Annotated in this window: 41 protein-coding genes and 1 pseudogene (2 of these 42 running past the window's edge); 22 read left to right on the forward strand and 20 right to left on the reverse strand. The window is 52.3% G+C overall.

The genetic code is table 11. The annotated features are described in order from the left end of the window. On the reverse strand, positions 1-2,292 hold the 5' portion of the coding sequence (locus tag JJD41_RS12915; protein ID WP_200666494.1) for a PAS domain S-box protein. It extends 222 nt beyond the left edge of the window; 2,292 of the gene's 2,514 nt are visible here — the first part of the coding sequence; it begins with the start codon at positions 2,290-2,292; its stop codon lies off the left edge, out of view. Between the two features lie 1,043 nt (positions 2,293-3,335). Between JJD41_RS12915 and JJD41_RS12920 the strand changes: the two genes are divergently transcribed. Further along, the gene (locus tag JJD41_RS12920) at positions 3,336-3,899 is read left to right on the forward strand and encodes a phycobiliprotein lyase (RefSeq protein ID WP_200666496.1); all 564 of its coding nucleotides are present in this window, start codon (positions 3,336-3,338) and stop codon (positions 3,897-3,899) included. Between the two features lie 18 nt (positions 3,900-3,917). Here JJD41_RS12920 and JJD41_RS12925 read toward each other — a convergent pair whose 3' ends face one another. The 5 genes from JJD41_RS12925 to JJD41_RS12945 form a co-directional block, all read right to left on the reverse strand. Next, entirely contained in the window at positions 3,918-4,709 is a 792-nt protein-coding gene (locus JJD41_RS12925) for a hypothetical protein (protein ID WP_200666497.1), read from the reverse strand. 157 nt (positions 4,710-4,866) lie between these two features. Continuing rightward, on the reverse strand, positions 4,867-9,870 hold the full coding sequence (locus JJD41_RS12930) for a PAS domain S-box protein (protein ID WP_200666499.1): 5,004 nt from the start codon (positions 9,868-9,870) through the stop codon (positions 4,867-4,869). A 689-nt stretch (positions 9,871-10,559) separates the two neighbouring features. After that, positions 10,560-12,956 (reverse strand): DUF3769 domain-containing protein, encoded by a 2,397-nt coding sequence (locus JJD41_RS12935; RefSeq protein ID WP_200666501.1) that lies wholly within the window; start codon positions 12,954-12,956, stop codon positions 10,560-10,562. Between the two features lie 117 nt (positions 12,957-13,073). Continuing rightward, positions 13,074-13,190, reverse strand: coding sequence for a photosystem II reaction center protein I (locus tag JJD41_RS12940; protein ID WP_168567726.1), 117 nt, complete (start codon positions 13,188-13,190; stop codon positions 13,074-13,076). 398 nt (positions 13,191-13,588) lie between these two features. After that, positions 13,589-15,112 (reverse strand): hypothetical protein, encoded by a 1,524-nt coding sequence (locus JJD41_RS12945; RefSeq protein ID WP_234488617.1) that lies wholly within the window; start codon positions 15,110-15,112, stop codon positions 13,589-13,591. 233 nt (positions 15,113-15,345) lie between these two features. Here JJD41_RS12945 and JJD41_RS12950 point away from each other — a divergent pair, with 233 nt between their 5' ends. Both JJD41_RS12950 and JJD41_RS12955 read left to right on the forward strand, forming a co-directional pair. Further along, complete coding sequence (locus JJD41_RS12950) at positions 15,346-18,522, forward strand: alpha-mannosidase (RefSeq protein WP_200666506.1); 3,177 nt, start codon at positions 15,346-15,348, stop codon at positions 18,520-18,522. 282 nt (positions 18,523-18,804) lie between these two features. Beyond that, complete coding sequence (locus JJD41_RS12955; protein ID WP_200666508.1) at positions 18,805-19,590, forward strand: pentapeptide repeat-containing protein; 786 nt, start codon at positions 18,805-18,807, stop codon at positions 19,588-19,590. Positions 19,591-19,659: 69 nt separating this feature from the next. Here the strand turns inward: JJD41_RS12955 and JJD41_RS12960 are convergent, their stop codons facing one another. Further along, positions 19,660-21,783 carry a WD40 repeat domain-containing protein gene (locus JJD41_RS12960; protein WP_200666510.1) on the reverse strand — a complete coding sequence of 708 codons (2,124 nt, stop codon included), beginning with the start codon at positions 21,781-21,783 and terminating at the stop codon, positions 19,660-19,662. 462 nt (positions 21,784-22,245) lie between these two features. Here JJD41_RS12960 and JJD41_RS24795 point away from each other — a divergent pair. Next, positions 22,246-22,488: pseudogene (locus tag JJD41_RS24795) on the forward strand (peroxiredoxin); the annotation flags it as partial. A gap of 11 nt (positions 22,489-22,499) precedes the next feature. Here JJD41_RS24795 and tnpB read toward each other — a convergent pair. After that, complete coding sequence (gene tnpB / locus JJD41_RS24800; protein ID WP_200667420.1) at positions 22,500-23,705, reverse strand: IS200/IS605 family element RNA-guided endonuclease TnpB; 1,206 nt, start codon at positions 23,703-23,705, stop codon at positions 22,500-22,502. 217 nt (positions 23,706-23,922) lie between these two features. Here tnpB and JJD41_RS25725 point away from each other — a divergent pair, with 217 nt between their 5' ends. The 3 genes from JJD41_RS25725 to JJD41_RS12980 all read left to right on the forward strand — a co-directional run bounded on the left by JJD41_RS25725 (position 23,923) and on the right by JJD41_RS12980 (position 25,667). After that, positions 23,923-24,009: a hypothetical protein gene (locus tag JJD41_RS25725; protein ID WP_370583834.1), complete on the forward strand. Its 87-nt coding sequence runs from the start codon at positions 23,923-23,925 to the stop codon at positions 24,007-24,009. A 330-nt stretch (positions 24,010-24,339) separates the two neighbouring features. Continuing rightward, the gene (locus JJD41_RS12975; RefSeq protein ID WP_200667309.1) at positions 24,340-24,795 is read left to right on the forward strand and encodes an NUDIX domain-containing protein; all 456 of its coding nucleotides are present in this window, start codon (positions 24,340-24,342) and stop codon (positions 24,793-24,795) included. A gap of 47 nt (positions 24,796-24,842) precedes the next feature. Beyond that, the gene (locus JJD41_RS12980; protein ID WP_200666515.1) at positions 24,843-25,667 is read left to right on the forward strand and encodes an alpha/beta fold hydrolase; all 825 of its coding nucleotides are present in this window, start codon (positions 24,843-24,845) and stop codon (positions 25,665-25,667) included. A gap of 4 nt (positions 25,668-25,671) precedes the next feature. Here JJD41_RS12980 and JJD41_RS12985 read toward each other — a convergent pair whose 3' ends face one another. Then, the gene (locus JJD41_RS12985; RefSeq protein WP_200666517.1) at positions 25,672-26,451 is read right to left on the reverse strand and encodes a pantothenate kinase; all 780 of its coding nucleotides are present in this window, start codon (positions 26,449-26,451) and stop codon (positions 25,672-25,674) included. A gap of 312 nt (positions 26,452-26,763) precedes the next feature. Between JJD41_RS12985 and JJD41_RS12990 the strand changes: the two genes are divergently transcribed. From JJD41_RS12990 to JJD41_RS13005, 4 genes are all read left to right on the forward strand, one after another. Then, the gene (locus JJD41_RS12990; protein WP_200666519.1) at positions 26,764-28,821 is read left to right on the forward strand and encodes a GAF domain-containing sensor histidine kinase; all 2,058 of its coding nucleotides are present in this window, start codon (positions 26,764-26,766) and stop codon (positions 28,819-28,821) included. Positions 28,822-30,136: 1,315 nt separating this feature from the next. Beyond that, positions 30,137-33,037 carry a GGDEF domain-containing response regulator gene (locus JJD41_RS12995; RefSeq protein ID WP_200666521.1) on the forward strand — a complete coding sequence of 967 codons (2,901 nt, stop codon included), beginning with the start codon at positions 30,137-30,139 and terminating at the stop codon, positions 33,035-33,037. A gap of 254 nt (positions 33,038-33,291) precedes the next feature. Continuing rightward, the gene (locus JJD41_RS13000) at positions 33,292-35,019 is read left to right on the forward strand and encodes a diflavin flavoprotein (protein ID WP_200666523.1); all 1,728 of its coding nucleotides are present in this window, start codon (positions 33,292-33,294) and stop codon (positions 35,017-35,019) included. Positions 35,020-35,191: 172 nt separating this feature from the next. Next, positions 35,192-36,925, forward strand: a complete 1,734-nt coding sequence (locus tag JJD41_RS13005; RefSeq protein ID WP_200666525.1) for a diflavin flavoprotein — start codon at positions 35,192-35,194, stop codon at positions 36,923-36,925. 108 nt (positions 36,926-37,033) lie between these two features. Here JJD41_RS13005 and JJD41_RS13010 read toward each other — a convergent pair whose 3' ends face one another. Continuing rightward, a complete protein-coding gene (locus JJD41_RS13010) occupies positions 37,034-38,389 on the reverse strand; it encodes an IS200/IS605 family accessory protein TnpB-related protein (RefSeq protein ID WP_200666527.1) in 1,356 nt (451 codons plus the stop codon). Between the two features lie 56 nt (positions 38,390-38,445). On the opposite strand from JJD41_RS13010, the gene tnpA reads away from it, so the two are divergent. Then, a complete protein-coding gene (tnpA, locus tag JJD41_RS13015; RefSeq protein ID WP_200666529.1) occupies positions 38,446-38,862 on the forward strand; it encodes an IS200/IS605 family transposase in 417 nt (138 codons plus the stop codon). Between the two features lie 246 nt (positions 38,863-39,108). On the opposite strand, the gene JJD41_RS13020 is transcribed toward tnpA, so the two are convergent. Then, on the reverse strand, positions 39,109-40,341 hold the full coding sequence (locus JJD41_RS13020; RefSeq protein WP_200666531.1) for a DUF4336 domain-containing protein: 1,233 nt from the start codon (positions 40,339-40,341) through the stop codon (positions 39,109-39,111). Positions 40,342-40,443: 102 nt separating this feature from the next. Next, positions 40,444-40,758, reverse strand: a complete 315-nt coding sequence (locus JJD41_RS13025) for a hypothetical protein (RefSeq protein WP_200666533.1) — start codon at positions 40,756-40,758, stop codon at positions 40,444-40,446. 135 nt (positions 40,759-40,893) lie between these two features. Here JJD41_RS13025 and JJD41_RS13030 point away from each other — a divergent pair, with 135 nt between their 5' ends. Then, positions 40,894-41,142, forward strand: coding sequence for a DUF6737 family protein (locus JJD41_RS13030; protein ID WP_200666535.1), 249 nt, complete (start codon positions 40,894-40,896; stop codon positions 41,140-41,142). Between the two features lie 59 nt (positions 41,143-41,201). Here the strand turns inward: JJD41_RS13030 and egtD are convergent, their stop codons facing one another. From egtD to egtC, 3 genes are all read right to left on the reverse strand, one after another. Further along, positions 41,202-42,266, reverse strand: coding sequence for an L-histidine N(alpha)-methyltransferase (egtD, locus tag JJD41_RS13035; protein WP_200666537.1), 1,065 nt, complete (start codon positions 42,264-42,266; stop codon positions 41,202-41,204). A 126-nt stretch (positions 42,267-42,392) separates the two neighbouring features. Beyond that, positions 42,393-43,613 carry an SUMF1/EgtB/PvdO family nonheme iron enzyme gene (locus JJD41_RS13040; RefSeq protein ID WP_200667319.1) on the reverse strand — a complete coding sequence of 407 codons (1,221 nt, stop codon included), beginning with the start codon at positions 43,611-43,613 and terminating at the stop codon, positions 42,393-42,395. Positions 43,614-43,620: 7 nt separating this feature from the next. Next, complete coding sequence (gene egtC / locus JJD41_RS13045; protein ID WP_200666540.1) at positions 43,621-44,412, reverse strand: ergothioneine biosynthesis protein EgtC; 792 nt, start codon at positions 44,410-44,412, stop codon at positions 43,621-43,623. A 172-nt stretch (positions 44,413-44,584) separates the two neighbouring features. Here egtC and JJD41_RS13050 point away from each other — a divergent pair, with 172 nt between their 5' ends. Beyond that, positions 44,585-45,262: a dual specificity protein phosphatase family protein gene (locus JJD41_RS13050; RefSeq protein WP_200666542.1), complete on the forward strand. Its 678-nt coding sequence runs from the start codon at positions 44,585-44,587 to the stop codon at positions 45,260-45,262. A 449-nt stretch (positions 45,263-45,711) separates the two neighbouring features. Here the strand turns inward: JJD41_RS13050 and JJD41_RS25370 are convergent, their stop codons facing one another. Next, positions 45,712-45,843 (reverse strand): hypothetical protein, encoded by a 132-nt coding sequence (locus JJD41_RS25370; protein WP_255547286.1) that lies wholly within the window; start codon positions 45,841-45,843, stop codon positions 45,712-45,714. Between the two features lie 41 nt (positions 45,844-45,884). Here JJD41_RS25370 and JJD41_RS13055 point away from each other — a divergent pair, with 41 nt between their 5' ends. After that, positions 45,885-46,109, forward strand: a complete 225-nt coding sequence (locus tag JJD41_RS13055) for a hypothetical protein (protein WP_200666544.1) — start codon at positions 45,885-45,887, stop codon at positions 46,107-46,109. A 123-nt stretch (positions 46,110-46,232) separates the two neighbouring features. Here JJD41_RS13055 and JJD41_RS13060 read toward each other — a convergent pair whose 3' ends face one another. Beyond that, entirely contained in the window at positions 46,233-47,276 is a 1,044-nt protein-coding gene (locus tag JJD41_RS13060; RefSeq protein WP_200666546.1) for a S66 peptidase family protein, read from the reverse strand. 187 nt (positions 47,277-47,463) lie between these two features. On the opposite strand from JJD41_RS13060, the gene JJD41_RS13065 reads away from it, so the two are divergent. Together JJD41_RS13065 and JJD41_RS13070 are read left to right on the forward strand one after the other, a co-directional pair. Continuing rightward, positions 47,464-47,730: a helix-turn-helix domain-containing protein gene (locus JJD41_RS13065; protein ID WP_168567747.1), complete on the forward strand. Its 267-nt coding sequence runs from the start codon at positions 47,464-47,466 to the stop codon at positions 47,728-47,730. A gap of 128 nt (positions 47,731-47,858) precedes the next feature. Beyond that, positions 47,859-48,785 (forward strand): hypothetical protein, encoded by a 927-nt coding sequence (locus JJD41_RS13070; RefSeq protein ID WP_200666548.1) that lies wholly within the window; start codon positions 47,859-47,861, stop codon positions 48,783-48,785. 61 nt (positions 48,786-48,846) lie between these two features. Here the strand turns inward: JJD41_RS13070 and JJD41_RS13075 are convergent, their stop codons facing one another. Together JJD41_RS13075 and JJD41_RS13080 are read right to left on the reverse strand one after the other, a co-directional pair. Further along, on the reverse strand, positions 48,847-49,272 hold the full coding sequence (locus JJD41_RS13075; RefSeq protein ID WP_200666550.1) for a hypothetical protein: 426 nt from the start codon (positions 49,270-49,272) through the stop codon (positions 48,847-48,849). A 50-nt stretch (positions 49,273-49,322) separates the two neighbouring features. Next, complete coding sequence (locus JJD41_RS13080; RefSeq protein WP_200666553.1) at positions 49,323-50,984, reverse strand: CTP synthase; 1,662 nt, start codon at positions 50,982-50,984, stop codon at positions 49,323-49,325. Positions 50,985-51,155: 171 nt separating this feature from the next. Between JJD41_RS13080 and JJD41_RS13085 the strand changes: the two genes are divergently transcribed. From JJD41_RS13085 to JJD41_RS13100, 4 genes are all read left to right on the forward strand, one after another. Next, positions 51,156-52,223: a mechanosensitive ion channel family protein gene (locus JJD41_RS13085; protein ID WP_200666555.1), complete on the forward strand. Its 1,068-nt coding sequence runs from the start codon at positions 51,156-51,158 to the stop codon at positions 52,221-52,223. 209 nt (positions 52,224-52,432) lie between these two features. Further along, entirely contained in the window at positions 52,433-53,386 is a 954-nt protein-coding gene (locus tag JJD41_RS13090; protein ID WP_234488618.1) for an N-acetylmuramoyl-L-alanine amidase-like domain-containing protein, read from the forward strand. 263 nt (positions 53,387-53,649) lie between these two features. After that, entirely contained in the window at positions 53,650-54,147 is a 498-nt protein-coding gene (locus JJD41_RS13095; RefSeq protein ID WP_200666559.1) for a hypothetical protein, read from the forward strand. 223 nt (positions 54,148-54,370) lie between these two features. After that, positions 54,371-56,128, forward strand: a complete 1,758-nt coding sequence (locus JJD41_RS13100; RefSeq protein WP_200666561.1) for an N-acetylmuramoyl-L-alanine amidase — start codon at positions 54,371-54,373, stop codon at positions 56,126-56,128. Here the strand turns inward: JJD41_RS13100 and JJD41_RS13105 are convergent. Further along, a complete protein-coding gene (locus JJD41_RS13105; RefSeq protein WP_200666563.1) occupies positions 56,075-56,266 on the reverse strand; it encodes a hypothetical protein in 192 nt (63 codons plus the stop codon). The genes JJD41_RS13100 and JJD41_RS13105 overlap by 54 nt on opposite strands. Before the next feature lie 625 nt (positions 56,267-56,891). Between JJD41_RS13105 and JJD41_RS13110 the strand changes: the two genes are divergently transcribed. Next, a protein-coding gene (locus JJD41_RS13110) for a GNAT family N-acetyltransferase (RefSeq protein ID WP_200666565.1) crosses the window boundary here: on the forward strand, positions 56,892-57,671 show its 5' portion. The gene runs 171 nt beyond the window's last position; the window shows 780 of its 951 coding nt (coding positions 1-780); the start codon lies at positions 56,892-56,894; its stop codon lies beyond the right edge, outside the window.

Here is a 57,671-nt window from a genome sequence, read left to right on the forward strand (position 1 = left end):
AATGCGGATTCGAGCGTAAGCGCAGCGATCGCCCCCATTGCCGATCGTCTCGGTCGCCATCGTAATTTGAGGGATCCACGATTCGCTCTCCCCGCTTGCTTCCGACGACGGGCGATCGCGCGATCGCCGCTCCCACGCCTCCTCTAACGCATCGATCGCGTTCGACAAAATATTAACAAAGACCTGATTGATCTCACTGCCGTAACATTCCACCCGAGGCAATTCGCCGTATGCTTTCACCACCTCGATCGCTCGGCGGCGATCGCCCCCTTGCAAGCGATGTTGCAACACTAGCAAAGCACCGTCGAGTCCTTCGTGCAGGTCCACCTTCTTATATTCCGCCTCGTCCAGTCGCGAGAATTGCCGCAACGATTTAACGATCTTGCCAATGCGATCGGCGCCACTTCGCATCGATTGCAACAAGCGGGGGAAATCCTCGCGCACGAACGCCAAATCCATATCCGCGATCCAATCGCGAATCAACGCCGGGGGTTCCGGATAAGTCGATTCGTAAAGGGCGAGCAATTCGAGTAATTCTTGAGCGTACTCGTTCGCCGCCATCGCATTGCTGTAAATAAACCCGACCGGATTGTTAATTTCGTGGGCGACTCCCGCCACCAGTTGACCCAACCCCGCCATTTTTTCGTGATGGACGAGCTGAGTTTGGGCGAGTTTGAGTTCTTGCATCGCCAATTCCAGTTGTTGGGCCTTTTCCCGGGCGATCGCCTCGGAATAGCGCAGGGCCGCTTCCGCTTCCTTGCGTTTGGTGATATCGAAAATCGCCCCATCCAACCACTGGAGTTCTCCAGAAGGGGTAAAAATCCCCTGACCTTTCTCTGAAACCCAGCGAATCATCCCGTCGCTAGTGATAATGCGATATTCGAGCAGGTAGGGAACGCGATTGGAAACGGCATTGTGAACGTCGCGTTCGACCCGATCGCGATCGTCCGGATGGATGACACTGGCAAAAGAATGCTCCTGGTTGCCGATCAAATCGGCGGGGGAATAACCGCAAATCTGCTCGATCTCGCCACTGATAAACTCCATCGTCCATTGGCGATCGCAAGCGCAGCGATAGACCGCCCCGGGGATATTTGCCACCAGGGTTCTAAACTGTTCTTCACTGGCGCGCACGGCTTCTTGGGCGTGCTGGCGATCGCTCACGTCGCGAAAACTCCACACCCGACCGATAATTTCATCCCCGACCCGACAGGGATGGGAATAGCGCTCGATCGTGCGGCCATCTTTCAAGGTGAGGATGTCAAAGGTTTCTGCCTCCGGGGTTTTCAGATGCGCCGTATTTTGCAAAAAGCCATCGCGATCGCCCAATTGGGCCAATACCAGCGCCAACACTGCCGATTCGTCCTCGCGATCGATCTTCATGTCCGGCGGGCAGCACATTTCGACTAACTTGCGATTCCAATTCGTGAGATTCCCCCGACTGTCTACCGCTAAAATCCCGTCGGCGGTAGATTCAAAGGTAGCCCGCAGCAATCCCATCGAGTTTTCGAGGGAGGATTGGGCCAAGTAACGGGCGGTAATGTCGTTGAGAATCCCCGCCGTTCCTAAAATCGAGCCGTCCGGCGCCGAGTACAATTGGGCGTGTACTTCGCACCAGCGCACCTGACCTTGGTTCGTGAGCCATCGAACTTGATAGCGACTGGAGACTTCGGTTCGTGCGAATAATTCTTTTAATTTGCGTTCGTGGCGATCGCGATCGTCGGGATGGACGAACTGCCCCGAGGGTTTCCCCAGGCTCTCTTCCAGGCTAAATCCGGTCAATTGCTCCCACGCCGGATTGAGGAAGGTCCAATTTAATTCGCAATCGGTTTGAAAGATCCCTTCTCGGACATGTTGGACGAGCGATCGATATTGCGCTTCGCTTTGTTTGAGATCTTCGAGAATCTGCTTGCGTTCGATCGCGTAGCGCAACGATTGCGCTAGGATCGGTCCGTTCACCTGATTTTTTTCTAATAAATCTTGTGCGCCCAAGCGTACCGCCTCTAGGGCCAACTCGCGATCGTCGAGACCCGTCAATACGACGATCGGCAGGTGAGACGCCGAGGACAGCGCTTTGTGAATGGTCTCTAACCCTTGGGTATCCGGAAGGTGAAGGTCGAGTAAAATCGCGTCGAATCGGTTTCGATTTAACGAGGCGATCGCCTGTTTCCAAGTAGGAACCCAACCCAACTCCAGATCTGCCCCTCTCGAATTCTCCACGCTCTCTCGAACTAACTCGGCGTAGAGTGGGTCATCTTCTACTAATAAAACATTGATCCTTGAATTATTCATCGCGATCGCCGATTGACTTTATCCCCATACCGATCGATTCAAGTACCGTTCTCGGTCGTCGATACTCCAACTTAACCTCAATATTATAAGCGTTGCTCCCCGGTCACCCCCAGGATTTCACCTTCAGCACCTCTCCTATTCAAGAGGCGATCGATCCCCTGGATTTCCTTCGCTCATTTCTTGACAAGCTCCTCGATCGCCAAGGTCGAAAATGCCTCGGCGTCCTGCGGTTCTCTCCGATTCAACCTTTCTTTTCGCCCCTCGCCTTTTCCCAAGTCTCTCCGAGAGGCAATCTTCTATTTTTCAATGAATAACGATTTATTATTATTGACATATTTGAGATCGATGAGTTCTGCTCGACGGTAAGGCACGACGAGCGGAATATCGATTTTTGTGGCCAAAAAGTAATCCTTACGATCCGCACGCTCTCGTTTTATAGCCCGCTCGGGTCTGTTGAGCCTCCGGCGAGTTTGCTAAAAGAGCGGATAAAATTTTAAGACGATCTCGGTATGGTTTTTTAAACCTTTACCCTGCTTCAATTTTTTAAAATATATATTTTTGTTTATTTTTGAGCAATAAAAGTATTGTTTTGATTTCCTGAAAATTTAATTTGTTTTTGATTTGATATCATTCATGAATCGAGAATTTATAGATTTGATTTCTTGATTTTCGACCCCAGGCATGGAATTTAAGAGTCTTCTTTTTTGACTTTAAGCCTGGGGACATAGTTTTAATTAAACAAGATTGTCTGTCAAAGAAAAACACAATTTCACCCTCGTAAATTTACATCAATTTCTATTACGACCCTGACGATGGCGAAAAGTTTCCCGAAGAAATGAGGATTTTGCCCAGGCGATCGCCGCCCTCCACAAAAGGGGTAAAATATCCGTAAAAACGAATGGCAATATTCTAGGGAGGACGGATGAAGCAGCAAACTCTCAAGAGCCAATCTTGGGAAACCAGCACCATGTCCGTTAGGGTCGGTGTCTGGAAGATGTCACGATAATCTGTGGTAAGGCATTTAGAGGATCGTTAATAGATTGATGGATATCATGCAGTTTTTCCAGCACAGTGCTGGTAAATGGTTTTCCCAACGAACGAGTCAAAATTTAACCGGGGAGCAGTCGGTTGCGGGGAGCAGCGATTTGTGGATCGATGCCCTCGATCGCGACGACCCCCAAGTGACGGCCTTGTGCGAGCAGTATCGCGTCGATCCGACCTTGGCGGTTTGCGGTTTGCAGGTACGCTGGGAAGGAATGCCCGTACTGCACGAGAAAAAACAATCCGGTTCGACCGTATTAGTGGCATTGGGAGAAGGAGACGCGCCCAAAAGCGGCCAATTGCTGCACGGGATCGGAGCGACGCAAAGCCCCCCGCTTCCCGGACGTTACGCGATCGGCTCCGACGACGCCCTCACCTTAATTGTAGAAACGGATCGCCTCTATGCAGAGGAACGCTTGTGGTTTGCCAGTGAAAATCTGCGCTTGCGAACCAGTATCGTTCGCGAAGCCGACGGGAATCATTCGGCCTGTTTTTGCAGCGAAATCCGCATGGGAGGGGCCAAACCCCCGACGGAATCTGGAGAAGCGGCGAAATCGCGGGCCTGAAGGCGATCGCCTCCGGTGCTATTCCCGTCCTACGAAGTCGCGATCGCTCGGGGAGGGAGGGGGCGAATTGTCTTGGAGAGGGGAGTCCGGGCGCGATCGCTCCGGAGTGGTCGCATATCCGGCGACCGCCTTCAGTTTGCTGTGAAAGTCGCTAATTTGAACGGTAGGGGTGAACTGGTGGATCGGACTCGTCGTTCCTTCGCCAGGAGAGAGGTTGGGGCGATCGCCCTCGGACCATTCCTCCCAGGAGTGGCCCTCGACCGACCCGAGGCGATGCTCCTGACTCTTTTGGAGTCGATTGACGAAGGTCGCCGCTTCGCGATCGCCTTCTCCGGTCGCCCCAGAAGTGGGCGTCGGGGGCGGATCGCGCCACAAATCGCCGAGCAAGTCGTCCTCGTCCTCCGTCTCGGTCCATTGAAGCGAAGCGGGTACCGATGGCGGCTGTTGGGAGGGAGAAGACGGAGAGCCTTCGATCGCGGGGCGATCGCCGCCGGGAGAATCCGACTCCTGGGACGGTCCCCACCAACTTTGAGGAAATTTAGAGCAAACCAAGCGCTCGAATTCGTGGTTGAAATGGTAAAACGGCTGGTGGCGGCGATGCCACGACGCGAGGATGTGGCCGATCGAAACCGCCTTGTAACGACCTTGATAGAGGGCTTCGATCGCGGCCAAGCGAACCCAATTGGCCGGATAGCGATCCAGCCATCGATCGACTAATTCTTGAACCTGATTGCCACCGAGATCGAAACTATAATGAATCAGCACTGCCGCAGCACAAGCGGCGGCTGAATCTTTCGCCGCTTCCGTCATATTTAATCGCCTGCTGGCTCGCTCCAGCCTTGAGAGATTTTAGAGTGCAAATGCAAGGATTTCAAAGCCATTGCGCCTCTAGAATCTCCAACATCATACCGAAATTTGGAGGAATTGACATCAGACGTCAGCCCATTGCGCGGTCTCCGTACTCCCACTAGCTCATAAACGCAGTCACCACGCGATCGCGCCCTTCCAACTTCGCCCGATAGAGCGCCGCATCTGCCGCCCGGATAATCGCCTCTCCCGTCTGTCCGTGTTCCGGGAAGCACGCCACCCCCACCGACAGCGAAATCGGATCGAGCAACTCCCGACGATGTTCGACATTTAAAAACTTGACCCCCTGGCGGATCTCCTCGGCCCGGCGAATCGTATTTTCTAACGACGCTTCCGGAAAAATCAGGGTCAACTCTTCCCCGCCATAGCGACAGGCAATATCGGAATCGCGAATATTGCGTTTCAAAAACCGCCCCAACTCGCGCAATACCGCATCTCCCGCCTCGTGTCCGAAAGTATCGTTAAACCGTTTGAAATGGTCTACATCGAGCATTAAAATCCCCAACGGCTGCCCGGCCCGGGAGGCCCGGTGGACTTCCCGTTCGAGGGATTCTTCTAAATAACGGCGGTTGAACAGGCCCGTGAGGGGGTCGCGAATGCTTTCGTATTGCAGGGTTTCGCGCAATTTCAAATTCGCCAGAGCCAGGGCGATATGTTCGCAAACCGTGCGTGCTAACTTCTGTTTGGCTTCGCTCAAAGCTTCGAGCTGGGTGCTACTCAAGTGCAGCATCCCCCACGTCATCCCCGTGGCCATCATCGGCACGCACAGCGATCGCCCGTCCAGGGCAACCTGTTTTACGTGAGAGCATAAAAGTCCCGTATCCTTGCCGTCCACAACGTGAGAACGCCCCCGCCGCAACGCCCAACATTCGTGGGGGACGAACAGGGATTCCCCTTGTTGCGCCGCCCCCCAATCCGCTACCAATTCCACTAAGTTATTGGAATTGTTAATTGCAAAAATGCCGCCGGAACAGTCGGGAAACAACGGCTGTAAAAAACTCGGCAGCGCCTTGTAGGCTTCTTCGACCGTCAGACACGCTTGCAAGAAATCGCTCATTTCCCCGAGTAACGCCATCTCGCGGTTGCGTAATTCGAGTTGTTCCACCCAGCACTTGAGCTGACTGTTGGCTTGATGCAGTTGCTGTTCGGTTTGCTTGCGTTCGGTAATGTCCGACGCCGTACCGAGGATCTGCTTCGGTTTGCCTTCGCTTGTGCGGGTGAAAATAATATCGCGGCTGTAAAACCAGTGCCACTGACCGTTTTTATCTTCGATGCGGTACTCGCGCTCCATAATTTCGCCGTCCGCCACCCGGTCTAATTTGGCGAGTTGTTGGTTGAGTCGGGACAAATCGTCCGGGTGCATCACTTGTGCGAAAAACTCGACGCCCATCTTTTCAATTTCCTGGGGCGTATAGCCCAAAATTTCGGCAAATTCGCGGTTGGCGTAGGTATTGCGCCGTTCGATGGTGTCGTAGATGTAGAGGAGGTTGGGGGTGGTTTCGGTAATTTTTTCGATAAAACGCTGTTTTTCTCGTAAGGCTTCTTCTGCTTCTTTGCGTTCGGTAATGTCGCGATTGCTCGCGCGCAACCCCAACCATTCTCCGTCACTGCTGTAAACGGGTTGGCAAATATGGGCGACCCAGCGAACTTGACCGTTGCGATGGACGATGCGGAAGTCGAAGGCGAAGATTTTGGGATTGACTAACTCGTCCTGTAAGGAGGTGACGACGGGATCGCGGTCTTCGGGATGTATCAGGGAATACAATAGTTGGCGATCGGAAAGGAACTCGGCGACGCTGTAGCCGGAAATGCGCTCGCACGAAGCGGAGATGTAGACAAATTCGCCGTCGGGAGCGATCCAGTATTCCCAATCGTAGGTAAAGTTAGCCAGGGTGCGAAATCGTTCTTCGCTTTGGCGCAGGGCTTCTTCGGCGCTTTTGCGCTCGGTAATGTCGGTATAAATGCCGATCGCGCCGACAATTTTTCCGGCGGGGTTTTTGATGGCGTCGGCCCGTAAGGAAATCTGGCGCTGGCGACCCGTGCGACTGTGCATTTCGACTTCGCCTTTCCAGGATTCGCCGCGAACCGTGGTGGAAAAGACCTCCCGGAAGCAATCGAGATCGGTGAAGAGGACGGCGGCGCCTCCGGCAGCATTGAGGTCTTCGACAGTATATTCAAACAGTTCGATAAAGGCGCTGTTATGGTAGGTGGATTGACCGTTGAGGTCGCTCATGGCGATCGCGTCGCTGGAACTTTCGACGGCTTTGCTAATCCGCAATAAGGTTTCTTCGGCATGTTTGCGATCGTCGATATCGACGCAAGAGACGATCGCCCCGGCAAATTCGCCGTTCGGGGTCAGGCGCGGCACTCCGGTATGCAAAATCCAGCGATATTCGCCGCGCGCGCAAAACAGCCGATATTCGACGCGCCAGCTCTCGCGACCTTTGAGGGCGGCGAAAAAGCCGTTTAAGGTGCGCTTGCGGTCTTCCGGGTGGAGGCATTCGATCCACCCTTTCCCGGCGGCTTCCGTGGGGGTCTGTCCGGTAAAGTCGAGCCAGGTTTTGTTGAAAAAGGTACCGTTCCCGTCGGCGTCGGCGAGCCAGATCATCACCGGGGCATTATCGGCCATCAGGCGAAAACGCTGCTCGCTCTCGCGCAGGGCTTGTTCGGCGGCTTGACGCTCCTGGATGTCGCGTCCGACCGCTTGAAACTCGCGCACGAGGCCGCCTTCGTCGAATATTGCCCGTTTGCTCCACTGGAGGGCGCGCCGTTCGCCGTCGGGCAGGACGACGGGGTATTCGAGGACGATGCTGGGATGCTCGGGGGTTAACTCTTGGAGACGATCGCCCGCTTCCGTGCGGTTCTCTTCGGGGAGGGTGGCGAGGAAGTTGCTGCCGAGGGCTTGCGATCGCTCTTGTCGGAAGTAGCGACAGTAAGCGTCGTTGACGAAGGTCACGGTGCCGTCGGGTAAAAAGCGACAGACTAATTCGGTTTGATCTTCGACGATCGCCCGATACCGCCATTCGCTTTCCCGTAAGGCTTGTTGTGCTTGTTGACGGTCGGCGATTTCCCGTAGCAACTCTTCGTTGAGTTGCATCAGTTGGTCGGTGCGCTCTTCGATCCGTCGTTCGAGCTCTTCGTTGAGCTGTTTGAGGCTGGTTTCTTCGGCCCGACGGGCGATCGTGGCGGTGGCGATCGTGTAGGTGCCGTTTGCTTCGCTGGTGGCGAGGGGCATTTTCGACCAGACGATCGGCATCAGGTCGCCGTCGGCGTCTTTCCAGGTGCTTTCCCAGGGGCGATCGCCGTTACCGACGAGCCAGCCGTGGAAGGCTTCGGCCCGTGCTTCCGACTCGAACAGATCCGCCAGTCGTCGTCCGCGCAGGGCTTCGTCGGAGCTTCCCAAACTCGCCTCGGTGTGAGGATCCACTTGCACGATCCGGCCTTGGGCATCGACGACGACGACGAGGGAGCGCTCGGGGACGGCTTTTGAGCTTCTTTCCCGTTGGATTTGGCGTTCGAGCTGTTGCTGCTGGCGGGCGCCTTCGCCCAGGTGTTGCTGTAAATCGTGCTGTTGGATGGCGATCGCCAGTTGCACGGCCAATTGTTCGACCCACTCGATTTCCCAACTCTTCCAACGGCGAAGACGGCGGGCGTACTGAATGAGGAGCAATCCCCACGGTCGTTCGGGGGCGCTTCCTTGGCAATCGAGCGGGGCCAGGGCTTGAAGTTTCCCGCGCGCGATCGGCACGACCAGTTGGGCTTTGACGCCCAATTTTTGCAAGGGTTTGACGACGTCTTCCGGCAGTCCGCTACTGCTGAGATTGGCGATCGCCTGGCGCTCTCCTTTGGCGAAGGCTCCGAGCCAATCGGCGATCTTGACCGCACTCGATGGGACGGCTCCCACCGACGGCACCCCCGGCGCCGTGGCTTCGCTCTCGATCTGCGGGGTGCCGTCGTCGAGGAAGCGACAGACGATCGCGCGATCGCTGCCGAGGACTTCGCGCACCTCCGTCGCGATCGCACCGAAAATTTCGCTGAGGGGGCGATTTTGATAGGTGTTGAGGGCAATTTGTTCTAACAGGCGATCGCTTCTGGCACTTCGGCGCCTGCGGCTTCGGCTCGTTCTCGACCCCGGATTCGATCGCGAAGCCCGCGACAGTTGACGATTTTCCGCACTCAGTTGACCCACTTTTTGCTGCAAAGTTTGAATGACGCCGTACAGGTCTACCGGATCGATCGCCCGCCATAAGCTCGCCTGGGTGACGATGCCGAGTAATTCGCCGTTCTCGTCACGGCAAATCGCCCGTCGCACTCCCTGGCGTTGCATTTCCAGATGGGCGACCCACAACGAATCGTCCGGCTTGACACAAACTACGGCTTCGCCGATGACTTCGCGGGCGGGAATGCCGATAAAATCTAAGTTTAACGCCCGAGCGCGCACGAGATCTCGTTTGCCGACGATGCCGAGGGGACGGCGGGACGATCGCCCCGGACTCGATCGCTCGCAAACGATCGCGCATTCTTGGGGGTGAGGGGCGATCTCCCGTACGATGTCTTGCAGGGAACTGTTCGCACTCACGCAAATCCCTTGGGTGTCGATCGCCTCGACGACTCGCCGCAATTTGAGCAGGTCTACCGGATGCCAGCACGATTGCAAGCTCTCGGCACTGACCAATCCGACGAGGCGATCGCGATCGTCTAGCACGGGCAAATAACCGACCCCATATCCTTTCAACAAGTTGACAATGGCGAACAGGTCGTCAAAATTTGACTCGCGAATCGTAATTAAATTGCGGTTCATGACCTCGCCTGCCGTCAATTGGTCGAATTCAGTTTCTCGAAAGAGACATTCCACGATCTCCCCTTCGCCAATCGATCCGAGTACCTGATTGTTTTCGACAACCAAGACGCAACTCGCTCGCGCTTCATTGAAGCCCTTGCGATCGGAGGGATTGGATTTTTGGCGTAAGGTACATAGGTTGCTTTCCTGACTCATTAACGCCACGATCTTCTCTAAAGAAGTGCTGGCGGAAACGGTCACGGGATGACGGTCGATCGCCGCATCTAACAGATCCGAACAGACCGAAGAGTTCTGAAGGTACATAGCATGGTGGGACTCGCTTGAGTAGGGCACTCGGTGGATTGCAGGCCCGGTTGAATTGTCTTAGGCGTCGAACGCGGTTCGTCCGACGAACTATAAAGCTGAAAATGATTTCCCCTTTTTTATATTACCGCGATCCCCGAGCCTTTTGAATAAATAAAAGTTTACTTTACTCGCGATCGCCTTCGTTCACTTGAGTCAATCTCCACAGGCACGCTCGTCAAAACAAGCGGGGATCTTCTTCAAGTTTATGTAAAAGAAATCTCCGAAGTTTAAAGAGTTGATAAACTCATTGTAAGCTTAGGTTTTGGCGTTTCCTCATTCGGCGATCGCCTTCCCGATCGGCAGCACTCTTCACATCCCTTGCCCATAAAAATTAACAAAAATTTAAGGTTTTTCATAACCGTTCGGCTCGGTGATTTTGAAGTCGGCGACCGGAATTTGTTCGCCCGTTCTCCCTCGTTTCTAGCTCGAAAAAGTGGCAAATCGGGAGGGAATCCGGGGCAGATCCGCAAGAGTGCAGTCGCCAATTTTTGTATAAACTATTGGCCGTACCGAGGGAAAATCGATTCCCTTACAGAGAGAAAAACCCGAGCGTTGATTGAGAAGACGGCCCACCATTTGTCCGACGCCGAAGCGATCGCCCGGAATCCATCTTTACTACTACCAACCCGGTACGCTTCAACAATGCCCTAACGGCGCACGCCTCCATCCACCGATCGCACGTCCGGGCTGGAAAAGGTCTCGCCACCACTGACCCAGTTAAAATCGCTAATCCTCAAAGTGAGGTTGCCGATCGCCCGTTCCGGGTTGTAACTTAAGGTCACACCATAAGTGCGACGACTGTATTCTATACTGTAATCGGTCCCGATCCGTTCTCCCGTATCCAAATTAATCGACGTTTGCACCCCGAGGCGGAACGGACCGTAAATTTGCTGGACGATTCCAGCAGACAGTACCTTGGCATCCGCAATGCGATCGAACAAAAAAGGCGATTCCCCATCTTGCCAGACGCGCGAAAATCCCAAGTTAAACCCAGTATAGTCCAACCAAGGGCGGGAAAAATGACCGAACTGTCCCTGAATGCCGATCGTTCCTGTCAGTGTGTTTTGGGTATCGTCGTTGCTGTACGCCGTCGCAACTCCCGTCAAGCCGCCAAAGAGACTGACGTAGGGAACCACGGGAGCATTCGTATAACGCAGCCCTTGAGTAGGGGTTGCGGGCAAACTATCACCTTTCCACAATAGCACCCCGCGACTGAGAGAGGCACTGGCTTGGTAGCGATTGAGGTCGATGCGGTTATTTTCCCGAATCGGTTCGAGCAATTCGAGGCGATCGCTGTCCGCTTCGATCGCCTGGGCACTGCCTTGATAGCTCAAATTAAAGCCAGTGTTCCCCAAGGGAATCACCGGAGAAGTGACCACCACCCCGAGACTTTGCTGGACCGTTTGATAGCCTAACGATCCGTTAAAGAGGCGATCGCGGTAAGAATATTCCCCGGAGACGCGATAGCCGCCGAGTTTTTGCTGCAGGCGCAAACTGCCGCGAAAATTGTCATTTTCGTTGGGATCGAGGGGATTTTCCTCGTCGCCGTTAAAGTCGAAATTGGTAAACACCGCCGATCCGGTCAAGGTCGTCGTCGGGGTCAAATTCCCCTGTAATTTGGCCTTGAGTCCGAAGAGGCGATCGAAGGTTCCGGTTCCTTCTTCAAGCGATCGCTGGAGGTAATATTGGGGGATTAAATTGAGGCGAAACGGGCCGGGAAGGGGCGGCGCCACAGTCGTTTCCACGTACAACCCGCCTCGATCTTCGCGGTCGTAACCGAAGCGAATCAGGGACGGATCGCGATCGGAGCGATCGATAATCACCCGTTCGCGCACGATCGGGATCGAAACTTTTTGGTCGAAGACCAAGCGACCCCGTTTGGCGACGATTTCATCTTTTTCTGGAGACAGGCGCCGACCTCGGGCGTATTCGGCGCGAAATTCCAATTCTGGAGGCGAAAACGGATCGTTCGAGATCCGGACGTTGGTTCCTTCCCACCCTTCATCGTTGAAGTTGAGGCGTTCGGCTTCAAAGCGCAAGCGGTTGAGGGTTCCCCCGATCGCGGGCAAGCCAAATTGGCGCCCGCCCCCGGTTCCGACGAAGACGCCGCCCCCGGGGAAGACCCGTTTGGGGGGTTGTCCGGCGCGCAGGCGATCGACCAGGGCGCGGTCTTGTAAGGCGGTGGAACTGACATCGGTGGGTAAGGGCGGGCCGAAATCTTGGGCGGCGGAGGGGAAAAAGAGTTCCCCTCGGGCGAGGTTGACTTCGCCGAGGTTGCGAACGGTATCGTATTCGATACGATCGCCGCGCAGCACTTGCGGCCCTTTGGTATAGATGGCGTCTCCTTCGGCGACGGCGATCCGGCTATCGAGATTCATTTGCAGCCAGTCGGACGCCAGGATCGCCCCGCGAAAGCGCATTAAAACCTCTCCTTCGGCGGTGACGACTCGGGCCTCGGTATCGTACTGCTGGCGGTCCGATCGCAGTTCCACGACTTGGGAAGGGATGACTGCCGCAGGCGCACGGGTCGGCGCGGGGCTGGCAACCTGTGGCGATTGCCCGCTTTGCCGGGTATAGACCGATTCGAGGGTTCGGTAAAAATCACCGGGCGATCGGTGCGGGAGACTGTGGGGTTCTCCGGGAATTTTGCGCAGCACTTGCCCGATTTTGCTCGGTTCCGATGCCGGAATTTCGCGGCGGGATTTTACGCTTTTATCGGAGTTGCGCGCCGTGGACGGGAGGGGACGGGGCGAGTCGAACAATTCGGTTTCGACGATCGCCTCGGTCGGGGCGATCGCCTCGGGACGGACTGAAGCGGGATCTCCGGTACGGCGATCGTCCCTCGGTTGCGGGGATAAGTCGATTTCGAGAGGCGCCCCGAGCAAAGACGCATCGGTGAGGGGTTGAAACAGTTCCGAGCCGATCGCCTCTACAGACGGCGATCCTGGGGAAGAAACTGCAGGCGATCGCGGGGCGGATGAAGAGCGATAGTCGAAGGTAATGACAATAGAGGGTGGTTCGGGCGGGAGAGCCGGATAAGGCATATTTCTGAATCAAACATCAAAGAACACACAGCCCGGACGTACCACGTTCCCCCTGGAGCCAGCGCGGGCGACCCGAAGGCCGCCCCGTTTTGACGCTTACCAAGGATACAGCCTTGCTTATTCTAAATCGCGTCGTTTCGGGTTGCGCGCCGGGTCTCCATTTAAAAAGCCAAATACGAATAAGACAACAAAGAAAGTGACCGTCAAATAAACGGCAATTTTTAGGGTGACCATTACAGGATCTCCAAAACAATCTAAAAGGTTTGAGGGCTGTTGCTATCGAGATGTAGATAGCTCCCCTTATCATATCGAAATCAGGTTATTTTTTTTGACGTATTCCCGCTTTAAAGAGACGGGGATCCTAAATATCACTATTTAGAGTTTCTCTTTCGACGAGTTGGCCGATCTGTATCCAGACCGAGGCCAGTCTCTCCAGAGACGTTACTTTCCCTGCGCCCCAGGGTAGTTCCTAAACCAGCATGGCTTTATCATTTTAGCCTGGCATCGTATTATAGCGTGAAAGGTAAACCGATTCGATCGAGACCGCGATCGTTTCCCCCGGGAAGAACTGGGGATCTTCTGGAGAGGGATCGCGATCCCCACCGGGTTAGAGGGTCAATCTCGGCGCCATTTCAACGGGAGCGGTCGAGTTGGACGTGCAACCACTGCCACAAGGCGATCGCCTTTTCTTCGAGATAAAGCATGGCGCGATCGACCCATTCTAAAACCCGTTCTAGGGGATGTTTGACGTATTCCACTTGGGTGACACAGGCTTCGATCCAATCTGGATGGAATTCCGGGGTCTGACCCGAGGGCGGCGCGGTGGCGATCGTGGGGGAAGCGGTAGCGGCTTGGATTGCTGCGGTGGCGCTGGCGATCGCGCGATCGCGCTTCGCGACTTGGGCTTTGACCCGCTTTAAAGCGCGTTCCCCGGATGCAGAGACTTTTGCCATCGTCGGTTTGGGGGCGGCGGCGATCGTCTCGCCGACCCACTGACCCTGGCGGAAGAGACCGAGATCGACGGTGAAGGGCTGGGGTAAACGCTGGGTTCGGGCTGGTTTGGGGACGGCGCGATCGCCCGCCAAGGTTCCCCGAGGCGATCGCCCTTCCAGTGCGTCGTCCTCCTCGATTTCCCCGGTCAGGGACGGTTCGCGGCTTCCGAAGAAATAGTCGATCGCTGCTTCGATTAAGGCTTGAATGCGCAAAATGGTTGCCGTCGGTTCTCCCGGGGCGATCGGCGATTGGGGGGACTCGTAAGGGTCGCTGACTAACGCTACTGCCAGATCTTGCACCCAGGCGATCGCCGGAACTGCCGTTTTTTCCACCCGGGCGATCGCGCGATCGAGTCCCATCAACGGGCCGGGTAAGGGCAAAGTCTCGCCGATCGCGATCGAGGCCGCAACGGCGATCGCCTGGGAGGGCTCATCTTGGGGCGATCGGGGGACAATGGAACCCCCTTTTAAAAAGCTTCCCCATTGCGGCTGAATCCCCCGAGAACTCCCCTGAATCGCAGGAGTTGCCATTTTTGACCCTAACGGACGGGGAGCCGTTCCACCGGACAACGGCGGGCGATCGCCGCCTTGCCGTTCCCAGTCGATGCGATCGCGTAAAATTTGCTGTTGTTGCGGGGTTAAAATCTCTAAAATCCGATAATTTTCGCCGACGAGTACCAGGGATCTCGTGGCCAAATCGCTCGCCACTGCGACAATCTTAAGCTGCCGCCGGGGTGACCCGCGCCACAGACGAGCCGCAAACGGTGCGATTTTACCATCAAACCACCGCGCGATCGCCTGCGGAACCGCCCGAATTTTGGCGATCGGGTGAACTTCGCGCACCTTGACAATCGCCCCGGGATCTGTTGCGCTATCCTCGGGGGCGATCGCCTCCACCGACATCAACACCCGGGCGATCGGCGTATCCCCTTCCCGGGCTAAAATGGCGTCAGATCCAGCTTCTGCAGGCGCCGACGTCGCGGGTCGCGTCTCTCCCGTTCCCAACGTTTTCGCCCCGACACCTCCCGCCGAACGACCTTTCAGCCGTTTTCCCACGGTTTGAGTCGCCTGGTAAACCGCATAAACCGGAACCAACAACAAATGCACCCCAACTTGGGCAATTTCCTTAAGCTGGCGCGACGTTTTCTCCCACTGTTGCGCCATCTTGCGCGTTTTTCCGTGGAGGAAATTAAAGACTCTGCTTTGATAGCGACCAGAAGACATAGCAGTTTGGCGATAACGTTGGTAAATCCGGTTTAACCCGGCGAAGCAGCTAGAGCAACCCCTGCTTTTTATGATATCGGAAGTGGAGCAATTTATTTTGGCAAGGGTCGCGAGTCGGGAGACAATCACTGCAGACACTCCCCCACTCTAAAATCTAAACTCTAAAATCCCTCATGTTCCTCGACCGACTGCGCCAACTCGTTCGCTACGACCTGCGCCACACCTGGCATACTTGCAGCACAACCGACGATCGCCACCCAGCCACAACCGCCGAAACCTTCTCCCAGTGGGCGATCGCGCCCTTGAACGATCGCGGGCATATTGCCTGGCAACCGGGACGAGTGCTCTGGTTGGCGCAACGCCTCGTCATCCCCGCACACTTGAACGGTTATCCCGTCCATGATTGTATTTTACGGCTGGCCTTAACCTGGTGGGCCGAACGAGCTCAAATTTTTGTCAATGGCGAACTCGTCGGCGAAGGCGATCTTTTCGATTGCCAAACCCGGATTTTACTCCATTCCAATACCGTTCCCCATCAAGCGATCGATCTCGCTTTGCGCTTGGTCGCCCCCCATCACGATCCGGGGGCTTTAGTTCAGTCTCTTTGTCTGTACGAACACCAAGGAGAATCGAGCCTCGACCCCGGTATTTTGGCCGATGAAATTTCTATCCTACAACAATTTATTCGATCTTCCAATCATTCTGAACAAGAATTAGCGAAAATTGAGCGTTTGCTTCACACCATCCCTTGGGACAGGGTAGGCGATCGCCCCCAATTCGAGCAAGCCTTAACCGAAATTCGCCAAACGCTCTTATCTCAAACCGAGTTCATTTCTAACTTTAACATTCACCTCCTCGGTCACGCCCATTTAGACTTAGCCTGGTTATGGCCGATCGCCGAAACCTGGGACGCCGCCCAACGGACTTTTGATTCCGTTTTGAACTTAATGGCAGACTTCCCCGATTTAACCTTCGGACATACCACCGCCGCCCTTTATTCCTGGATCGAACAACATCGCCCCAACTTATTTGCAGCCATCTGCGATCGCGTTAAAAGCGGTCAATGGGAAATCTTAGCCAGTTTGTGGGTCGAACCGGAACTCAACCTGATTAGCGGCGAGGCGATCGCCCGTCAAATCCTTTACGGACAACACTATTGTCTCGAAAAGTTCGGTCAAATTTGCCCGGTGGCGTGGCTTCCCGACAGTTTTGGTTTTTGTTGGCAAATCCCCCAACTTTTCAAACAAGGTGGAATCGATTATTTCGTCACCCAAAAACTGCGCTGGAACGATACCACCGAGTTTCCTTACGAGGTCTTCTGGTGGCAGTCTCCCGACGGAACCCGCATTTTTAGTCTGATGTCTTCCCTCATCGGTCAGGCGATCGATCCGTTAAAAATGGCCAGCTATACCACGGACTGGAATCGCAAAACCGGGGGCAATGTTTGCTTATGGTTGCCGGGAGTCGGCGACCACGGCGGCGGTCCGACACGAGATATGTTAGAACTGCGCCAGCAATGGCAAGCTTCGCCCTTTTTCCCGGAAACAAAATTTACCACGGCGATCGCCTATTTACAAGAATTAGAAACATCTACAACCACGCCGGATTCTCTCCCGGTCTGGAATGACGAACTGTATTTAGAATTCCATCGCGGCTGTTATACGACTCACGCCGACCAAAAATTATGGAATCGTCGTTTAGAAGGTGGCTTATACGAAGCCGAGTTATTCGCCAGCTTTGCAGAAGCGATCGATAATTTAACTTATCCAAAATCGGAACTAGAATGGGTGTGGAAGACCTTATTATTTAATCAATTTCACGATATTTTACCCGGTTCCTCAATCCCAGAAGTTTATGAGGAAGTCCGACCGGGATGGCAAAAAGCTGAGAAAACCGTTAGCGATGTTATTAAACAGTCTTTAAAGGCGATCGCCTCTCATATCGATCTGCCTACACCTCCCCAAAAACATGCCCGCGCGATCGCTGTTTTTAACAGTCTCAACTGGAGACGATCGCCGATCGTTAGTTTACAGTTATCTCCAGAAGAAATAAGCAGCAAGATTTACGAGAGTGACGGTCGAGAAGTGCGATCGCAAATCATTGAAAACCGCCTAGTTTTTGAAGCGAACAATATCCCTTCCATCGGATATCGCCTTTTCTGGCTGTGTCCCGCAGAAAAAGTTACGCGAAAGCAGGAATGCAGCGAGATCTTTGTCTCCCCTCCAGTGAATAACGCCTACATCTTAGAAAATGACTTATTCCAAATTGAAATAGATGCAACAACGGGAAACATTGCTCAATTTTGGGATAAAACGGAACATCGAAAAATTTTAAGCAACCCTGGCAATCAATTGCAATTTTTTGCCGATAGCGGACAATATTGGGATGCGTGGAATATCGATCCAAATTACGAACAGTATCGCTTAGCAGATGCCGACTTAACTGAAATTAAATGGCAAAGTTATGGTAAACTGGAACGACGGGTGCGAGTGGTTAGGAAATTTGGCCAATCTACTTTTATCCAGGATTATGTATTAGAAGCAAATTTGCCTGTTTTAAAAATAGAAACAACTGTAGATTGGCAAGAACGTCATGTTTTAGTCAAAGCGGCGTTTCCACTGAACTTAGAGGCCGACTTTGCGACTTACGAGATGCCCTGTGGGGCGATCGCGCGATCGACGAAACCCCAAACCGATGCAGAACGGGCAAAATGGGAAGTTCCGGCCATTCACTGGGCAGATTTAGGCGATCGCCACTATGGTGTCAGTGTATTAAATAACTGCAAATACGGTTATGATGCCAAACCTAATCAATTGCGCTTAACCCTATTGCGGGGGGCAACGTGGCCAAATCCTCAAGCGGATTTAGGACGACATCAGTTTACTTATGCGGTTTATCCCCATCGGGAAGATTGGAAACAAGCGAATACTGTCCGTCGCGGCTACGAGTTAAATTTTCCGGTGAGAGTTGTTGAAATTGAAGACAATTTTAGCCAGAAATATCCTAAGAGAGAGCGCAATCGGGACTATGTTTTATCGGCGAGTTCGACGTTTCTAGAATTATCGGCCAAAAATATAATAGTTATGGCGTTAAAACGGGCGCAAGACGATCGCCACGGCTGGGTTTTGCGCTGTTATGAAACTGAAGGAAAAGCGACAGAGGTTGAATTAACGAGCGATCTCGATCTAAAATTAGGCGATCGTCTCGACTTGTTAGAAAGACCTCTTAAAATGGCTGAAAGTCCGGCAATAGGAGTGAATTTCGCCGTGTCTCCCTGGCAAATTTTCACGTGGGCGATTCTGCGTCGCTTTCCGCCAGCGAACGCCCCCCAACCCGATTCCTCCCTGTAGAGGGAAAATACCGCTAAACTCTTCCTAAAATTTCTGTCCCCGTGCAGAATTGAGCGTTTCTACCACGTTTTGGGACATAAGTCAAGCAATGACGAGCTGCACGGAGGGATCGCCATTTCTTCAAGGTTGGGGCGACATTTTGGCGAGTTTTGAAGGCAATGGCTGCAAAACTTCCGGATTCGATCGTAGAAAATTGCAAAGGGAATTGAGGTGCGTTCGCGCAGCGACTCCAAAGGAGTCAGCAGAATCGCACCTCGGTTCAATTTCTATCGGGCTACCATCATGAACAAAATCAGTACCCAAGATTTTCTCGATGCTTATCAAGCGGGAAAACGCGATTTTGTCCTGTACGATCTGACGGGTTTCGACCTAGCGGGGGCTGATTTACGAAACATTCATTTAACAGGTGTCGATTTAATTGGAGCGAATTTAACGGGGGCAAATTTAAGCAACGCCGACTTAAGTGGAACGGACTTGACGCGAGCAAATTTGTCCGGGGCCGATCTGACGGGGGCAGATTTGACTCACGCCATGTTAGGCGAGACCGATTTCACCGGGGCGAACCTTTCTGGGGCGATTTTACGCGGAGTTATTTTACCCTGGGAGAAGGCGAAAGGGGCGAATTTTACGCGAGCGAATTTGACCGGGACGAAACTGATTCAAGGAAATTTAACGGAAGCTAATTTTTCTGGAACCAATTTAGCTGGGGCGGATTTAGAAGATGCTATTTTAGAACGGGCGAATTTCAGCGAAGCCTTTTTATTGGGCAGTTTTTTAAAACAGGCGAATTTAACTCGGGCGAGTTTCAACAAGGCTTATTTATTTGGCACCTTTTTAGTCGAAGCGAATTTAAGCGGTGCCGATTTTAGCGAGGCGTCTTTAAATTGCGTCAATTTGCAAGGGGCTAATTTAAGCGAAACGAATTTAGAACAGGTTAAAAGTCTCAAATTAACCTTAATTTTACCGTCTGTAGAACGGGGCGATCGCCCCGAATGGGATCGGTGGTGGCCCCCTGCAAAAAATGTCGCCGTCGAGCCCCAAATGGTGGCACGAACCGCAGCACTTTAGAGAATGTGTTGAGTGTTGAGAGTTTAGAGTTTAGATGGCGCCGAGGGAGTGGGGAATCGGGATCGGTGCCTATTTCCTGCCCCACACTTTTAAGGTTCCATCGGCACTCCCACTGGCGATAATTTGGGAAGTTCGCGGACTGAACGCCACGGCGTTGACCCAGTTGGAATGTCCGGTTAAGGTTCGCAGGACTTTCCCGGTGTAGAGATTCCACAATTGGATGGTTTTGTCGGAACTACCCGAGGCGAGGTGATAGGCGTAGGGGCTGAAGGCGACGGTATTCACTGCATCGGCGTGTTTGTCGAGACTGACCAGCAGTTTGCCGTTGTGAAGGTTCCACAGTTTGACCGTGGCATCTTCGCTACCACTGGCGAGGAGGCGCCCGTCGGCGCTGATGGCGAGGGACATTACCGGGGCTTCGTGGGCGTCGAGGGTGGTGAGTTCTTCTCCGGTGTGGAGTTTCCAGAGTTTGATTTTGCCGTCTTCGCTGCCACTGGCGAGGGTGTTGCCGTCGGGGGAGAGGGCCAAACACATGACGGCTTCGCGATGTCCTTCTAAGGTGCGCGTGACGGTTCCACGATCGCGATCCCACACTTTGATCGTTTCGTCGGCGCTACAACTGACCAGCAAAGGGGCGGTGGGACTGAACAGGACCTCATCGACGCGGTAGGAATGTCCGGTGAGGGTTCGGATGGCTTCCCCGGTGTTGAGATTCCAGAGGATAATGGTTTCGTCGCCACTGGCGCTGGCGAGGAGGGGGGCGTCGGGGCAGAAAGCGACGGACCACACGCCATCGGTATGTCCGCGCAGGACGAGTTTGAGTTCCCCTTGATAGAGGTTCCACAGTTTGATCAGTCCGTCTTCGCTGCCACTGGCGAGGAGTTGTCCGTCCGGACCGATCGCGATCGCCTCGACCCAGCTAGACTGTCCGGTGAGCGATCGCAGTTCTTCGCCACTATGGAGATTCCAGCGTTTGCGTTCTTCAAATTCGCCCCCTCCGGCAATCACTTGACCGTCGGGACTGAAAATCACCGAGTTGACCCATTCGGAATCTCGGCCTAAATTTTGGCATTCTTCCCCGGTTTCCAGGTTCCAAATCTTGATACTGCGATCGCTGCTGCCACTGACGATAAAATGGCCGTCGGGGGTAATTGCCAGGGAGTTGACCCAATCGGTATGTCCGCGCAAGGTTTGCCGAATTTTGCCCGTGGCGAGGGTCCAGATATTGACGATTTCATCGGCGCCCCCACTGACGAGGGTTTTGCCATCTGGGGTAAAGGCGATCGCGTTGACCGCTTCGCGATGTCCCTGGAGGTTCAAACAACGCTGGCCCGTAGCCACTTCCCACACGGCGATCGTTTTATCTTCGCTGCTGCTGGCGATAAATTTGCCATTGGGACTGAAGGCGACGCAATACACCCAATCGTGATGTCCGCAGAAGGTCGCGATCTCCTCTCCCGTCTCGACCTCCCAAAGTTTGACGGTGATGTCGCCGCCACTGGCGAGGCGTTTGCCGTCGGGAGAAAAGGCGACGGAGTAAACCCAATCGTGATGTCCTTCTAAGGTTTTTAAGGCTTCCCCGGTTTCGACGTTCCAAATCGCGATCGTGTTGTCTTTACTCCCACTGGCGAGGAGTTGACTGTCGGGAGAAAAGGCGACGGAGGTGACCCAACGATTATGTCCTTCCAGGGTACGGACTTCTTGGGTCGTGGCGGCATTCCAAATTTTAATGGTTTGGTCGCCACTGGCACTCGCCAACCATTTACCGTCCGGAGAGAAGGCGACGGCATCGATCCAATCTTTATGTCCGCCGAGCAGCGATCGCGGCGAACCCGAGTTAAGATTCCACAGAGTGATGGTATTGTCGTTGCTGCCACTGGCGAGGGTTTTGCCATCCGGGGCGATCGCCACGCTATAAATCCGGCTGGAATGTCCGCCGAGAGTTCGCAGGCATTTAAAAGCACGATAGGGATTGTACTGCCGTAGCGCTTGCTTGGCTTCCGGTTCTTCTCGCGTTTGCAGCAACCGATAGGCCACCCGTTGCACTCGTTCGGATTTGTCGTTTAACGCTTCGACGACCAGCGCTATCCCCGCTTCTCCCTGGTTTAATGCGTTTTTCAGTGTGGCAATACGGGACTTGATCTCCCCGACCATTCCGTCATTCTCTCCCGGTTGATGTGGATCGTTTGCCATTATTGCACCTTGACTACTGCAACATTGACGAAAATCAGAACTTCTCGAATTTTTGAGGACGGGGCGATCGCCGTTCCCGAGGGCGATCGTGCGCGCGCATTCTCAGACGACTGACGGTTTGTACCGAAGATCCTTACAGGTCTGCATCGAAGCCACCACAGCCGTCAACACAGCAGATCTGTCGAAATTTCAGCTCGACTTTACCGAGACCTCGAATCCGACGGATAGACTCCAACATTCATCATACCCATTTTCCCATTTTCAGATCCTCTCCGCGCCCTCCACCGACCCTCGATCCGCTAAAATGTTGTCGGAGATCGCGATCCTCAAGTTCGTAACAAGTTCTCGGCGCCGATCTTGCCCGCACTACAGGCTTTACCAAAGATCCTGGGTTTATGGACGAACAATCCCCTCGCCTTTAGGCAGGGAAATGTCAAACTCTCAATTTTCAAACGACTACCGATGACTCTCCAAATAGGCGATCGCGCTCCCGACTTCAGTTTATGCGACGGCGAAGGTAATCTTGTTAGCCTCGCCGATTTTCGCGGACGGCGCGTGATTCTCTACTTCTATCCGCGCGACAATACCCCCGGTTGCACGAAAGAAGCCTGCGGTTTTCGCGACCTCTACCCCCAATTTCAAGACCGGGAGATCGTCGTCCTCGGAATCAGTACGGACGATCGCAAATCCCATAGTGAAGTACCCGACGCTCATTGCTACGCAATAGAGCGCGGGCTTCTCTCTTCACCGGGAACCGCCTCTAGGAGGGTAGACTTTCGCCTGCCTCCCTTTGGTCTTACATTCCCTCCGAGAGCAGTAGACCCACTTCCTGAGTCCAATATCCGCAAGCCTTCATTTCTGATATTGATTGCTGCATTGATGTCCCTGTCGTGCCTCTCTGAGCAATGAGGGCACACAAATGAGCGAATCGAGAGATCCATCTTTTCTAGCGGCAACAGGGTGTTTGAGCAAAGGTGTGAGCTTGGGAAGAATCGCCCAACCTCCAGATATACCTTCCCTTCAAACTCTGCCTTGTATTTGAGCAGGGTACAGAATTGCCCCCAGCCGACATCGCTTATCGCTTTGGCTAGGTTGTGATTCTTGACCATGTTTTTAACAGCTAGGTCTTCCACCACAATCACTTGGTTTTCGTTGACTATCTTGCGGGATAGCTTGTGGAGAAAATCCGCTCGCGTGTTGGCAATTTTGGCGTGAACTTTAGCAACTTTGATTCGTGCTTTGTTTCGGTTCTGACTGCCTTTCTTTTTTCTAGACAACTTACGCTGCTTACGCTTCAGGTTCCGTTCATGCTTTTTGAGATGGCGAGGATTGGCAAACTTTGAACCATCGGATGTAATAGCAAAGTCAGTCAATCCCAAATCAATCCCAATCGCCTTACCATCACTGGAAGAATCGGGCTTTTCTGTGCCATCTTCCACCAACAACGATGCAAAGTATTTTCCGTCTGGCATCTTCGACACTGTAACTGTTTTTAGTTGTCCTTCAATCGGTCTGTGAATCTTTGCTGCAACCGTTCCCAGCAAGCCAGGAAACTTGATTGCCGACTCAGAAATCACTTTGACGTTTTGGGGAAACTGAACAGACTGGCGACGATGCTTTGATTTGAAATTGGGATATTTTGCTCTACCCTCAAAGAAGTTCTGAAACCCTTGAGACAGATTAAGTACCGACTGTTGTAAGCATTGTGAATAGCACTCTTTCAGCCATTCATACTCTGCTTTTAGCGTAGGAATCTGTTTCTTCATAGTCAAGGCAGAAATTCCCTTGCCTGTCGTCTTGTACGTTTCCGTCATCACAGACAGGCAATGATTCCACAGCCATCTTGTACAGCCAAAATGCTTGGCTAGTGTGACAGACTGCTCGTCGGTAGGGTAAATTCTGACCTTGATTGCTTTCAACATACCGCTATTTTAGCATGAACCCAGTAATCTGATAAATACTGGTTGCGTTGCGTAGACTATTGCTTGCTTCGGGGGCATCGTAGACGCGAAGCGGCTTCTCGGAGAGTACCCCACTCAGCAAGCGCGGCTCTCATCCCGACGCTCCCCTTCGGGGGAGCGCGGGGCTTCCCGCCTAGTAGCTAAATTTACCCAAAAACACCAACTTCCCTTTCCGTTACTGTGCGATCCCGAGGGCAAAGTCGCCACTCTCTACGGCAGTTACGGCCCGAAAAAATTTATGGGACGGGAGTTCGTCGGCGTCTAGCGTCAGACCTTCGCGATCGCCCCTGACGGAACTCTCGAAAAAATTTACCGCAAAGTCAAACCCGCCACCCACGCGATCGAACTGTTCGGACTATTGTGAGATCGCACGTTTAACAAAAATGGCGATCGCCTCACTTCAATATAGCCCTTGATATTTGCGAGACTTTAGGTGACCTATCGGGGTTTGGCCCAAACGATGCTGTAAAAAAGAGGGGTGCGGGTTTCGTGTAGATTGGTGGAGGCGATCGCGCCGTTCGCGCGGCGTCTGCAAAGCAGAATCGCCATTCAACCCGCGCCGACCGTCACCTACGAGATCACCCTCCCTATCTTTATGCGTCGCTTGTGGCAGTTCGTACAAACCGTGCTGGGCATCATTTTCCGCCATCCCGTCCTCGGAACCAGCATCATTCCCCGATTACCCGACGGCACGATCGTGTTGGTGCGCCGCCGGGATAATGGCAAGTGGGCCCTCCCCGGGGGGATGGTGGATTGGGGCGAAGACATTCCCACCGCCCTCCGGCGCGAATTAGCCGAAGAAACGGGGTTAGAATTGGTCGAGACGACGCGATTGGTCGGGATCTATTCCTCTCCCGATCGCGACCCGCGCATTCACTCGATCTGCGTGGCGATCGCTGCCGACGTGCGAGGAAAGATGCAAATTCACGATACGCTAGAAATTATGGATGTCAGGGCATTTGAGCTGACCGACCTCCCCTTGGGAGACCTCTCCCACGACCACGAGCAACAACTGCTCGACTACCTCAACGGAACCACCCGAGTCGCCTAAATCACCTTTACTGTCCGTCTAACCCGTCGATCGTGCCAGACAATCGGATGTCTCTACCTGTCAGAAATGCTCGCATCAAACTTTCTCAAGGCCAACTGTTCTGGCGCGAAGTCGGTCAGGAAGGCCCGACCCTGCTTTTTTTACACGGATCCTGGCACGATAGCAGCCAGTGGGTGCCGATTTTAGAACGCCTCGGCGATCGCTATCACTGTTTCGCCCTCGACTTATTGGGGATTGGCGAATCGGAACGCCCGGATATCCACTATTCCATTACCCTCGAAGCCGAGGCGATCGAAGAATTCCTCGAAGCCCTCAACGAACCTCGGGTGTTCCTCGTCGGTCACTCCTTGGGGGCGTGGGTGGCGGCGACCTACGCCTTAAAATACCCCGATCGCGCCTGCGGCTTGCTGCTACTCTCTCCGGAAGGCGTCGAAGTCGAAAGCTTGCGCAATCGCTGGAGTCGCGCGCGATCGCGTCTCAAACTGCTCCGATTGGCCGATCGCCTCTTAGAAACCCTCTTCCCCCTCGCCAAACTGCTGCGCGGCGATCGCCGGGTCAGTCGCTGGCGCCGCCACTTGCAACAGTTGCAAGACCCCTTCGCCGCCTCCCAATTACTCTTTTACCGTCGCGAAGCGGAAATTCAAGCGGAACTACTCCAAGACCGCCTCAGTTGGCTGAAAATTCCCCTCACCCTCCTCCACGGCGACGACGATCGCCCGGAGGCGATCGCACTGTGCAAAACCTACGCCAGTCTCGTTCCCCACGCCGAATTACACGCGATCGCCGACGGCGGCGACAACTTACCCGAACGACTCCCGGACTTACTCGCCCAACGGATCCGCCATAGCGTCGAAACCGTGGAAGAGCGCTAATGGCTCAGACTTTCCCGGCTCGATAAACCTCGCCCATCCCCCAGAAAATCAAATCCGGATCGGCGATCGCCCGTTCGCCAATGTCCGGGGCGATCGCCCGCAAATACGCCGCCACCTCCTCACTATTTCCTCCCGTCAGCACGATCGCACTCTCGGGAAACTGGCAGCGCCAATCGCGCACGAACTCACAAATTCCCGCCGTCAACGTATAAACAATCCCACTGCGAATCGCGTCCGCCGTATTCGTCGCCCAACGTGGCGGCAAGGTCTTCGGAACCGCGATCTCCGGCAGCGCCGCCGTTTGGCGTGCGAGGGTGCGAAACTGCAAGCCCAAGCCGGGCAGGATCGCCCCCCCGACGAAGGCGCGATCGCCGTCGGCGCCGCTCAACGTCAGCGCCGTTCCACTATCGACGGTCAACACGGGCCAACCATAGCGAGTCCCCGCCCCCAAAAGGGCTAAAGCGCGATCGATCCCTAACCCGGGATAGAGGTTTTGCAAGGGCAGATCGGCTATACCGAGGGTGCGCGAATGCGGATAAACTTGCCAGCGCCCCAGTTGTTCGGGAACGACCGAGGCGATCGCCAACTCTGGAATCCCATCGAGATCGTGCGGTTCGACTTCCCCCCCGGACGGCCACAATTTCCCCTCTCGCCACCCCCGAATCACTTCGTCAACGCGATCGTCCCCTAAATAACCACTATTCCAGGTAATTTCCAGGGAATTCTCGCACCACAAACCCCAGTGCAATCGCGAATTGCCGATCGATAAACTTAACCACCACATCAGGATTCAAAATTGCTATTTTACCTGTTTGAATTTTTAGCTGAAAAAGCAATTGGAAAATCGACGATTTCCGGAGATCGCTCCCTAACGGGTCCTCCCCGTCCCCCTCCCGTTCCAATTTCGCCCGTTTCCCCCCTCGCTCGCCCTCCTCAGTCTCGATCCCTCTCTCCAGTCAGAGTTAACCCGGTTTTCATCTCTGCTTTAAGGAATATAAAAATATTATAAATTTTTGTTACCATTCTAAACAAAACGACAAAAAGACGGCTGCATCTTTCCCCATTTCCCTATCCCCCTATTTCAAGTGACACGCTTATGTTGGTCAAAGTCTATCCTCCCTACTGCACGTTACCCTTTGTCGATGCCCCTGAAGCGTCCGCGACCCCGAGACCCGAGCCGATCGCCGCACCCCGCGATCCGGTCGAGAACACCTGCGAAGCGAGAATTCGTCAATTAGAACAACAGGTGCGCTTGGGAGAACTGCTCAACGAAATCAACAATGCCGTGCGTAGCACCTTAGATTTCGATCGCGTCTTGCAAACCGCCTGCACCTTGCTCGCTTCCACCTTCGACTGCTCCCGGGTCAGTATTTTAGTCAACGAAGCCGAACACGAAAGCGTCTTGATCACGCGCGGCGAATACAAACAAGACGACTATCCCAGCCAACAGGGATTGAAAGTGCCGATCGACGATAACCCGCACTTACAACAATTGATGCGGCAAAACGAACCGATCGCCGTTACCCGCTTCGACCAATTTCCCGGTATGAGTGCGCAAGTCGCCGCAATTGTCGAAGGTCTCGGGATCAAGTCGATGCTGGCGATCGCCACGCGCTATCAAGGAGAAGTCAACGGCATTCTCGGGATTCATCAATGCGATCGCTATCGGGAATGGACCGAGTGGGAATGTCAACTCTTAGAAGGGGTCGCCTCCCAACTGGCGATCGCCATCAACCAAGCGCGCCTCTACAGCGCCACCCGCGCCGCCGCCGAACGGGAATCCTTACTGCGTCTGGTCACCGACCAAATTCGCAGCACCCTCGACCTCCAAACCATTTTAAAAACTGCCGTGCGCGGGGTTAGAGAACTGCTCGCGACCGATCGCGTCGTTATTTACCAATTTACAGAAGACTGGCAGGGGGAAATCGTCGTCGAAGATCTCGCCGTTCCTTGGCCGTCCATTTTCGGACAGGAGATCGGCGACAATTGTTTTAAAGCGGAATATGGAGAACGGTATAAAAATGGTCGGGTTCGGGCGATCGACGACATCCACACCGCCGGGTTAGACCCCTGTCACGTCAACTTTTTAGCCCAAATCAATGTTAAAGCTAACGCGATCGTACCGATCGCGATCGCCGATCGCTTGTGGGGCTTGTTAATCGCCCACCAATGCGACAATCCGCGCCGATGGCAAGACCACGAAATCGACTTGCTCCAACAACTCGGCGATCGTCTCGCGATCGCGATCGGACAAGCCGAACTGTACGCCCAAGTGCGCGAAAGTGCGAACCGCTACCAGACCCAAACCGAACAACTGCAAGCGACTTTAGAGGAACTGCAAACGACCCAACAACAACTCCTCCAAAGCGAAAAACTCTCCAGTTTGGGGCAGATGGTCGCCGGAATCGCCCACGAAATCAATAACGCCAATAACTTCATTCACGCCAACGTCCCCCACGCGCGCGATTACGCCCAAACTCTCGAACGGGGATTGCAACGTTACGCCACCCTCATTGATGCCCCGGAGGCGATCGCCGCCATCGACAGCGAACTCGACCTCGATTATATCCGCGAGGACTTCTCCAACATTCTCGGCTCTATGAGTCAGGGGAGCGATCGCATTCGTTCGATTATTCTCACTCTGCGTAATTTTGCCCATCTCGACGAGGCCGAATATAAGTTGACCGACGTTAACGAAGGCTTGGAAACGACGTTAACCATGCTCCAACATCGTTTGACTCCGGCGATCGCCATTCACAAAGAGTTAGCCGCTTTACCAAAAATTTACGGCTTTCCCGGTCAACTCAATCAAGTCTTTTTCAACTTATTGGCGAACGCGATCGACGCGATCGAAACTCAAAAAACACCCGGTCAATTAACGCTCAGTTCTCGACAGCTCGATCGCGAGACGATCGCGATTTCAATTGGCGATAATGGACCGGGAATCGACCCCGACATTCAAAAGCAGATCTTCGATCCATTTTTTACGACCAAACCCGTCGGCAAGGGAACGGGTCTGGGACTGTCTTTGTGTTACCAAGCCGTGGTTAAAGGTCACGGCGGGCGCATTTACTGCGATAGCGAACCGGGACGGGGAACGACATTTACAATCGAACTGCCCGTGCGCTTAGACGCAGTCCAACTCAAGAAATAAGGGTCAAAATTTGCGGCAAGATAAGGATCGAAATCCGGGCGATCGCTCCTGCTATTTTCTAGACTTTCGCGCGATCGTCAACCCTGAAGCGATCGAGCATTTCTATGGGGTGTTCCCATTCCCCGCAGGCTGCAATTGCTTCCCCATCTCAATGGGGATCTCAATGGCGAACTGCTTACCTGCTAAGGGGATAAGCTTTGGCCGATCTCGCTTGAAGTTGGGATTTTATATACAGCACTCGGGCGTCTGATGAGGTGCAGTGCCGATCGCCCTATCCCCCCTTCGCCCCCCTTTGAAAGGGGGGCGAAGGGGGGATTTCGGGGGGAACGAGGAACGTAGGGGTTTGGTAACCAAACCCCTACGTGGCGAGGGGGATTTAGGGGGATCTAAATGTCTTGCCTAGCCGAGGAAAATGCTATATAGCAATCCTCAATCATTGAGGATTGCTATATAATCATTCCCTTTCTTATTTTAAATAAACGTCGATTAAAAACTTGCCGTGTTCGCCCGTCCTTCTGGATCGATCGCGATCGCGGCGACAGATTATTTTAACCCTCGATCGATCTCGCTCTCGTTGGCAATCCTCCTGAGAAGGATCGCCGCGATCTCGACGATTTCGGCGATCGAACCGGGGGGGAATTCGGGGTGTAAATTTCGCGCAGATCGCAATTTCCCTTCAATCGAGAACTTGTTAAAACTAAAGAAGTCACCCTATTAAACGCGGAGGAGACGCCCGGCGTGCGAGTCAATCAAACGACACGAGCGGTCGTTGTTACGCGTGAGTACGACGGAGTGTTCGGGGTCGGATAGAGGAAAAGTAACTCAGGCAAGGAAGCATGAGAATATACTAGATTTATCGCCGGATTGCTCTAATTTTGCATCGGTGTCAGCCAGTCTGCCGATCTTTCCCCTGCGGATCGGGCAAAACGAGAGGGTATCGATCGCCGTATTTCACCTGTTATCGCGTTCGCCTGTCGGTCATCTCCTTCAATCGATACCCGTCGGCAATGGGAGGCCAGTCTTTGCGGGTTCGGTCTTGCTCAAAAAGGAGATCGCAAAACTTGTTTCCCCCCCTTGAAAGCCAGTAGAAATCCGAGGCGATCGTCATTTTTTTAAGAATAGAGACAGGCGATCGCCCCTTCACGAGGAGCAAGACCGACAAAGTGCAATAGACCGTCAAACTTGAGAGAATTTTTATTGAAGCGATCTGTAATTTCCAAATGTCCCGGTTAACTTTAAAATTACCTTTATCCATGCCATTTCATCCTGTTGTTGATAGTCTGTTCGCGCCGATCCGATCGGATCGCAATTACCAATGACCGACGAGGCCCTTAAAATTCTGTTAGTGGAAGATAGCATGGCGGACGCCGACCTGCTGGAGGAGTTTTTGCTGTGTTCGAGTGAAATTTCCTTTGAACTCGTCCACGTGCGAATTCTTCAGGACGCCCTCGATCGATTGAGTCGCGAACATTTTGATATCGTCTTGTTAGATTTATCGTTACCCGATCGCCAAGGATTGGAAACGGTCAAAGATACCCACGCTGCCGCGCCCCAATTGCCCCTGGTGGTTCTGACGGGACTCAAAGACGAAGATATGGCCTTGCAAGCGGTTCGGGCGGGGGCGCAGGACTATTTAATTAAAGGAGAGATCACCCCGGTCTTGCTGGTGCGATCGATCCGCTTTTGCTTGGAACGCACCCAACTGCTCGATCGCCTCCGCCACAGTGAAGAACGTTATGCGTTAGCGGTTCGCGGCGCCAACGATGGCATTTGGGATTGGAATTTAGAGGCGCAAACGGTCTATTTTTCGCCGCGTTGGAAATCGATGTTAGGTTACGGCGAGGACGAATTGGACGATGCGATCGCCCAGTGGTTCGATCGCGTCCACCCCGACGATTTGCCCGCCTTAAAAGCAGCGATTGCGGATCATTTAAGTGGGGAAACGGAAGATTTACAATGCGAATATCGGATTCGCGATCGCCACGGTCGCTATCTGTGGATGCTGGTACGCGGTTTGGTCTTGCAAACCGAAAACGGCACCCCTTATCGGATGGCCGGATCGCAAACCGACATCACCGAACGGAAGCGATCGGAACAAGAAAAAATCGAATTGATCGCCTCCTTACAAGAAAGCGAAACGCGCTTTCGTTCGATGGCGGATACGGCCCCGGTTTTTCTGTGGTTGAGCGACCCGGAAGGAGTCTATACCTTTTTTAACCAACCGTGGCTCGACTTTACCGGACTGAGCCTCGCCGAAGCCTTAGAGAACGGTTGGGAGGCGATCGTCCATCCGGAAGACCGGGAACGGTTTTGGCAACTTTACCACGGGGCTTACGCCCAGCGCGATCGCTTCCGGCGCAAATACCGGGTACGGCGATCGGACGGCGAGTATCGCTGGGTTCTCGATACCGGAGTGCCGCGATTTCACGAAAATGGCGAATTTGTCGGCTATATCGGCTCGTGTATCGACATTACCGAGATCGAACAACTCCAACAAGACCTCGATCGCGAAAAAGAACTCGCTCAAGTGACCCTGCGATCGATCGGCGATGCGGTCTTGGTCACCGACGCCTCGGGTAAAGTGCAGTTGCTCAATCCCGTGGCGGAAATGCTTACCGGATGGTCGAACGAGGAGGCTCAAAGGCAATACGTCGATCGCGTGTTTCAAATTATCGACGAAACCACCCGTCAACCTCTAGCCAATCCCGCCGATCTCGCCTTGCGTCAGGGCGAAATTGTCACCCTTTCCCAACAAGCGATCCTCGTCGATCTCCAGGGTCGGGAATATCCGATCGGCGATTCTGCCGCCCCCATCCGCGATCGTGATGGCGCCATTGTCGGGGCGGTGTTGGTGTTTCACGACGCCACGGAACAGCGCACCCGGGCCCGTCAACTTTCTTGGCAAGCCAGTCACGATCCTCTGACCGGATTGGTCAACCGTACCGAGTTTAACTCTCGTTTGGAACGGGCGATCGAACGGGCGAAACGAGAAGGTCACCAGCACGCATTATGCTACCTAGATCTCGATCGCTTCAAAATTGTCAACGATACTTGCGGTCACCTCGCCGGGGACGAACTGCTGCGTCAAGTCACTGGATTATTAGAAACCCGGGTTCGCAAAACCGATACCCTGGCGCGCTTGGGGGGCGACGAGTTCGGCTTGTTACTCTACGATTGTTGCGTCAAACGCGCCCTGGAAATTGCCGACGACTTACGCAAGACGATCGAACATTTTCGCTTTGCATGGCACGACAAAATTTTTAGTATCGGTGTGAGTATTGGGGTGGTGACGATCGACGATCGCAGCGATCGCGCTTCGTCGGTGTTAAAAGCAGCAGATGCTGCCTGTTATACAGCTAAAAACCAAGGACGCAATCGGGTCCATCTTTATCAGTTTGGAGAAACGTCCAATCGCGATGAAGGCAACGAAACCCAGTGGTTTTCACGGATTGTCGATGCCATCGACGGCGATCGCTTTCGCCTTTACGTGCAGGAAATTGTCCCGTTCATTCCCACGGAAAATACGCGACAGCCCTATTACGAAATTCTCTTGCGGATGGTGGACGAACGCGATCGATCGATTCCCCCGATGGCATTCATTCCGGCGGCGGAACGTTACAATTTAATGCCCGAGGTCGATCGCTGGGTCATTCGCACTTTGTTTGCTTTTTTGGCCGACCCACAAAGCCGGATCGCCCGAGGTTCGGCGGGAGAAATGCCGCTTTATTCGATTAATGTATCTTCTGCGAGTGTCGATGACGACGATTTTATCGGCTTTCTGCAAGAGATGTTCCGCCGCTACCCGATCGCCCCCCATTCTATCTGTTTCGAGTTGACGGAAACGACGACCTTAACGCACATGGCTCAAACGATCGCCCTGACTCGGTTTCTCAAGCAGATCGGCTGTCACTTCGCGATCGATAATTTTGGCAGTAGTATTTCTTCGCTCAGTTATCTTAAATATTTACCGATCGACTATCTTAAAATTGACGGCAATTTTATTAAAAATATTTCCGATCCCCTCAGTTTTTCCATTGTCGAGGCGATCGTCCGCTTGGGACAAGTGATGGGAATTCAAACGATCGCCCAGCTCGTCGAAAATCCCAATATTCTCGAAAAACTCGAAGCGATTGGCGTCAACTACGTGCAAGGATATCACATTGCTACACCGCGTCCGGCGATCGTTAATGTGGAGGGAGTGGGGAGTCGGGAGTAGGGTCTCGGGAGTCTCTCGATCCCAGTTCCCGACGCCTTCAATCTCTCCCCGGTTTTACTCTTCTTATGCCAACCCATAAGAAAATTAATTAAAATTTACGATTAAAATATGTAACAATCTGTAAAGAAAAGGAATTAGAGAATTTGTTTTTGTCAACCCGCGTTGCCAAGGGGAGCCGGGAAAAAATCTGGAAAATCTGCCCTCAACAAATAACTAAATATTCAACGTTCGTTCAAGCATAGGAGAAATAGCGGATGGTAGCCCTCACCGATCGCGCTCAACCGCGCTTAACCTTAGAAACTCGCGAGATTGCCCGAGATACGACCACGATCCGATCGCTCGACTGGGATCGAGATCGCTTCGACATCGAATTTGGCTTGCAAAACGGAACCACCTACAACTCGTTTATTATCCGAGGGGAAAAAACGGCCCTGGTCGATACCTCCCACGCCAAATTCCGCGATCGCTACCTCGACCTGTTACGCCAGCAAATCGATCCGAGTGAAATCGACTACCTGATTATCAGCCACACCGAACCGGATCACAGTGGCTTAGTCAAAGATATTTTAGCGATCGCGCCGCAGATTACCGTCGTCGGCGCCAAAGTCGCGATCCAATTCTTAGAAAACCTCGTCCACACCCCTTTTGAACGGCAAATCGTCAAAAGTGGCGACGAACTCGACCTCGGGAACGGACATGTCCTCGAATTTGTCAGCGCGCCCAACTTGCACTGGCCCGATACGATTTTCACCTACGATCGCGGTACCCAAACCCTGTTTACCTGCGATGCGTTCGGAATGCACTACTGTTCCGACGCCACCTACGACGAAGACCTCAGCGCGATCGAAGCCGATTACCGCTTTTACTACGAATGCTTGATGGCGCCCAACGCGCGATCGGTGCTCTCCGCCCTCAAACGGATGGACAAACTCGGCGAGATTACCACGATCGCCACCGGACACGGGCCGTTGCTGCGCTACAACATCGGCGAACTGACCGGACGCTATCAAGAGTGGAGTCAGGCGCAAGCGAAAGCAGAAACCACCGTCGCGGTCTTCTACTTCTCCGATTACGGCTACAGCGATCGCCTCAGCCAAGCGATCGCCCACGGGATTACCAAAACCGGGGTCAACGTCGAAATGATGGACCTCAAATCCGCCGACAGCCACGAAGTACGCGAACTCGTCGGTCTGGCGACGGGAATCGCGATCGCCTCGCCGCCAATTTCCGGACCCGGGGCGGATATTGCCGAAACGGCGATCGGAACCATTTTAGCCAGCGCCCACGACAAACAGGCGATCGGACTGCTCGAATCCGGCGGGGGGAACGACCAGTCGATCTATCCCCTCAGCGTCAAATTCAAAGAATTGGGCTTAAAACAAGCCTTTGAGCCGATTCGGATCGAACAAACCCCCAACGAAGCGACGTACAAACAGTGCGACGAAGCGGGAACCGACATGGGGCAGTTGCTGAGTATCAAGAAGACCATCAAACAGATGAAGTCTCTCGATAGCGATGTCGATAAAGCCCTCGGACGGATTAGCGGCGGACTTTATATTATTACGGCGAAAAAAGGCGACGTTGCCAGTGCCATGTTGGCATCGTGGGTAACTCAGGCGAGTTTTGAACCCCTCGGAATTACGATCGCCGTCGCCAAAGACCGGGCGATCGAAGCCTTAATGCAAGTGGGCGATACCTTCGTTCTCAATATCCTCGAAGAGAACAAGTACCAAAATTTGATGAAGCATTTTCTCAAACGCTTTCCCCCCGGCGCCGATCGCTTTGAAGGGGTGAAAACTCAGCAGGCGCAAAACAACAGCCCCATTTTAAGCGAAGCCCTCGCCTATCTCGAATGCGAAGTGGTCAGTCGTATGGACTGTAGCGATCACTGGATTGTCTACAGCAAAGTCGATGCGGGACGGGTCTCCAATAGCGAAGCGATGACCGCCGTTCACCATCGCAAAGTGGGCAATCACTATTAAGATCGACCCAGCCTGTGAGATGGGGATCGGACTGAGACCCCTGTAGGGCAGGCATCTTGCCTGCCAATCCCGAACCCAGGATCGGACTGAGACCCCTGTAGGGCAGGCATCTTGCCTGCCAATTCCTAATTCTCTCAATCTAAAATCTAAAATCTAAAATCTAAAATCTCCCATGTTAGAGACACCGATAAAAAAACGAGACGTTCAACTGATTACGATCGCCCCAGAAACGCGAGTATTGCGATCGCGGACCTGGGATCGACTCAAATTCGAGATCGAATATTCCCTCCAACGGGGAACGACCGCCAATTCCTTCATTCTCGAAGCCGATAAACTTGCCCTGATCGACCCCCCGGGAGAATCGTTTACCGAGAACTATCTCGACGCCCTCAGTCAGCGACTCGACCTCGGGGCGGTTGATTATGTCATTCTCGGACATTTCAACGCCAATCGCGGCGCTACCCTGAAAGTCTTACTCGATCGCGCGCCACAAATTACCTTTGTCTGTTCCAATCCGGCGGCGTTGAGTTTGCGTCAATTCTTCGAGGGGCGATCGCTCGATATTATCGTCGTTCGCGGCGAAGATACCCTCGATCTCGGCAAAGGTCACCAGTTGCAGTTTCTGCCCCTTCCCACCCCACGCTGGCCCGACGAACTGTTTACCTACGACCCACTCACTAAAATCCTCTATACCGATAAGTTTTTTAGCGCCCACGTTTGCGGCGAACAAATTCTCGATGAGGGCTGGTCTATCTACAGCGAAGACCGCCGCTTTTATTACGACTGTCTCCACGCCGCCCAAAGTAAACCCGTTCTCGGCGTCCTCGATAAAATTGCCGAATTACCCGAGATTAAACTCTACGCCACGGGACACGGTCCGTTAGTCCGCTACGGGATGACCGAACTGACGGGGTTATATCGTAAGTGGTCCGAGGAACAGAGTAAGAAAGAGTTTAATGTTGCCTTATTGTACGCTTCCGCTTACGGCAATACGGCCACGATCGCCAATGCGATCTCCCGAGGGCTGACCCGGGCGGGAATCGCCGTCGAAACCATCAATTGCGAACACGCCCAACCCGCCGAGATTCAAGCCGCCGTCGAGAAATGCGACGGTTTTATCATCGGTTCGCCGACCTTGGGCGGACATCCCCCCACCCAAATTCAAACGGCGTTGGGGGTGGTGCTCAATAGTGCTTCTAAAAATAAATTAGCTGGAGTTTTTGGGTCGTTCGGTTGGAGTGGCGAGGCGATCGATTTACTCGAAACGAAGTTAAAAGATGCCGGGTATAAATTCGGTTTTGAACCGATCCGGGTCAAATTCAAACCCACCGACGTCACGGTACAAGAATGCGAAGAAGCGGGGGTCGATTTCGCTCAATTTCTGCGTAAAGCCCAGAAACGCCGGACGCCGAAATCCTCTGTCGCTGCAACCCAGAGCGATCGCACGGCCCAAGCTGTCGGTCGCATCGTCGGATCGTTATGCGTGATGTCCGTCAAACGGGGCAATGTCATCAGTGGGATGCTGGCGTCTTGGGTCTCCCAAGCCACGTTTAACCCTCCGGGTTTAACGGTGTCTGTCGCCAAAGACCGGGCGTTGGAATCTTTAGCCCACAAGGGAGATCGGTTCGTCCTCAATATTCTCGCCGAGGACAAGAAACACGTGCAGAAACAGTTTATGAAGCGTTTCGCCCCCGGCGAGGATCGATTTGCGGGATTGGAAATTGAAGAAGCGAATAACGGCTGTCCGGTGTTGGTCGATGCTTTAGCCTATTTGGAATGCGTCGTCGATAACCGCATGGAATGCGGCGATCACTGGGTGATTTACGCCCGGGTTGAAAATGGTAAAGTTCTCGACCCGAATGGGGTTACGGCGGTGCATCATCGCAAAACCGGAAGTTATTATTAGTCCCTAGGGCGGGCATTTGGATATCTTGCCCGCCTTTGGAAGAAACTCCAAGCCTCAATCTAAACCTGATGAAGCTCTCCCACCTGGCATAGCCGAGGTGGGAGTGTCCTATGCTAATCTCAGACTATCCTGAGTCCAGAGATCGCACAGACAAGCCCAGCTTCTAGGCGACCGTCCAGAACTTTTGCTGGAACGGCCCTCACGGTCATTTCTGCGCGTGAGCTTAATGATGCCTCTGGCGGCAATATTGCTCGAACCGTTGAGATCGGCGTTATACCGCTTGCCAGAGGAGAATTTTGCAAGTGCGTAATTCCGGGAATCACGCTTGACGATACCAGAACCGTCATAAGCCAGCTTCGAGGTATAAGCGGCAACGACATCAATGACCTTGCCACCCGCCTCTTGCCACTTCATTTCGGTGTAGTCGCGGATTTTAGCTTTGAGCCAACCATGAAAACGTTGACGCAGGTTTGAGCGTTTCCGCCCACCTGTCGCCTTCCAGCCTTTTAGGTTCTCGAAGACGATAGCCTCCGAGTTAAACTCACTGGCAATCTGAACAATCCGCTTAGAAACGATGTGACCAATCTGGGTGTTGATGTTACGGCATTTGCGATAGGTATTGACACAGAAGCCTTTGTGCAGCTTCCCGCCTTTACCCATCGTCTTAGAAGCCCGCATAGAAACGGACTTGAGCCGCTGGTCTCGACGGTCTATGTCTCTTCCAGGGTGAATGAACTCACGATGGATTACAGTACCGTCGAAGGTCACGACGGTTACCGTTGCCGTGGTATTGATGCCCAGGTCAACGGCAACAACATTCTCGTCAGGCTTCCGCTTCGGAGGAACGCAGTGAAACGGAACTGAAAGATGACAGGCTTTGCTATTGAAGATGAGAGACGGCGACAACATCTTGTTGCCCGGCACTTCATGGCGTTCTCGAAGCCCACTAATCTGAACGGTTGTCCAGATCCAGTCAGACCCCGTAAACACCTTAATCTCAACCGCATCATAGCCATGCAGCTTGTAGCACTGGCCTTTGTAGAGTGCAGGATAGCAACCTGCATCCGCATTGAGCGTAGGTGGCTTGGCGTCCCGACGTTTACGGGATAGACCACTTTGCCAATTTCGATACCGAGTTATGTAGCTGCTAACCTGTCCGATCGCAAAACTAATTGCAGCCCTGCGATAGTAGCTGGGGAACTTGTGAAACACCCGATCGATTTGCGGGTATTTCACGACAGGTCGCTTCGCCGTAGAGTGCATCAATCGCTCTACGGCACGGATTTGCTCGTCAGGCGACCCAACTCCTAACTCTGGCCAGTGTGTAAAGACAATGCCGACCAAATATCGACACACCCGACGATAGACATTTACCGTTTCACCGAACAGATAACGCTGCTCGGCAGTTGGGTTTAATGCCCATTTGTCAGTGCGAATAATTTTGGGAGGCTTTTTGACTTTCATGCCTCTATAATATCACAGTGACAATTAAAAAATAAGGCTGAAAGTCTTGCTGAATAATGAATAAACTCCGGTCGTTTTCTCATAGTGTCGCCTTACTCAAGGTGCATATCGTGTTCGTCACGAAGTACCGACATCCCGTCATTACCGACGAGATAGAGGCTGACATCAAGGTGTTGGCTCAGAATATCTGCGCCAAAAACGACTGCATCTTAGAGGATGCAAAGGCGGATTTGGGCGCAAAAGACCACATTCATTTGTTGGTTGACTTGGCTCCAAAAGTGTCCGTATCCAAGCTGTGCAACACCCTCAAAACCGTTACGAGTCGAGAGATTCGTAGGCGCTACGCCCAACAGCTAAAACCGTATTACTGGAAGCCTGTTTTTTGGAAGCGTGGGTTTAGCGCCATTTCCTGTGGCGGGACACCTCTATCTGTCTTGAAACAGTACATAGAAAATCAGGGTTATGACGATTGATACTTCACTGCTCCTTGACCCCCACCTGTTCCGAGGTGGGGGAATGCGTCGCTAATCTCGTTCAAAAGTTATACGGTAAGAGAGTGTTTAGAAAATAAACATAAAATAAACATTAATAGCCCTGTTTGAGAGGGGGCGATCGCCGGAGTTACCCCTATCAGTCGGGTAGAGGCAAGATTCAGCCCAAGAATTTTTGCCGATTGAGGACGGAGAATGTCAAATGTCAAAGGCAATGGTTCGATTTTCCTAGACTTTTTCTTTGGCGGGAGGGGTGACGCCGCGTTGATTTAAGGTGGCGTCTAATTTTTCCAAAAATTCAAAATCTTCTAGAGGAAGTTTGACGCGGGCGAGGGTCGGATCGACGATATAAGGGTTCTTTTTTAAGAAAGAAAAGGCTTGTTTGAATTGGTTGGGCGTTGCTGAAATGGGGGCAGTAAAATGACAGGGAATCATTTGTTGAAATTGCCAGGAGGCGACGCGATCGACCCAGGCGAGGGTGGCTTGAGGATCGCGATTTAAAATGAGGGTTTGTAGGATCGGGGCGACGAATAAATATTGATGGTTTAAGGCATTAAAGGATTGCTGCCAATGGGGTTTCCATCGGAACGGGAATAACCCAAAATAAGCTTTTCTGGAGCGATCGCGCGCCTGGGATGCCTCGCGGAATGCCCGACCCCAGGGAATCACATCTAAGGCACTCGGTTGGAAGTATAAGGCAAATAGACAGATGCGTTGCCACCCTTTACGACGATTGGCGTCGGTGTCTTCTACTTCGTCAAGGGTGGTGTCGCGGGCGTGGAAGAGTAAGGGATAGGGGTCTTCTTGAAGGACGGCGGGCGGGTCTTGGGGGACGGAAACGATCGCGTCGGTTAGCAACAAAGTGCGAGTCCGACGATGAAACAAGGCAACTTCGGTAAATTTGCCCAAGCCGAGGGAAATGGGGCCGAGGATGGCGTAGTCGAACTCGTCGGCGAAGGGGGTTGGCGAACTTTCGGCGGGCAGATACTCGGTGCGATCGCGTGGAAAGCCCAGCCAAGTGAGCGGTAAATTGAGGGGATAACTCCACTGACCGGGGGCGACGAACACCCGCGCTTGGGGGAAGCGGCGCGCGAACGGACCGATAAAGACTTTATGCTCCAATCCGGAACCCGTGGGGAGGATAATATACTTGACCTCGCCGTGTTGGGCGACGAGTTCGTTGAGGAGTCGCAAACATTCCCGGGTCGGGGCGACGGGGGCGTATACCAGCAAACCGCCGCTTTCGAGGCGGACGACGGTCATGCGGATGGGGACGACGACATATAAGATGCCTTGGAATTGATCGAAGGTCCAGATCGTGTTTTTGACGACCTCTTGACGCAGGGTTCGGCGTTGTCCGTAGGGATAGAGGGGAAAAATCGGCCAGAAGGGCCAGGCGCGATCGCGCCGAAAGGACAAACGGTTGTCAGTAGGGGGATAGTTTAGGGGAGGGGTCGCCATTTGTGGATTTCCTGCCTGCGATCGATAACAGCCATAGAATATGTTTATCTAATCGTTCAACTGGATAGTTTAGCAAGGGCGTGCAAGTTATAAAAACCCGGGTTAGCGATCGAGTACCTGACAAAGACGATCTCCGATTCCGTCGGGTTCAAAGGGGCGGGTTCGACCGTCTCGGTCGGTTCGCAGGCGATCGCGACAGTTCCAGAGTTCTCGCGGTTGGAGTTCCCCGTCGATTTGCAATTGGACGCGATATTCCCAATGATATTTGGCGCTGCGTTTGATGCGAACGATGCAAATTTGGCGATAGCTTCGCGACGCCAAATTTGCATCGTTGACGGTATAGCAAGGGGCGGCAAAAACGGGAGAGGGGAGGATGAATGAGAGTAAAACGATCGGGATGAAAACTAGGGATTTCACGATGTTAGGTTTAGATTTGATTAGGGAATCTTTGCTCTTAAGATTTACAATAATAAGAGACTTAGGGGATGAAGCGCGATCCTGAAAAACGGTATAACTTAATTGAGAATCATTCAAGCTAGAGGAGTTTAGGCGATGTCAGAAGCTAAACCATTTAATCCTTGGTCTTATAAACCGTGGTGGTGTCAACCGTGGTCGATCGCCTTAACTGGAATCAGTTTAATTGTGGGGAGTTGGGTACTTTTTAAATTAATATGGCTTAGCGCGATCGTCGCGGTTCCGGTGTCGATCTGGATGGGATTTTTTCTGTTAGTATGGCCGAAATTAATGCAAGAGTATTATCGGGAATTAGAAAGGGGTAAGGGGGAGGCGATCGAGGAATAAGTGTGAGAGAAAGAGGCGGGCAAGATGCCCGCACCACAGGAGTTGTTACCTAAATTGAACTAATTTGGTTGACGCTGGCACAATAACAAGCCAAACCAGCCATTTTCATCAGTCCAGGATTGAACCGGGGCAAGTTGTTTCTGTTGTAAATAATTTTGCATCTGTTCGATGTCAAACTTGCGGGAAATTTCGGTTAAAATACTTTCTCCAGCTTCAAAATCAACCGTTAAATCGAGACCGCGCAGGCGAACGGCGTGCGATCGCAGACAGTGCAAATGCATTTCGATGCGCCGTTTTTCTTCATTATAAAAAGCGCGATGCTCGAAAAATTCGGGATTAAAATTACCGTCAAAACGCCAATTCAAATGCTGCAACATATTGAGATTAAAGGCAGCCGTCACCCCTTGGGCGTCGTTGTAGGCGGGTTCTAAAATTGCTTTAGATTTGTGCAAATCCATGCCTAATAAAAAATAATCTCCCGGTTGCATCGCTTCGACAATTTGGGAGAAGAAGATATCGCATTCTTCGGGGTTTAAATTGCCCAAACTGCTGCCTAAAAAACAAATTGTGCGAGAGGGGAGATAGGTGGGTAGTTGTTCTAAAGCGAGTTCGTAGGTACTGACTAAACCGTGAACTTGGAGGGACGGATAATCGACGAGGAGTTCGCGGGCGCTACTTTCTAAAATGCCGCCACTGACATCGACGGGGACGTAGTGAAGGGGGGAGTCAGAATCGTGATAGGCGTCTAAGAGGATGCGGGTTTTGGTCGAACTGCCGCTACCGAGTTCGACAATCTCGCAATTTCCGGTTAATTTCGCGATTTCCGGGGCGTATTGGCGTAAAATCGCGGCTTCGGTACGGGTGGGGTAGTATTCGGGCAGGTCGCAAATTTGCTCGAACAGTTGGGAACCGCGATCGTCGTAAAAGTATTTTGGGGGTAGGGTTTTGGGAGTTTTGGTCAACCCGGCGACGACATCGGCGGCGTTGGCGATTTCCGTCGCCGAGGTTCCGGAAGGATCGATCAAGCGTTCGAGGCGCAGGCGATTTTCGAGGAGGGACGATCGCGCGATCGCCTCTGCATCGGCGGCGAGAGAAGTGGAGTCAGAGGATTGGGGAAAAGTCATAAAGTTTGAGTGGAGGCACGTACAGGGCAATGTCGTTAAATTCGGTTGAAACAGATTGCCGTTGGTATTGTCCCATCTGATGGGAAGGCGATCGCATCTTTTTTCTGAGGACGCAAATCACAACGACTACAGGCTACGGGCGCAGCGAAATCCGGCGAAAATTTGGCGAATCCAGGGATGGTACCAGTTGCGGAAACTACAGCGCATCGCCCAGGGACGGGTGACGAAACTACCGCCGCGCAATACCCGATGTTCGCCGTCGAAGTAGGTTTGCGAATAGCCGCGATAGGGGAAAGCACTAAAACCGGGATAACTGTCGAAGGTAGTGGCGGTCCATTCCCAGACGTTCCCCAGCATGTCGTAACAACCGTAGGGGCTGGCGCCTTGGGGATAGGCATCGACGGGAGTGGTGTGGGGGTGGGCGTTATCGTGATTGCAATGGGTGGCGGTGGGGAAGCGGTCGCCCCAGGGATAAAGCTGTTGGAGCTCGCCGTCGGGGTTCCAACTGGCGGCTTTTTCCCATTCGGATTCGGTGGGGAGGCGTTTTCCGGCGAAACGGGCGTAGGCTTCGGCTTCGTAGTAGCTGACGCCGCAGACGGGGTGGGTGTCGAAGGTGCGATCGCCCGTCCAGTATAGAGGGCGATCGATCCGATGGGTTTGAACCCAGTTCCAGCCTTCGGAAGACCAATAGGCGGCGGTTTGATAGCCTCGGGCGTCGATAAATTGGCGGTATTGGGCGCAGGTGACCGGGTAGGGATCGATCGCGTAGGTGGGGAGAGAGTGTAAATGGCGCGATCGCTCGTTATCTAAGGCATCCGGGCGATCGTTCCCCTGCCAGAAGTCGCCGCCGGGGATTTCGATGTCGTCGGATTCGGATCGGTCGGCGACGGGAGAAGCGGGGGAATCGGCGGTCGGTTGCCACGGTCCGCGTTGCAGGTTGAGCAGAAAGCCGATGGTTTCGGTATGTTGGCTTTCGTGTTGAAGGATAAACCGCCAGAGTCGTTCTTGTTCTGAGATCGGGGCGGTCTCTAAATAAGAGAAGGTGCGATCGCGCACTTCGTCGAGATAGGCGACAATTTCGGGAAATTCGGGTAAATTTACCCGTTCGCTTTTCGGTAAGCCGTCGGCGGCGAGCAGTTTGTGATATTGCGGGCGCAAGGGCGCCATCCCGGCACAATGTTGGAGCAACCAGAGGGCTTCGGTATAAGCAATATGGCCGAGATGCCAACCGACGGGGCTAAAATCTGGGTGAACTTGGTGGCGGAAGGTGGGATCGTCGATCGCCTCAAAGAGTTCGAGGGTGCCTTGGCGACAGCGAATGAAGCCATCGCGCAGGTTTTCGGCGATCGCCCGGTCAGCATTGGAGGGGGTAAACGTGGAGGTCGAGGTCTGCGGTAACACGAATCAGGCTATTTTCTGGACAACGGTTCCAGTGTCCTGCGAATAAGGGTTCGGATGCAATCATCACCGCGTCGGGAAAGCGGCGATCGTCGCGCAACCAGTACAGGGAAGGCGGTGTAGCGGTGGTGGCAAATCGGGAGGCGACCATTTCCCGTCCGTTACTCACGATGAGGTTGGCGGAAAGGGAGATGTTATCCGGTCGCGCAAGTTTGGCGAGGGTGGTGACGGTCTCGTATAAAGCTTTTTCGAGATCGTCGTCGGTTTCGAGTAGTTCTTCGAGAAAGAGGGCAAAAATATGCTCTGAGTCGGTGGTTCCGTGAATTTTGAGATAGATTTCCTCGCAGAGGCGATCTCGGATCGGTTTATATAAGGTGTGGCGAAAGTTTTTGATAAAGCCGTTGTGGACGAACAGGCAGTCGCGATCGCCGAAAGGTTGGCAGTTACTGAGATCGAGCGCTTGTCCCGGGGTGGCGCTGCGGACGTATCCCAACACCGAACCGGACTCGATATAGCGGCTGAGTTGGGGGAGATTGATATCGTTCCAGATCGGCAAAATATGTTTGTAGGTAAACGGATGGGTTTGGCGTCGGGCGTGATACCATCCAATCCCGAACCCGTCGGCGTTGACGACGCCAGAGGTCATCTCGCGGGGTTCGTAGCTTTGAACGACGAGAGAATGTTCCGGTTCGTACAGGAGGCGATCGAGTTGAATCGGCGGTCCGAGATAACCTAACAAACGACACATAAGGATTTTAGAGTTTAGAGTTTAGATTTTAGAGTTGATAGTTTAGATTTTAGATGATGACATCTGGGGTGGCGGCGATCGGTAAAAATCTGAGTTATTTTACCAAAGTTATTCAATTTTCCAATAAGATATCCTATGCAATAACCTATCCGTCACCAAGATTGCCTAAAACATGAAATACATTGTCCTCTTTATCGGAGTGGGTTTATTTTTTGCCAGTTTAGCCGTTTCCCTCCAAGGATGGGGGTGGTTATTTTTATGGCCCGCAGTCAGTTTTTGGTTGGTCGCGGCAGCTTATGCGGGGTTAGGTTATCGGGTGTTTGGCAAACAGGATAATGGACGCTTGGCGATTTGGGCATTGATATTAATGTTGCCTTATTTGCTCGTTCGCTGGGGAATTTGGCATCTGGAACATCGGATTTTAAAAGAAGATTGTTATAACGAAGTCGCTCCGGGAATCTTTTTGGGACGGCGGGCGTTTGCGAAAGAATTACCGGAAGATATTAATTTAATTGTGGATTTAACGGCTGAATTTCCGGTTTTGAAAGAAGTGATTGAGGGCAAGTCTTATTTATGTTTGCCTACTTTAGATGCATCCGTTCCCAGTGACGCGGAGTTTCAGCAATTAGTGGAACAGTTAGTAGATTGGGAAGGAAATATCTACTTACATTGCGCGATCGGTCACGGGCGATCGGCCACCGTTGCGGGCGCCTTATTAATTGCCCGAGGATTGGCAGACAATGCCCGAGAAGCAGAAGAAATGCTGAAAAATGCCCGACCTTGGGTGAACTTGAGCCAATCTCAAAAAGATTTACTACAACAGTTTAAACCCGTCCAATGCGTACAATAAAAGTTGTTGGCAAAGTTGTTTAAGTTCTTTAAAAGAGCGATCGCCCCTCCTGTCATTCTTGTTTTTACGGGGATGACATGACAACATTTGTCGAGAATTATAATTTTCAATGATTTTCGTCGATCGGATAAGCTGTTAGACATTTAAACGGCTTGAGTCCGAGTGGATATCCAATCCAAACACAAATAGACCGCATTCATTCCGGGCGCTGCGGTTGAGGGAAGATCCGGGCGATGTCGTCACCGTGCGAGAGATCGTAGCGGATCCCGAAGTCGAGGAAAATAAAGAGCTTGAGGAGGATCGGTAATGCTCGGAAGCGATCGCCTCCAACGACTAGAGATTCACCCTTTATCTGTTCGAGAGAACCGATCGCCAGAGCCGAGCTATCATCAACTCAGTTTGTTCTGAAAAAAGATTATTCTGGAGCCTATCAACAAACCTTATTTTTGTCAGCGATCGCGATCGCACCAATGAGAGGAAACGATCGCCTGACTGGAGAGATCGCGATCGCCTCCCGAGCGGGATCGTATCACCATTTCAGTTTGGTTTGAATCACCGAAACCGTCGGGAAAGCATGACATGATAGGACTGTGAAACTTTACCTAAAATTCCTACAGTAATTATGTACTTTTCAATCCAACTCCTACCCCATGCCATTTCCGAGATGATCGCCCAAATCGGTTGCACCCGACAAGTCACCTTAGCCGATCGCTACGGCTTGATGGCGGCGATTTTTTACTTAGACCATCTCAGCGAAGACGAGAGATTTTCGATCGACCGCCTGCTCAGATCGATTTGCAGGGGCAGAATCCAAGTGGTCGATGAAATTTCAGCCCTTCTGCATTAAAACTGCTCGTTCTCACGGCGAGATCGGCGATCGCCTCTTCTCAAAAACCTCCTTTAAAAATTCCTTAACTTTTGTCTTTCAGCTTTTGTCTTTTAACTTTCTTCTTTCAAGCTTAAAACTCCTTTAACTTACTGCCGATTCTAATAGGGCGATCGTCCCCTGGCGGGCGTCAATTTCCACCTCCACTCCGAGGGGTAAAGTAAATTTCTCCGGGATATGACCGATCGCCGAACCGTACCACGCGGGAACTCCTAGCGGTCGAATTAAATCCGATAAAACTTGCGGCAAAGTTAACGAGGGATCGTCCCCTTCTCCGGCGCTACAATTGCTGCATTGACCAAAAATAAACCCGCTAATTCTATCTAAAATTCCCGCTAATTTCAGTTGGGTTAACATCCGGTCTACCCGATAGATATCTTCGCCAATTTCTTCGACAAATAAAATCGTGTTGTCCCACGACGGTAAATAGATCGAACCGACCATCGCGGCGAGCACCGATAAATTACCGCCGACGAGGCGACCGCGTGCTTTTCCTGGGGCGATCGTCTGGATCGAAAACCCGGGAGGATTGCGGAAAATAGCGGGTCCGGCTTCAAATAAAAGCTGGCGGACGTAGCCAACGGAAAACTCATTCCAGGTCGAGGTTCCCACCGGACCGTGAAAGGTGGACAATCCCGCCCGAGTGTATAAGGCGAGCAGAAGTGAGGTAGTATCGCTATATCCCATAAAAATCTTGGGATGCGATCGCACTAAGTCGTAATCGAGTAAAGGTAAAATCCGGTTGCCACCCCAACCGCCGCGAACGGTCAAAATTGCCTTGACTTCGGGATCGGCAAACATGGCGTTGACATCGGCGGCCCGATCGCGATCGCGTCCCGCCAAGTAGCCGTATCGGTCGAGGGCGTGGGCTCCAAACTTGACCTTCAGCCCCAATTTGGCCAACCCTTGGCGGCTATAGTCGAGATCTTCGCGTTCGATGGGACTCGATGGGTTAATTAACCCGACCGTATCGCCCACCTTGAGGCGTGGGGGTTTCTGGGAGGGGGTCGCCGAGGGGCGATCCCCCGCGATCGCGCTCAAGCTCAATTGAGGCCCCAATTGGGTCAACAGCCAACTCGCCGCCCCCCATTGCAAAAACTGCCGTCGCTTGAAAGCATTGGGATTCATGGATTCCCCTTAAATTTGGGTTGACTTAGAAGCCCGGGTGAGGTTCCGGTATTCGTAACAGTTGCGTTCTTATTTTCTCTATTTTTGGAAGCGGCGATCGCTTCGACCCTTGTCAATCCCTCCGTTTGTGATTATCCTGTTTTAGGATTTAAAATTTCAAGCGCCAATCGAGGAGAATTGACCGAGAGTGAGCAAGTCTGTTTTTACAGAAAAATATGTAAAATTTCGTCGTTTGTTAGTCGAGGTTCGTCAAGCCCATCAACTCACTCAGGTTCAAGTGGCCGAACGCTTACAAAAACCTCAATCTTTCGTATCCAAGTACGAACGAGGAGAACGACGTTTAGATGTAGTCGAATTTTTGGAAGTTGCCCGGGCTTTAGGGGTCGATCCTTCCGATTTTTTGGAACAGTTAGAATATAGTGGGGCAGAGATGGCCGCCGATCGCGATCGTTAAACTCTCGTTAAACTGATGAGGCGAATCGCATTCTTTTTCATTCTCTTTTTCCCGAACAGTAGGGGCGAAAAATTTCTCGCCCCTGGGGACAGAAAAGGGAGGAGAATTTCTACTTGGGGTGGCCGTAGATGCTGACCGATTGGGTTCGACGGTTTAGCGGGAACTTGCCTCCCTTCATTTCTAATTTGACGATCGCTTTTATGTGGGAAAATATCAAAAAGTTTTTTTCGCGGTGGGTTCTCAAAGAATCCTACTCGATTCTGTTTTTAATCCTATTCTTAGCCATTTTACTATCTTCTGCCTGTATTAACGGCTACTGGATCGAACCGAATATTTGCGATGTGTGGCTCAAAGACTTTTTAATTAATTTAGTGGCGGAAGTCCTCGGTATTTTATTGGTGGTGTTTTCAATTACGCGCACGGTTCAACAAAATCGCGAGCGAGAAAAAAAGAAGTTTCGAGAAATTGCGTTTCGTCAGCTTCGCTTTGTTTTACGAAAACAAGTGTCTTTATTATTTGAAATGTATAAGGCATCTTGTCGGGAACGACCGGAAACCGATTATGAAAGTTTGCCGGATTTATTCACCGATCGCTATTACGAAGATGTCCAAAATCTCGATTTATTCAAAATGTCTCCCGTCCTGACACCCCAGGGCAAAAAAATGGACTGGTTAGACTATCTTTCTTACGAATGTTCTAATTTGAGAAATGCGTTGGGGCGAGTGGTGGATCGCTATTCGTTTAATTTAGATTCTAACGTCGTCGATGCCCTCGAAGAAGTTTCCGATGCGGCGTTTATTCGCTTTATTTCTTCGGTGTGGGAAGCGAAAAAACTCAACGGCATTAATTCCCGGGGGGATTTACTCTCGGAGTGCGATCGCCTCTTGCGGGAATATACGGCCTCTTTGCTCAAACTGATCGCCCTTTATAACGATAGCGTGCCGGGCGATCGCCAAATCGTCCTCGATCGCTCTCAATGGAACGATTGGTGGAACCACAACGGCAGACCCCAAATCGGCGACAGTCGCATCAAAGTCGATAGCAAACCCTCTTGACGTTCTCCCCCGCCTAAAGGCGAGGGGATTGTGAAGATGACTAGTCCTCAGCGCAGACAAATTAGCTTAAATGGTAGCCCGTTCTTTTTTCGATGTAGTCTACGATTTTGCGATAGTCTTCGGGATTACTTTGCGGGTGGATGATGATTGGCTTGCCGTTATCGGGCAGCCAAAAGGTCAATTTACCGTTTCCGGGGGTGCGAGAGAAGGTATGAACCCGACTCAAATCGATATCGTATTCGTCGCGCTCGTAAACAATCCGAACCCAGTACGATTCCCGCCGTTCTCGCTGGGCTGTTTTTAGGTACTCTCGCACTTTTTGATACGCCTCCGGATTGCTTTGCGGGTGAATGACAATAGGGTAGCCGTTATCGGGCAACCAAAAGGTTAATTTACCGTTGGCAGGCGCCCGACAAAACGCTGTAATCTGCTTGAGATCGATGACGTAGGTATCTCTCTCATAAATGATTTTGACCCAATACGCCACAAGCCCTCCTCAACTTGCAGATTTGAGCATGACAGCTACCCGTCATTCCGTTAAGAAATGCTCGGAGAACTGAGTGCGGGGGATTCTTCGTGCCGATCGCGATCGCCACTGTCGGCGATCGTGGCGAGTGCGGCTTGAAGTAATCCTTTAAACAGGGGATGGGGTTTATTCAATCGCGAGCGGAATTCGGGGTGAAATTGAGTGGCAATAAAGTAAGGATGGTTGGGAAATTCGATAATTTCTACCAAGCGCCCGTCTGGAGAAGTGCCGCTAATCGAGAATCCCGACTCTAACAACAGTTGGCGGTAGGCATTATTAAATTCATACCGATGTCGGTGGCGTTCGTAAACCACTTCTTCTCGATACAAGCTCAACGCCAGACTTCCCGGGGTAATTCTACAGGGATACAGACCCAAGCGCATGGTTCCGCCGAGATCGACGACATCCTGCTGTTCGGGAAGTAGGTTAATCACTGGGTTTTTGGCTTGGGGGTCGAATTCGGCGCTGTTGGCATTTTCGAGGTGAGCGACGTTACGGGCCCACTCGATCGCGCAGCATTGCATCCCCAAACACAAGCCGAGGAAGGGGATTTGCTGTTCGCGCGCGTATTGAATTGCGGCAATTTTACCGTCGATCCCGCGAATGCCAAAACCGCCGGGAACCAAAATCCCTTGCACGTCTTTGAGATATTTTTCGGCGCCGTAGGCTTCGATATCTTCGGAGTTGACCCATTCGAGTTCGACGTCGATCCCGATCGCGATCGCCGCGTGGCGCAAGGCTTCGACGACGGAGAGGTACGCATCGCTCAAACGCACGTATTTACCGACGATCGCCACCTTAACCCGGTGACTGCCGCGATCGAGTCGTTCTACCAACCGTTCCCATTCGCTCAGATCCGGTTGGCGCGCCTCCATTTGCAGCAAGTTGAGGGTCTGTTGCGCCAGTCCTTCTTTTTCGAGAACCAGTGGCACTTCGTAAATGCTTTTAGCATCAGCTGCGGTAATGACGCTTTCCACCGGAACGTCACAAAATTCGGACATTTTATCTTTGAGTCCTTGCGGTAACGGGCGATCGGACCGACAGACTAAAATATCCGGCTGAATCCCGATCGATCGCAACTCCTTGACCGAATGCTGGGTCGGCTTCGTTTTCATTTCTCCCGCCGACGGAATCCAAGGAACTAGGGTCACGTGCATGTAAACGACGTTGGCCCGTCCCACATCCTTGCGGAATTGGCGAATTGCTTCTAAAAACGGCAGGGATTCGATATCGCCGACGGTTCCGCCAATTTCCGTGATCACCACATCCGGCGTCGTATTTCTCGCCACGCGATGGATGCGTTCTTTAATTTCGTTGGTGATGTGGGGGATCACTTGCACCGTTCCCCCTTGGTAGTCTCCCCGACGTTCTTTGTTAATCACCGACTGATAGATCGAACCCGTCGTCACGCTGTTGAGACGCGACATCGACGTATCGGTAAAGCGTTCGTAATGTCCCAAATCTAAATCCGTCTCGGCGCCGTCGTCGGTGACGAACACTTCGCCGTGTTGGAACGGACTCATGGTTCCGGGATCGACGTTAATGTAAGGGTCGAGCTTCAAAATCGAGACCGAATAGTCCCGCGATTTGAGCAATCGTCCCAGGCTGGACGCTACAATCCCTTTGCCAATACTGGAAACGACCCCGCCAGTGACAAACACAAACTTAGTCATAGAAATTCGCTAACCGCTCAGATTCCCGCGCCTACACATTTAATTGTCCCACACTCTCAACCCGATCATCTCCTCCGAACCCGCACCAATTTACGGCGCGTGCTGCTGCCAATCCTCAAGGTTGCCTTAGTGTGGCAGTATATCTAGAGTCGAACACGTCTGAAGAGTGACATGATGCCAGAGATTCTGCAACAACAATTTTTTCAGAATACGGTTCTAGATTACCTTATTTCTGCTGCTACTTTCTTGGTCAGCATCATCGGGATTAAAATTCTCAATAGCGTTATTTTAGCACAGGTCAAAAAGTGGGCGAGAAAAACGCGCACGGAATTGGACGATTCTTTGATTCAAATTTTTGAATCGAATTTAGTTCCCTTGCTTTACGTCGGCGCTTTATATATTAGCGTTCAAAATCTCGAAATTAATGCCATTTTAGTTCGGGCGATCGACGCCCTCGGCGCGATCGCCGTCACGTTCGCGATCGCCCAAATCCTGGTTTCAGCCAGCGAACGGGCGTTTAACCTCTTTTGGCTCAAAAAAGGTCACGACCCCGCACTCGTCAGCGAAGATATCAAAACCATTCGTCCTGCCATTCGCGTTGTTGTCTGGACGATCGCCACGATTTTCTTACTCGACAATCTCGGTTTTGATTTATCGGCGGTCATCACCGGGTTGGGAATCGGTGGCGCGGCGATCGCCCTGGCGTCCAGAGGTGTTTTGGAAGATCTATTTAGTTATTTCTCAATTCTGTTCGATCGCCCCTTTGAAATTGGCGACTTTATTATTATTGGCGACTACATGGGGGCGATCGAACATGTCGGGATCAAAAGCACGCGCATCCGCAGTTTGAGCGGCGAACAATTAGTGTTTTGTAATAAAGACTTAACCGAATCTCGCATTCGCAACTACAAGCGCATGGAACGCCGCCGGGTGGTCTTCAATCTCGGCGTCACTTACGAAACCTCAACGGACAAACTCGCCGAAATTCCCAGCATCGTTCGAGGGGCGATCGAACAACTCGATAATACTACCTTCGATCGCGCCCATTTTTTCTCTTACGGCGACTTTAGTTTGAACTTTGAGATTGTCTACTACATCTTAAGTAGCGATTACACTCAATATATGGATGCCCAACAAAAAATCAACTTAACCATCAAAGAAGAGTTTGAAAAACGGGAAATTGAAATGGCTTATCCCACTCAAACTCTTTATCTCAATAAATTACCAACAACCGCTTAATTTTTCCGGTTAACCACTCGGAACCCCGAAATACTGTAGAGCGGGCATCATGCCCGCTTCAGGAACAAATTACACCACTCAAAAGCTCCGTAAAATCGGGCATCGTACCCGCTTCAAAAAGTCAGTTCGATTACGCCGGATAATCAAGCCGTTAAAAACAGATTTAAATTCCCACAAAAATCATTAAAACAAAAACTATTAAATTGATGATGAAACTTGCTCGTTTAAAATTAAAATTATGGATCGGCAAACCCTCATTGTTATTCATTTCCCTATTGACCTTGATTGCCCTAACCGCGATCGCCCTTCCCCGCTTGACTCGCGCGCAAAGCGTTGCGGTTCATCCCCAGGGTTCGCCCGTCGGGGTTCCACCGCAATTCGCCATCCCAGAAAATTTCGATCGCGTCATGGAAGAAGCCCGCGATCGTCAATTAAATACCCTTGCTTTCCCCGAACTCATTCAGGCGATCGCCGAACAATTTATCGGAACCCCTTACGTCGCCGGACTCCTAGACCGTAACCCTACGGAAACTTTAGTCATTTCTCTCGATGGATTCGACTGCGTTTTATTCGTCGAAACGGTCTTGGCGATCGCCCGGGGAGTTGCCCTCGAAGACTACTTCTATCCCACTTTTACTCGTAACCTAGAACGCCAACGATATCGAGATGGAATTCTCGACGACTATTGTAGCCGCTTGCACTATTTTTCCGACTGGATCTTTGACAATCAAAATCGCTATTTAGTTAAAAATATCACCCCACTTCTTGGTGGCTTGCCTCTTCCAAAAACACTCAATTTTATGAGCAAAAATAGGGCGTCTTATCCTCAATTATCACGAGATACGAATTATCAATGTATTCTCGACGTCGAACACCACTTAAAACAACAGGCGATCGCCTATATTCCCCAAGATCGAATCCGCCAAGTTTACGATCGCCTGCAACCCGGAGATATCATCGCCACCGCGACCGATATTGACGGACTCGACGTGACCCATACCGGACTCGTTTATCGTTTTGAAGATGGGGCGATCGGTTTTATCCACGCCTCTCCCGCAGGTCGCGTCACCATTTCCCGCGATCTGCAAGCTTACGTCCAATCCGTTGACGGACAAATCGGAATTATTGTAGCGCGTCCCCTAGACCCGCGTTTGGGTTTTTAAGGCGGAATCGGGAGTTGGGAGTCGGTTAAAAATATCTTAAAACCGGATACAGCAATTGGCGCTGTCATGAGGTACAAGAGGCAAAAATCCCCCCAACCCCCCTTAAAAAGGGGGGCAGTGAAAGTCCCCCTTTTTAAGGGGGATTTAGGGGGATTGAAATGTACCGCCCAACAGCGAAAACTGCTGTAAAATGACCGGATTGTCAAGAAACGGGATTGAATTCGATCGGAAACGCTGTTCTCAACTCTCTAGATGCGATTGATATGAAATTTTCTAAAACGTTATCGGTTCTGTTCGCCAGTCTGATTTGCTTAGTGGCGATCGCCTGCAAAAATCCCCAGCGAGAAGCCCTCGGGAATCAATTATTTTTGCAAATTGAAACCCTCAGCCAAAATTTTCAATCTTCCCCAAACATTCTATCCTTAAAAGATGTCACCGATTTTGACTGGGACGAAGTTTACGTATTTAACCCCTATACTACTCATGAAGAAATTGAAAGTCAACTGGGGTTTAAATGGTCTGACGGCGATCGCATCGATCTGGGAAGTCGCGATGACATTAACCTGTTAGTCTTTGTTAAAGATAACCGTGTCGTCCAATATTTAGAAGTTCCTAGAGGACGAGGGGATTTTATTCTCAGTTCGGACAACGTTGGAGGGTTAACGCCGCAACAGGCCAACTTTGAAGTTCGTCCCCAAGGTCAACAAGCGAATTGGATCGATTTAGTTTTAGTTGACTCTTTATCCCCAACTCGACCGTAAGGCTAAACGAGAGGGAGAAAGTGATAAAAATCAACTAAAATAGAGACAATTATCGCAATCTATCCGGCAATTTACCATGTAAATCGGTGACAATTGCACGAACTGTAATTTGGAAATTAAACAAATTTCCTTTAATCTTGTCGTCGATCGCATCGGGAGGCTCAAATTATCCTATGAAGACAGAAGTTAAGCTGAATTCGACTATCCCCAGTTATCGGAAATGATGAGAAAAACCATCGGATTATTGGCATTAGGGAGTATCGCGATCGTGTCTCCGGTTCGAGCGGAAAATGCTCTATTTGTCGCCTATCCTCCAGCCGAACATACGACCAGTGCCGATCGCATTTTTTTAATTGGAACGGCGCCGCCATCGGGGGAAGTATTAATTAACGGACAGGCGATCGAGCGATCGCGCGACGGTCATTTTGCCCCGAGTTTTCCCCTCGAACCGGGGGAAAATATTTTTACCCTAAAACATGGCAGCGAACAGTTACAAATTAAAGTCACGCGGCAAATTACGACGCCGACCATTCCCGAAGGATTACAATTTGCCGAAAACTCACTGACGCCGACGGTAGATTTGGCAAGAATGCCCGGAGAATTGCTGTGTTTTTCCGCGATCGCGCCGTCGGATGCGTCAGTTTCTGTCAGTATCGGACGTCAAACGGTTAACTTATTTCCGCAGTCACAAACTGTCGAATTACCGTCAAATTTATCCGCGTTAATCGACCAAAATAATCCCCAAGTTCGCGATGCGGTCGGCTATTACGAAGGATGTACCGAGGCGCCCTCGACTCCGGGCAATTTAGGACAACCGACCTATCGCCTCACCCTCGACGGTCAGAGTAAAACGCAAAGGGCGCCGGGGGCGATCGCCATTCTGTCGCCGACCCAATTCGAGATCGCCGAAGTGACCGCCGAGTCCGGGGTGGCGCGAACTGGACCGAGTACGAATCACTCGCGCATGACGCCGTTACCGAAGGGAACCCGCGCCGCGATTACGGGTCGCGAGGGGGAATGGGTGCGCTTGGACTATGGCGCCTGGATTAAGGCGGAAGAAGTGCAGGTCACTCAAGGCGGGACGCCACCACGGGCGATCGTGCGGTCTCTCGGGTCGCGGGAGGTTCCGAAATGGACGGAAATTGTATTTCCTTTGCAAACGGCGGTTCCGGTGACGGTCCGACAAGACAGCGATCGCCTCGTGTTGACCTTACACAATACGACGGCGCAAACCGACACCTTTCGCCTCAATGACGGTCCGGTGGTCGAACGGATGGACTGGCAGCCTTTCCCCGATCGCGCCGAATATACCTTGCATTTGAAAAATAAACAATTGTGGGGTTACAAACTCCGTTACGAGGGAACGAGTTTAATTCTCTCCCTGCGACATCCGCCCCGACTCATGGGCGATCGCTCCCGTCCCCTCGCCGGGGTCGAAATCGCGATCGATCCGGGACACGGCAGCCCCAACGACCTCGGCGCGCGCGGTCCGACGGGCTATCCCGAAAAAGATGTCACGGCGATCGTCTCCAAATTACTGCGCGATGCCTTAGTGGCGCGGGGGGCGACGGTCTACATGACCCGGGAAGGCGATGAGGATTTGTGGCCTCACGATCGCGTCGAAATGATTGAAGCGTGGGAACCTCATTTAGCGTTAAGCGTGCATTATAATGCCTTGCCCGATGCCGGAGATGCCATCAACACTAAAGGGATCGGGATGTTTTGGTATAACCCGCAAGCCCACGATTTATCGGTCTTCCTGCACCAATATTTGGTAGAACAGTTAAATCGCCCATCTTATGGCGTATTTTGGAATAATTTAGCTTTAACTCGTCCTACGGTGGCGCCGTCGGTATTGATGGAGTTGGGATTTATGATCAATCCCGACGAGTTCGAGTGGATTACCGATCCGCAAGAGCAGGAAAAATTAGCCGAGGCGATCGCCGAAGCGGTGGATGAATGGGTGCGATCGAAATCCTAGGCGATACGCCGTTCGCGAAGCGACGCCGTAGGCGTTAGGCGTCGCTGTTCGCGATCGCACTTCTGCCAGTCCGTCGAAGCGATCGCTCGCCTCGACGGATTGCTGGCAGTCTCCTGAACCCCGTTGGGGCGATCGCATAAAATCGTGTCATCGGACGAGACCCACCTAGACGAAGGGGCGATCGTTGAGTTAGATTAGAACAGAAAGACAACACTCAACTCCTGTTGGGGGTGAATCCTTTTACAGTAACTCAACAGCAACCAAACGCTCGCTTAAAATAAGCTTAGAACCCTAACTCGACCGCTCTACGGATTCAAGTCCTCCCCTTGAGGCTTGGGTCGTGTCACGTGTTCTTTGCCAAACTTAACCCAGCTAGTTGTTCGATTTTATTTTTATGCGATTGCCAGACACTTAGCGTCTTTGAAGCTTTAGAGAAAAACGCGAGCTTTCCCAGCGCGATCGCCCGGTTTCTTGTATTTATCGTCAATTGTAACCCGTCTGTTTTCGAGTAACGGCGGGGTTGGGGTGCCTTTTTAGAATCATTTGAAGATCGATACAAGTAACCGGGAGAGCGTGCGAAACTTCTCCGAAAACAGCGCGCTTTCTCTCTGCATTTTGCGTAATTTTTCGTTGCGCTCGCTTGCAGAATCGTTCCGATCGCCTTGCATCGGTTCGGGGAGTTTTTTTGTCTTTTTTAGCTTGCGTTGGCCTCAAAAATGTAGCGCGTGCCAATTGTTTTTGACTGTAAATTACCAATTTTTTTATGTTGACCTTAACCCGGCAACCTTACGAGGAAAAAATCGATTTTGAACGGATTGCAAAATCGGTCAAACACTTTGAAAAAGACGGTCAAATTGACGAAGATAGTTTAGTGGACGATTTACCTTTACTGTTGAAATCGTCCCTGACGAGCCGATGCCAGTTGTGGGAAGACGATCGCGCCGACCTGCACGGTTTCGGACTGATGGCGGTTCACCGGATCGACGAATGCCTCCAAGGATCGCTTTATTTTTACGACCTGTCCGGAGATCGCTCGATCCAACTGAGTGCGGAAATTCTCACTTGGGCGGAAACTCAACTGCAAAACCTCGCCCGTTCCTGGAATCTCGAAGCGACCTTAAAAGTTAAAACCCGCGACGATTCGGCGATTCGGATCGCCGTCCTCGAACGTCAGGGCTTCTCACATCAGGGATCGTTTCTGACGATGGCTCACCCCCATCCCGAGGCGATCGCCCCGGTCGGACTGCCGGAAGGCTTCCGAGTGCGACCGTTCGACAGCCGCCAGGAAGCCCGGGAATGGGTGCAATTGTTCGCCGACTCCTTCCAAGACCACTCGGAACGATACGAAGTGAGCGTGGAACGGCTCCGCCACTGGCACGGCGATCGCCACTACCGCCCGGAATTAGACTTGATTGTCGAAGCCCCCAACGGCGAATTGGCCGCTTTTTGTCAGGGTCACTTGCACCGAGGCAACCCCCCGGCGATCGCGCCCAAAACCGGATGGATTCGCTGGCTCGGAACCGGGCGTCATTTCCGCAAAATG

Origin of the sequence: Oxynema mangrovii CENA135 (assembly GCF_016632315.1) — a bacterium.
GTDB classification, from domain to species: domain Bacteria; phylum Cyanobacteriota; class Cyanobacteriia; order Cyanobacteriales; family Laspinemataceae; genus Oxynema; species Oxynema aestuarii.

Excerpts from the sequence above, each read along its gene's own strand:
- JJD41_RS12920 (WP_200666496.1), top strand. The coding sequence starts at position 3,336 with ATGGATATCATGCAGTTTTTCCAGCACAGTGCTGGTAAATGGTTTTCC.
- JJD41_RS12925 (WP_200666497.1), bottom strand. The coding sequence starts at position 4,709 with ATGACGGAAGCGGCGAAAGATTCAGCCGCCGCTTGTGCTGCGGCAGTG.
- JJD41_RS12930 (WP_200666499.1), bottom strand. The coding sequence starts at position 9,870 with ATGTACCTTCAGAACTCTTCGGTCTGTTCGGATCTGTTAGATGCGGCG.
- JJD41_RS12935 (WP_200666501.1), bottom strand. The coding sequence starts at position 12,956 with ATGCCTTATCCGGCTCTCCCGCCCGAACCACCCTCTATTGTCATTACC.
- JJD41_RS12940 (WP_168567726.1), bottom strand. The coding sequence starts at position 13,190 with ATGGTCACCCTAAAAATTGCCGTTTATTTGACGGTCACTTTCTTTGTT.
- JJD41_RS12945 (WP_234488617.1), bottom strand. The coding sequence starts at position 15,112 with ATGGCGCAACAGTGGGAGAAAACGTCGCGCCAGCTTAAGGAAATTGCC.
- JJD41_RS12950 (WP_200666506.1), top strand. The coding sequence starts at position 15,346 with ATGTTCCTCGACCGACTGCGCCAACTCGTTCGCTACGACCTGCGCCAC.
- JJD41_RS12955 (WP_200666508.1), top strand. The coding sequence starts at position 18,805 with ATGAACAAAATCAGTACCCAAGATTTTCTCGATGCTTATCAAGCGGGA.
- JJD41_RS12960 (WP_200666510.1), bottom strand. The coding sequence starts at position 21,783 with ATGGCAAACGATCCACATCAACCGGGAGAGAATGACGGAATGGTCGGG.
- tnpB (WP_200667420.1), bottom strand. The coding sequence starts at position 23,705 with ATGTTGAAAGCAATCAAGGTCAGAATTTACCCTACCGACGAGCAGTCT.
- JJD41_RS12975 (WP_200667309.1), top strand. The coding sequence starts at position 24,340 with ATGCGTCGCTTGTGGCAGTTCGTACAAACCGTGCTGGGCATCATTTTC.
- JJD41_RS12980 (WP_200666515.1), top strand. The coding sequence starts at position 24,843 with ATGTCTCTACCTGTCAGAAATGCTCGCATCAAACTTTCTCAAGGCCAA.
- JJD41_RS12985 (WP_200666517.1), bottom strand. The coding sequence starts at position 26,451 with ATGTGGTGGTTAAGTTTATCGATCGGCAATTCGCGATTGCACTGGGGT.
- JJD41_RS12990 (WP_200666519.1), top strand. The coding sequence starts at position 26,764 with ATGTTGGTCAAAGTCTATCCTCCCTACTGCACGTTACCCTTTGTCGAT.
- JJD41_RS12995 (WP_200666521.1), top strand. The coding sequence starts at position 30,137 with ATGACCGACGAGGCCCTTAAAATTCTGTTAGTGGAAGATAGCATGGCG.
- JJD41_RS13000 (WP_200666523.1), top strand. The coding sequence starts at position 33,292 with ATGGTAGCCCTCACCGATCGCGCTCAACCGCGCTTAACCTTAGAAACT.
- JJD41_RS13005 (WP_200666525.1), top strand. The coding sequence starts at position 35,192 with ATGTTAGAGACACCGATAAAAAAACGAGACGTTCAACTGATTACGATC.
- JJD41_RS13010 (WP_200666527.1), bottom strand. The coding sequence starts at position 38,389 with ATGAAAGTCAAAAAGCCTCCCAAAATTATTCGCACTGACAAATGGGCA.
- tnpA (WP_200666529.1), top strand. The coding sequence starts at position 38,446 with ATGAATAAACTCCGGTCGTTTTCTCATAGTGTCGCCTTACTCAAGGTG.
- JJD41_RS13020 (WP_200666531.1), bottom strand. The coding sequence starts at position 40,341 with ATGGCGACCCCTCCCCTAAACTATCCCCCTACTGACAACCGTTTGTCC.
- JJD41_RS13030 (WP_200666535.1), top strand. The coding sequence starts at position 40,894 with ATGTCAGAAGCTAAACCATTTAATCCTTGGTCTTATAAACCGTGGTGG.
- egtD (WP_200666537.1), bottom strand. The coding sequence starts at position 42,266 with ATGACTTTTCCCCAATCCTCTGACTCCACTTCTCTCGCCGCCGATGCA.
- egtC (WP_200666540.1), bottom strand. The coding sequence starts at position 44,412 with ATGTGTCGTTTGTTAGGTTATCTCGGACCGCCGATTCAACTCGATCGC.
- JJD41_RS13050 (WP_200666542.1), top strand. The coding sequence starts at position 44,585 with ATGAAATACATTGTCCTCTTTATCGGAGTGGGTTTATTTTTTGCCAGT.
- JJD41_RS25370 (WP_255547286.1), bottom strand. The coding sequence starts at position 45,843 with ATGTCATGCTTTCCCGACGGTTTCGGTGATTCAAACCAAACTGAAATG.
- JJD41_RS13055 (WP_200666544.1), top strand. The coding sequence starts at position 45,885 with ATGTACTTTTCAATCCAACTCCTACCCCATGCCATTTCCGAGATGATC.
- JJD41_RS13060 (WP_200666546.1), bottom strand. The coding sequence starts at position 47,276 with ATGAATCCCAATGCTTTCAAGCGACGGCAGTTTTTGCAATGGGGGGCG.
- JJD41_RS13070 (WP_200666548.1), top strand. The coding sequence starts at position 47,859 with ATGCTGACCGATTGGGTTCGACGGTTTAGCGGGAACTTGCCTCCCTTC.
- JJD41_RS13080 (WP_200666553.1), bottom strand. The coding sequence starts at position 50,984 with ATGACTAAGTTTGTGTTTGTCACTGGCGGGGTCGTTTCCAGTATTGGC.
- JJD41_RS13085 (WP_200666555.1), top strand. The coding sequence starts at position 51,156 with ATGATGCCAGAGATTCTGCAACAACAATTTTTTCAGAATACGGTTCTA.
- JJD41_RS13090 (WP_234488618.1), top strand. The coding sequence starts at position 52,433 with ATGAAACTTGCTCGTTTAAAATTAAAATTATGGATCGGCAAACCCTCA.
- JJD41_RS13095 (WP_200666559.1), top strand. The coding sequence starts at position 53,650 with ATGAAATTTTCTAAAACGTTATCGGTTCTGTTCGCCAGTCTGATTTGC.
- JJD41_RS13100 (WP_200666561.1), top strand. The coding sequence starts at position 54,371 with ATGAGAAAAACCATCGGATTATTGGCATTAGGGAGTATCGCGATCGTG.
- JJD41_RS13105 (WP_200666563.1), bottom strand. The coding sequence starts at position 56,266 with ATGCGATCGCCCCAACGGGGTTCAGGAGACTGCCAGCAATCCGTCGAG.